General features: G+C 38.3%; 41 protein-coding genes, 1 tRNA gene and 2 rRNA genes. 12 read left to right on the plus strand and 32 right to left on the minus strand.

The window, feature by feature from the left end; genetic code table 11:
- Positions 1–45 precede the first annotated feature (45 nt).
- From CAO17_RS14435 to CAO17_RS14460, 6 genes are all read right to left on the minus strand, one after another.
- The gene (locus CAO17_RS14435; protein ID WP_085991018.1) at positions 46–1,266 is read right to left on the minus strand and encodes an ISL3 family transposase; all 1,221 of its coding nucleotides are present in this window, start codon (positions 1,264–1,266) and stop codon (positions 46–48) included.
- A 270-nt stretch (positions 1,267–1,536) separates the two neighbouring features.
- Positions 1,537–1,737: a cold-shock protein gene (locus CAO17_RS14440; RefSeq protein ID WP_085993380.1), complete on the minus strand. Its 201-nt coding sequence runs from the start codon at positions 1,735–1,737 to the stop codon at positions 1,537–1,539.
- Positions 1,738–2,152: 415 nt separating this feature from the next.
- The gene (locus CAO17_RS14445; protein ID WP_085993381.1) at positions 2,153–4,288 is read right to left on the minus strand and encodes a heavy metal translocating P-type ATPase; all 2,136 of its coding nucleotides are present in this window, start codon (positions 4,286–4,288) and stop codon (positions 2,153–2,155) included.
- Positions 4,281–4,649, minus strand: a complete 369-nt coding sequence (locus CAO17_RS14450) for an ArsR/SmtB family transcription factor (RefSeq protein ID WP_085993382.1) — start codon at positions 4,647–4,649, stop codon at positions 4,281–4,283. Before CAO17_RS14450 ends, CAO17_RS14445 begins: the two co-directional genes overlap by 8 nt.
- A gap of 180 nt (positions 4,650–4,829) precedes the next feature.
- Positions 4,830–5,042 carry a hypothetical protein gene (locus tag CAO17_RS14455; RefSeq protein ID WP_245831856.1) on the minus strand — a complete coding sequence of 71 codons (213 nt, stop codon included), beginning with the start codon at positions 5,040–5,042 and terminating at the stop codon, positions 4,830–4,832.
- A gap of 314 nt (positions 5,043–5,356) precedes the next feature.
- Positions 5,357–5,611: a DUF2164 domain-containing protein gene (locus tag CAO17_RS14460; protein ID WP_085993383.1), complete on the minus strand. Its 255-nt coding sequence runs from the start codon at positions 5,609–5,611 to the stop codon at positions 5,357–5,359.
- Between the two features lie 345 nt (positions 5,612–5,956).
- Here CAO17_RS14460 and CAO17_RS14465 point away from each other — a divergent pair, with 345 nt between their 5' ends.
- On the plus strand, positions 5,957–6,805 hold the full coding sequence (locus CAO17_RS14465) for an endonuclease/exonuclease/phosphatase family protein (RefSeq protein WP_245831857.1): 849 nt from the start codon (positions 5,957–5,959) through the stop codon (positions 6,803–6,805).
- A 155-nt stretch (positions 6,806–6,960) separates the two neighbouring features.
- Positions 6,961–8,619: a metallophosphoesterase gene (locus CAO17_RS14470; RefSeq protein ID WP_218775570.1), complete on the plus strand. Its 1,659-nt coding sequence runs from the start codon at positions 6,961–6,963 to the stop codon at positions 8,617–8,619.
- Here the strand turns inward: CAO17_RS14470 and CAO17_RS22150 are convergent.
- Together CAO17_RS22150 and CAO17_RS14480 are read right to left on the minus strand one after the other, a co-directional pair.
- A complete protein-coding gene (locus CAO17_RS22150; RefSeq protein WP_085993384.1) occupies positions 8,583–8,864 on the minus strand; it encodes a hypothetical protein in 282 nt (93 codons plus the stop codon). The two genes, CAO17_RS14470 and CAO17_RS22150, sit on opposite strands and share 37 nt — an antisense overlap.
- A gap of 47 nt (positions 8,865–8,911) precedes the next feature.
- Positions 8,912–9,367, minus strand: a complete 456-nt coding sequence (locus tag CAO17_RS14480) for a CBO0543 family protein (protein WP_085993385.1) — start codon at positions 9,365–9,367, stop codon at positions 8,912–8,914.
- A 798-nt stretch (positions 9,368–10,165) separates the two neighbouring features.
- Between CAO17_RS14480 and CAO17_RS14485 the strand changes: the two genes are divergently transcribed.
- The 4 genes from CAO17_RS14485 to CAO17_RS14500 all read left to right on the plus strand — a co-directional run bounded on the left by CAO17_RS14485 (position 10,166) and on the right by CAO17_RS14500 (position 14,802).
- Positions 10,166–10,474, plus strand: coding sequence for a PadR family transcriptional regulator (locus CAO17_RS14485; protein WP_085994508.1), 309 nt, complete (start codon positions 10,166–10,168; stop codon positions 10,472–10,474).
- 15 nt (positions 10,475–10,489) lie between these two features.
- Positions 10,490–11,683 (plus strand): chromate transporter, encoded by a 1,194-nt coding sequence (locus tag CAO17_RS14490; protein WP_085993386.1) that lies wholly within the window; start codon positions 10,490–10,492, stop codon positions 11,681–11,683.
- Between the two features lie 369 nt (positions 11,684–12,052).
- Positions 12,053–12,955: a glycine betaine ABC transporter substrate-binding protein gene (locus CAO17_RS14495; RefSeq protein WP_085993387.1), complete on the plus strand. Its 903-nt coding sequence runs from the start codon at positions 12,053–12,055 to the stop codon at positions 12,953–12,955.
- A 449-nt stretch (positions 12,956–13,404) separates the two neighbouring features.
- Positions 13,405–14,802, plus strand: coding sequence for a purine-cytosine permease family protein (locus CAO17_RS14500; protein WP_085993388.1), 1,398 nt, complete (start codon positions 13,405–13,407; stop codon positions 14,800–14,802).
- A gap of 256 nt (positions 14,803–15,058) precedes the next feature.
- On the opposite strand, the gene CAO17_RS14505 is transcribed toward CAO17_RS14500, so the two are convergent.
- From CAO17_RS14505 to CAO17_RS14560, 12 genes are all read right to left on the minus strand, one after another.
- A complete protein-coding gene (locus CAO17_RS14505) occupies positions 15,059–15,628 on the minus strand; it encodes a DUF4256 domain-containing protein (RefSeq protein WP_085993389.1) in 570 nt (189 codons plus the stop codon).
- A 98-nt stretch (positions 15,629–15,726) separates the two neighbouring features.
- Positions 15,727–16,434, minus strand: coding sequence for an FAD-dependent oxidoreductase (locus CAO17_RS14510; protein WP_085993390.1), 708 nt, complete (start codon positions 16,432–16,434; stop codon positions 15,727–15,729).
- Between the two features lie 114 nt (positions 16,435–16,548).
- Positions 16,549–16,929, minus strand: a complete 381-nt coding sequence (locus CAO17_RS14515) for an SRPBCC family protein (protein WP_085993391.1) — start codon at positions 16,927–16,929, stop codon at positions 16,549–16,551.
- A gap of 3 nt (positions 16,930–16,932) precedes the next feature.
- Positions 16,933–17,253 (minus strand): ArsR/SmtB family transcription factor, encoded by a 321-nt coding sequence (locus CAO17_RS14520; RefSeq protein WP_085993392.1) that lies wholly within the window; start codon positions 17,251–17,253, stop codon positions 16,933–16,935.
- 194 nt (positions 17,254–17,447) lie between these two features.
- The gene (gene hxlA, locus CAO17_RS14525; RefSeq protein ID WP_085993393.1) at positions 17,448–18,065 is read right to left on the minus strand and encodes a 3-hexulose-6-phosphate synthase; all 618 of its coding nucleotides are present in this window, start codon (positions 18,063–18,065) and stop codon (positions 17,448–17,450) included.
- A gap of 15 nt (positions 18,066–18,080) precedes the next feature.
- Entirely contained in the window at positions 18,081–19,031 is a 951-nt protein-coding gene (locus CAO17_RS14530) for a sugar kinase (RefSeq protein WP_085993394.1), read from the minus strand.
- Between the two features lie 104 nt (positions 19,032–19,135).
- A complete protein-coding gene (locus tag CAO17_RS14535) occupies positions 19,136–20,425 on the minus strand; it encodes a TRAP transporter large permease (protein ID WP_085993395.1) in 1,290 nt (429 codons plus the stop codon).
- The gene (locus CAO17_RS14540) at positions 20,425–20,910 is read right to left on the minus strand and encodes a TRAP transporter small permease (RefSeq protein WP_085993396.1); all 486 of its coding nucleotides are present in this window, start codon (positions 20,908–20,910) and stop codon (positions 20,425–20,427) included. Before CAO17_RS14540 ends, CAO17_RS14535 begins: the two co-directional genes overlap by 1 nt.
- A gap of 25 nt (positions 20,911–20,935) precedes the next feature.
- Positions 20,936–21,961 (minus strand): TRAP transporter substrate-binding protein, encoded by a 1,026-nt coding sequence (locus tag CAO17_RS14545; protein WP_085994510.1) that lies wholly within the window; start codon positions 21,959–21,961, stop codon positions 20,936–20,938.
- Between the two features lie 61 nt (positions 21,962–22,022).
- The gene (locus CAO17_RS14550; protein WP_085993397.1) at positions 22,023–22,661 is read right to left on the minus strand and encodes a bifunctional 4-hydroxy-2-oxoglutarate aldolase/2-dehydro-3-deoxy-phosphogluconate aldolase; all 639 of its coding nucleotides are present in this window, start codon (positions 22,659–22,661) and stop codon (positions 22,023–22,025) included.
- 17 nt (positions 22,662–22,678) lie between these two features.
- The gene (hxlB, locus tag CAO17_RS14555) at positions 22,679–23,230 is read right to left on the minus strand and encodes a 6-phospho-3-hexuloisomerase (RefSeq protein ID WP_085993398.1); all 552 of its coding nucleotides are present in this window, start codon (positions 23,228–23,230) and stop codon (positions 22,679–22,681) included.
- 16 nt (positions 23,231–23,246) lie between these two features.
- Complete coding sequence (locus CAO17_RS14560; protein WP_085993399.1) at positions 23,247–24,251, minus strand: LacI family DNA-binding transcriptional regulator; 1,005 nt, start codon at positions 24,249–24,251, stop codon at positions 23,247–23,249.
- 555 nt (positions 24,252–24,806) lie between these two features.
- On the opposite strand from CAO17_RS14560, the gene CAO17_RS21430 reads away from it, so the two are divergent.
- The 3 genes from CAO17_RS21430 (at position 24,807) to CAO17_RS22030 (ending at position 25,792) form a co-directional block, all read left to right on the plus strand.
- Complete coding sequence (locus tag CAO17_RS21430; protein ID WP_218775571.1) at positions 24,807–24,962, plus strand: hypothetical protein; 156 nt, start codon at positions 24,807–24,809, stop codon at positions 24,960–24,962.
- Positions 24,963–25,372: 410 nt separating this feature from the next.
- The gene (locus CAO17_RS14565) at positions 25,373–25,552 is read left to right on the plus strand and encodes a hypothetical protein (RefSeq protein ID WP_085993400.1); all 180 of its coding nucleotides are present in this window, start codon (positions 25,373–25,375) and stop codon (positions 25,550–25,552) included.
- Complete coding sequence (locus tag CAO17_RS22030; protein ID WP_085993401.1) at positions 25,553–25,792, plus strand: hypothetical protein; 240 nt, start codon at positions 25,553–25,555, stop codon at positions 25,790–25,792. It abuts the gene before it with no gap.
- A gap of 137 nt (positions 25,793–25,929) precedes the next feature.
- Here the strand turns inward: CAO17_RS22030 and groL are convergent, their stop codons facing one another.
- Both groL and groES read right to left on the minus strand, forming a co-directional pair.
- Positions 25,930–27,564: a chaperonin GroEL gene (gene groL / locus CAO17_RS14575; protein ID WP_085993402.1), complete on the minus strand. Its 1,635-nt coding sequence runs from the start codon at positions 27,562–27,564 to the stop codon at positions 25,930–25,932.
- A 60-nt stretch (positions 27,565–27,624) separates the two neighbouring features.
- A complete protein-coding gene (groES, locus tag CAO17_RS14580) occupies positions 27,625–27,909 on the minus strand; it encodes a co-chaperone GroES (RefSeq protein WP_085993403.1) in 285 nt (94 codons plus the stop codon).
- 362 nt (positions 27,910–28,271) lie between these two features.
- Here groES and CAO17_RS14585 point away from each other — a divergent pair, with 362 nt between their 5' ends.
- Entirely contained in the window at positions 28,272–28,973 is a 702-nt protein-coding gene (locus CAO17_RS14585) for a CPBP family intramembrane glutamic endopeptidase (protein ID WP_085993404.1), read from the plus strand.
- Between the two features lie 6 nt (positions 28,974–28,979).
- Positions 28,980–29,183, plus strand: a complete 204-nt coding sequence (locus CAO17_RS14590; RefSeq protein WP_085993405.1) for a YdiK family protein — start codon at positions 28,980–28,982, stop codon at positions 29,181–29,183.
- Positions 29,184–29,313: 130 nt separating this feature from the next.
- Here the strand turns inward: CAO17_RS14590 and CAO17_RS14595 are convergent, their stop codons facing one another.
- Entirely contained in the window at positions 29,314–29,949 is a 636-nt protein-coding gene (locus CAO17_RS14595) for a redox-sensing transcriptional repressor Rex (RefSeq protein ID WP_085993406.1), read from the minus strand.
- 153 nt (positions 29,950–30,102) lie between these two features.
- Between CAO17_RS14595 and CAO17_RS14600 the strand changes: the two genes are divergently transcribed.
- A complete protein-coding gene (locus tag CAO17_RS14600) occupies positions 30,103–32,034 on the plus strand; it encodes an ABC-F family ATP-binding cassette domain-containing protein (protein ID WP_085993407.1) in 1,932 nt (643 codons plus the stop codon).
- A gap of 65 nt (positions 32,035–32,099) precedes the next feature.
- Here the strand turns inward: CAO17_RS14600 and CAO17_RS14605 are convergent, their stop codons facing one another.
- The 9 genes from CAO17_RS14605 to CAO17_RS14645 all read right to left on the minus strand — a co-directional run bounded on the left by CAO17_RS14605 (position 32,100) and on the right by CAO17_RS14645 (position 41,699).
- On the minus strand, positions 32,100–33,272 hold the full coding sequence (locus CAO17_RS14605; RefSeq protein ID WP_085993408.1) for an FtsW/RodA/SpoVE family cell cycle protein: 1,173 nt from the start codon (positions 33,270–33,272) through the stop codon (positions 32,100–32,102).
- 406 nt (positions 33,273–33,678) lie between these two features.
- Complete coding sequence (tsaD, locus tag CAO17_RS14610; RefSeq protein WP_085993409.1) at positions 33,679–34,689, minus strand: tRNA (adenosine(37)-N6)-threonylcarbamoyltransferase complex transferase subunit TsaD; 1,011 nt, start codon at positions 34,687–34,689, stop codon at positions 33,679–33,681.
- A complete protein-coding gene (rimI, locus tag CAO17_RS14615) occupies positions 34,686–35,135 on the minus strand; it encodes a ribosomal protein S18-alanine N-acetyltransferase (protein ID WP_085993410.1) in 450 nt (149 codons plus the stop codon). The genes tsaD and rimI overlap by 4 nt, the downstream gene beginning before the upstream one ends.
- A gap of 2 nt (positions 35,136–35,137) precedes the next feature.
- Positions 35,138–35,836 (minus strand): tRNA (adenosine(37)-N6)-threonylcarbamoyltransferase complex dimerization subunit type 1 TsaB, encoded by a 699-nt coding sequence (gene tsaB / locus CAO17_RS14620; protein ID WP_085993411.1) that lies wholly within the window; start codon positions 35,834–35,836, stop codon positions 35,138–35,140.
- Between the two features lie 12 nt (positions 35,837–35,848).
- On the minus strand, positions 35,849–36,304 hold the full coding sequence (tsaE, locus tag CAO17_RS14625) for a tRNA (adenosine(37)-N6)-threonylcarbamoyltransferase complex ATPase subunit type 1 TsaE (protein WP_085993412.1): 456 nt from the start codon (positions 36,302–36,304) through the stop codon (positions 35,849–35,851).
- Between the two features lie 9 nt (positions 36,305–36,313).
- Positions 36,314–37,276 (minus strand): thiamine-phosphate kinase, encoded by a 963-nt coding sequence (gene thiL, locus CAO17_RS14630; protein ID WP_085993413.1) that lies wholly within the window; start codon positions 37,274–37,276, stop codon positions 36,314–36,316.
- Between the two features lie 1,146 nt (positions 37,277–38,422).
- Positions 38,423–38,499, minus strand: a tRNA-Asp gene (locus CAO17_RS14635).
- Positions 38,500–38,521: 22 nt separating this feature from the next.
- Positions 38,522–38,636, minus strand: a 5S ribosomal RNA gene (rrf, locus tag CAO17_RS14640).
- 143 nt (positions 38,637–38,779) lie between these two features.
- Positions 38,780–41,699 (minus strand): 23S ribosomal RNA (locus tag CAO17_RS14645).
- Positions 41,700–41,701 lie beyond the last annotated feature (2 nt).

A 41,701-nucleotide genomic window follows, 5' to 3' on the forward strand; every position in this document is an offset into this window, starting at 1 on the left:
GGTTCTAAGTCAAATGTTGGGGTGGGGCTATTAGCTCCTACCCCTTTAACCTATTGAATTGGCTACGGATTTAAATTGATGGTGTAATAATACCCTTAATCTCAATCGATCATATCTCTTGAATCCAAAGGCATTTCTCTTGATAACCTTTGTTTGATTATTCAATCCTTCAATAAACCCATTACTATACCCAAAGGCAAAGCTGTTCAATATTTCAGGTTGCCAATTTTGTAGCGTCTGTATCGCTTTTTCAAATTCCTCTAAACCCGCATCTTTTACTTGCGTATAAAACTGATACAGCCCTTCTTTAACCTCTTTCATATTATCTTTTCCTATTTTCTTTGCTTCTTCAAACCAAGTTCGATAAGATTCTTTTAACCCATAAGCTGTTCTCAAATCTTCTGATAACCCTAAATATCTTTCTAAGTACCAATGTTGTTTTGCGCTAAGGGCTTCATAATGCTTATAAAATACATGCTTCATTCGCTTGCACTTTTTACGATCATAAGGGTGGAATTCTTTTTGAACTCGTCTTCGCACACGTTCGAGTGCCCAATAAATATAACGACAGAAATGAAATCGATCCGCTATAATAATAGGATTCCCCAATGCTTGTTGAACAGCTGATTTAAAGCTATGACTCATATCCATAATGACTATTTCTACTTTTTCTCCCTTTTCCTGTAGATACTTTTTCACCGTTTTTACGGACCGATCAGGAAGAATATCCAAAGGCTCACCTGTCTCACCATTACCGATAATGGTTTGATATTTACCTTTATTTGTATCGCCCTTATATTCATCGATCGCTATTACCCGTGGCAGAGCTTTAACCTCACGTAATTTACCAGCTGATACGTTATCAAAACGTCGCATAGCTGTATTGGATGACGTATGAAATTGGGCAGCAGTATCCTTGAAATTCTTCCCCTTTATCACTCGAAAACCTAACGCCTGATTCCATTCCACCGTATGTCGCTGATAACGATAGACAATATTATTGTTTTCTACAAACCTCTTTCCACACTCACACCTATAACGACGCTTACGATAAAAAATATAGGTTCTACGTTCAAACAATTTTAAATGCTGAATTTTTTGCACTCGATAATCATGAATACGCTCTGTTATCTCCCCACAAGAAGGGCATTTATGAGGTTTTTTTGGCAACTGAACATGAATATGAAAGGATCCCTCTATCTCCTCTGTTTTCGTTATTTTCATTTCTTCTAATCCAGGTAATTTCATGTTAAAATACATATACACGCAACTCCTATCCACTTGTTTCTCGTCAATTCAAGTTTAAAGGATATAGGAGCTTGCGTGTTTTTTTATGCTTAAATTTTATTAAAACCCCAACATATATTTTAGAGCCTTTCTTTAACTTACCTTACCGCATCCTTTCCTGAATGGAGGGTACCCTTCATCCCATAGGGTTAAAAAGAAACCTATCTCTGTAACCCGTTCGCTTTCTACTTTACCATGACAAAATAAAAAGCCCTTCCTGTGACAGAAGAGCTTTTTATCATTTATAAATTATTGTTTAACAACGTTAGTTGCTTGTGGTCCACGGTTACCTTCTTCGATATCAAAAGTAACTGATTGACCTTCTTCTAATGTTTTGAACCCTTCGCCTTGAATTGCTGAGAAGTGTACGAATACATCGTCTCCACCTTCTACTTCGATAAATCCAAAACCTTTTTCTGCGTTAAACCATTTTACTGAACCTGTGTTCATATGAAATTCCTCCATTGTGCATCTTGCACGTTTATTACTTTGTTGTTCTGATAATAATTCAAGACGATGAAATACATAGTAAGTTTATTACATAAATCTTGTATTGCTAGCACGAACAATTAAGTTAATTGTAGTATAACACATATAAATGAGAAAAGAAACCATCGTACCTAATCTTTAATAGATAATGCCACTTTGTTTTTTTCATACTGCTTCTTTAAAGGAAGATAGCTTTCATTGGTGCAAATTTATCAAAGATAATTATTTCTCCATCGGCATTTAAAACTCTTATCATCTCTTAGAGGCATTTATCTATAAGCTACAACGGATAAACAAGACTTCTAACCACTACATCAAATCGATTATCTCGTCTTTAAGATAACTACCATCCATAATTTTGTGTATAAAGCGTTTTTTAAGAAGCATCCTTCACTGTTAATAATCTCAAACTATTTAGTGTTACCAACAATGTTGCTCCCATATCGGCAATAATCGCTATCCATAGCGTTAACCAACCAGGTACAACGAACAGTAGCGCTACTAATTTAATGGCTAAAGCGAAGGTGATATTTTGTTTGATAATGGCTAATGCTTTCCGACTTAATCGAATCGTGTATGGCAGTTTCTTTAAATCATCAGACATGAAGGCTATATCGGCCGTTTCTAAGGCTGTATCTGTCCCCACACCACCCATCGCTATCCCTACTGTGGAAGCCGCAAGCGCAGGTGCATCATTGACGCCATCTCCAACCATAGCTACACGTTGATGTTTATCCCGAAGTTCTTTAACAAAATTCCATTTATCCGCTGGTAATAGATTCGCTTCTATATTGGTAACACCAATCTGTTTTCCAATAGCCGTTGCGGTTCTATAATTATCTCCTGTCAGCATGATGGTTTCGATACCACGATGATTCAATGTATCGATGACTTCTTTGGATGTTTTCCTTATTTCATCGGCAACAGCAATAAACATAAGCATTTCCTTTTCCGTGCCGAGCACCATTACTGTTTTCCCTTGGGATTGCAGTTCCGCAATCCCTTGCTTTCTATCCTGATCCATGCTTCCATGTAATTCTTCAAAAAGTCCGGGACTTCCGACATAGTACATTTCGTTTTTTACCTTCGCTTTTATCCCTTTTCCTGTGATGGATTGGAATTCTTCGATGGTGACGTCATCCATGTTTAGTCCCATTTCTTCTGCTTTTCTCACAATCGCTGAAGCAAGTGGATGTTGTGATCCCTTTTCCATAGCCGCTGTAATGGTAAGCCATTTCCTCTCATTTCCACCAAGTGGTACCACATCGGTTACAGCAGGAATGCCCTTTGTTAAAGTTCCGGTTTTGTCAAAAGCAATCGCCTTAAGATGTCCTGCCTCTTCTAAATAGATACCACCTTTAATTAGTACTCCATTTCTTGCTGCATTTCCGATTGCCGTAACTACAGCAACAGGTGTCGAAACAACCAAGGCACACGGACAGCCTACCACCAGTACTGCTAATCCTTGGTAAATCCACGCGCTCCAATCCCCTCCTAATAATGGCGGAAGGACCGCAATGAACAGCGCCAAAAGCACAATAGCTGGTGTATAGTATTTCGCAAATGTATCGACAAAAGCTTGAGAAGGGGCCCGTTCGGCTTGGGCTTCCTCTACCAAGTGAATGATTTTTGATAACGTCGTATCCTCTACTCGTTTGGTTACTTTTACTTCCAGAAATCCTTCTTCATTTAACGTTCCAGCAAAAACTTCATCATCGACTGTTTTTGTTATCGGAATACTTTCCCCAGTAATGGCAGCCTGATTTAAGGTAGAAGCTCCTTTCATAACTATTCCATCCATCGCTAATTTTTGGCCAGGCTTTACCATCATGATGTCCCCAACTTGAATATCATCAACGTGGATGAGCATTTCTTCCATTCCACGACGAATCCATGCTTCTTTTGGGGCAATATCCATCAATGTTTCGATCGATTTGCGAGCTTTATCCATGGAATAACGCTCTAACGCTTCACTAATTGAGAATAAGATAACAACAGTTGCACCTTCTCCCCATTCACCAATGAATGCAGCTCCTATAACTGCAATGGTCATGAGTGTTTTCATATCAAAGGTTAGTCTGCTTAAATTTTTCAGTCCTGTCTTGAATAGAGAGTATCCACCAATTAGAATCGATGCTGCATAACCAATGGTCGCAGGCAGCTGTTCTTCTGGGTACTGCTTTCCTAAAAACCAACTAAGCAGAAGGATAACCGTAGAAATATACACGTTTACGTTCTCTTTTTGTTTCCAGAACGGTTTACGCTCTACTTTTTGCTCTCTTTCATCTCGAATTTTTAGATTTTCAAATGCCCCTGCTTTTTCAAGTTCTCCAATGGTTGTATTTCCTTGAACGTAAAGCTTAGAGGCTCCGAAATTAACCTTTGCATCCTGCACATCAGGAAGTTCTTTCACATTATTTTCAAATGTCGCTGCACAATTGGTACAAGACAATCCTTGAATACGATACGCCTTCATTTCTTCTTCGGACCATTGTTCTAATGGTTTAGCCATGGACGAACGCCTCTCTTTGATGCGCCAACGCAATGGTGATTAATTGCTTAATATGTTCATCATCTAATGAATAAAATGCCAGTCTTCCTTCTTTTCTATATTTCACAATCCCCTGCTTATGAAGGTTCCGTAAATGATGGGATGCTGTTGCCACAGATGAACCGATAATATTGGCAATATCACACACACATAACTCTTCATCCTGACAAAGAGAATAGGCAATTTTCGCTCTATTATTATCGGCAAGCACCTTAAAAAGGGAAGCAACACTAGGTATATCCTTTTTTTCTAATTCCCCTTGTATTCGTTTCACTTTTTCTTCGTTATAACAGTAAATATCGCAAGTGTCTTTCTTCCTCACTCCTCATTCCCCCTCTTCATTCAAATATCTATTTGAATATAGTGTACCGCCTTTCCCCTTTTCAATCAAGCCATTATTTGAATGAAAAAGAATCGGGTTGGTTTATTCTAATCTATTCTTTGGAAGATGGGACTGTCATTTTCCATACCATTATGCCCTTATACATAAAAAAACACCTTTCTACTCGGAATGGTGCCTGTTACTTGGAAATTCATTTACTTTTTCTAAAGCTTTAACAAGTCGTATTCCCCAATATAATGCAACCCAAGGTAGAATAAACTTCGTAGACCACTCTATGGCATTAGCTATTACAAAGGAAGCGTTTATCCCGAACCTCGGAAGGAATAACCAAAGTGCCAACAAAACAATCACAGCAAACATTACATTTTTCAACTTAAAGTCCCCCTGTTTAAAAATAAATAATTGATGTGATATCCTCCACAGCTTCAACAGAATCTAAATGTAAAACTTATCCACCTCGATAAATAAAATCAAAGATATTGCTAGCGGCGAGTTGATTACCGGAAGCTTTGATATCGAGCATCATACCGCTTACCGACAATTTATCAAGATTTCTTCATTGTATTCCTTCATCCTATCATTCTTTTTACTCCGGCTACTAGATTAATGGAAACCACTCAAAATATTCCTATATGACAGGACCAAAATCAATGCTAATTATAATAGCATTTAGTCCATATGGAATCCTACCCCCTGTTCTTTCGTATGGGTCGTTCCAGAGAAAGGATATCTTCCTCCAAACTTAGCAACTTCTGTTCGACCATCTCTTTTGTATCCTTCACACCTTGATTATATAAATAAGGACCCACTTCCTTTACTACAAAATCAAGGAGGTTCTCTGCCGCTAAATGACCGATTTCTTCAGACCGTTCCGTGTAAAAATAGTCTAGCAGGGAGCTAATTATTTCCTCTTTGTTCTCTTTCGGAAGTTTCATAACCATCAACATCTCTCCTTTTTTATCGTTAAAAGTCTTCTAGTCTGTATCGCAAGTTTTGGCAACATAATCCAATTGTTTCAAAACAAGCAATCGGTTTCAATGGTTTTTGCATCAATTCAATCCTTTCACATTATTAACATTGTAAAAGTTTCATACATTAATAAACAGTAAATAATTGTAAAATTCCCTCAACAGTTGTTGTTTCTTGAAATAGTGAACTTTATATTGGTAGTGGGAATGACTTCACCTATTATATCTTTTGTTGATTGGAGGGCGGATAAATAATAAAACTAGATTTAAAGTATGCATGTTCATTAGATTTATCATCATTAAAGGAGGTTTTATAACTTGAGAAAACGGGCTTATTTTTTGACAACGTTAGCAATTCTAATAGCTATGACATTCATAGGCATGCCAGCTTTTGCAGCGGACGAATTCTCACGTGGTGAGGCTGTTAAGCTAAACGTGATGTCCTACAACATTCATCATGCGGTAGGGGAAGATAATGTACTAGATTTAGAGCGAATCGCACAGATTATCAAAGAATCCAATGCGGATATTATCGGTCTTCAAGAAGTAGATAATCATTGGTCTAGCCGTAGTGATTTTCAAGATCAGGCAAAATGGCTGGCAGACCGGTTGGACATGTTCTATACTTATGCAGCCAATTTAGATTATGAACCATTAGCAGAAGGTGATTCTCGTAGACAATATGGTACAGCCGTTCTCAGCAAGTACCCTATTTTAGATTCTGAAAATCACTCTCTTCCTAAAATTGGTAATACAGAACAACGTGGATTGCTGGAAACAACCATTAATGTAAAGGGAACACATCTTCATTTCTATAACACTCACTTGGCTTTGACATCCGAAGAAAGAAAACTGCAAATCAATAAGCTTGTTGAAATTACTAGACAAGCGGATGGACCAAAAGTCATTGTTGGTGATTTAAATGCAACTCCTAAGAGCGAAGAAATGAAACAAATGTATGCTCATTTTGCGGATGCCTTTGTAGATAGCAATGACGCGTATACGTATTCGGCTGATAATCCATCGAAGCGAATTGACTATATCTTTACATCGAATGAAGTGAAAACAGATAATGCGAAAGTGATTGGTACACAAGCCTCTGATCATCTTCCAATACTAACGGAACTCATCATTGAGTGTAATACACCCTTTGAGAATGGACGATGAGTGGAGACAGATCTTATTCAACATTCTAAATAGAGCATCGAGCAGGATGCAGATTAAATCGTGCGAATTTGAATGGAAGGTTACCCGCTGAGTAATTAGAATGAACCGACCTATTAACGCTTATCCCCTAAATATAAAAGGAAAGGATGTAAATAATGAGAGCAACTAAATACGTTTTTGTCTTGATCATGGTTTTCAGTTTGGTGGTGACTCCATTTTTCCGAGACTCCAACCATGCAGAGGCTAGCTCGTCAGCTTTTAAAATTGCCGTTCTACCTGATACCCAAAACTTAGCCATGAATCATCCAGAGATCTTTCGCGCCCAAACGCAGTGGATTGCCGACAATTGGGAGGAACAGAATATCAAGTTTGTCATTCATGAGGGAGACATCGTTAACAATAACAATACACCCCAATGGGAGGTTGCTTATGATGCGATGCACACTTTAGATGGTGTTGTTCCTTATACTGTTTTACCAGGAAACCATGATATGGGTACGGGGGGTTCTGCAGATACACGAGATACCACCTTATATAATACCTATTTTTCAGTAAGCGATTTTTCTAAAACGGAAACTTTTGGGGGCGTTTATCCAGCGGAACCGAACAAGTATGATAACAATTATCATACCTTCAATGCTGGGGGAACGGAATGGTTAGTACTATCGCTGGAATTTGGACCAAGAGACCCTGTATTGGATTGGGCTAACGAAGTAGTTTCTTCTCATCCCAATCACCGTGTCATTGTAGTAACACATAGCTATATGTTTTCGGATGAGACCCGCCATAATACAGGACATGCCTGGAATCCGCATCATTACGGTGTAGCTTCTGAACCAGGTGGAGTTAATGATGGGGAAGAAATGTGGCAGAAATTCGTCAAGCTACATCCGAATATCTCCATGGTTCTTAGTGGACACGTGTTGAATGATGGCCAAGGCCGTCGTGTATCTGTAGGAGATAATGGGAATAAAGTCTATCAGATGCTAGCTAACTACCAGATGCAAGAAAATGGAGGAAATGGTTTTATTCGACTTCTGGAAATTAATCCAGAAAAAGGGACGTTGAAAGGAACCAGTTACTCACCATATTTAGATCAATATAAAACGGACTGGCAAAATGAATTCCTTTATACAAACGTTGAATTGGGTACACCAGATTCAAATGTTAATCCGCCAAAGTATCTCCTAAAGGATGACTTTAGTGCGGGTGAGAAACCATACTGTAAAAGTGAAAATAGTAATTTTGACTGTGATGATGAAGGAAACATGGACGGTTGGACGGTAGTGGATGAGGGAACGATTTCCGCACCATCCAAATGGTCTGTAGTGAGAGGAGAAGTCGTACAGTCTTCCAACATCTATGCTCCAGATGTTTCTGCTGTTGACAATCGTAAGGGTACCTTCGCTTATTACAACAAGGGCGGTGCGTTCGCTTGGAAGGATTACTCGTTTTCCACTACATTACGATCCACCGATGATGACGGAATTGGTCTTATGTTCCGCTATCAGGATCCAGATAACTACTATAAACTAGAATTGGACGAGCAACGTGAATTCTACAAGCTATTCAAAGTCGTCGACGGAGTGGAAACGACACTGGCCCACGTGAATAGACCAGGATATATTCAAGGCGCTAATTTTGAACTAGAAATCAAGGTTATTGGTAATCAAATTCAGGCGTTCCAGGACGGAATCAACCTATTTGAAAAGCCTATTATAGATGATTCCCATTCAAAAGGTACGGTAGCTCTATATGCTTGGGGAAACCAGAATAGCTATTTTGATGATGTACTGGTAACAAGTGAAAAATGAATAAACGTGTCAGGTGATAAATAAGGGAGGTTCTCATTTATCACTAGGAGTTTTCCTCCATTTTGAGAAATGAGAATGTAGTACACCCTGAAAGTTAACGTAAAAAGTAACTTTCGGGGTGTTTTTGATTCCTGGTGCCTGGCACTTCCCCCAATTGAATTTATTTCTTCCCATTCATTTCTCAATATTCCCATTTTAATGGCGGCAAAATATTCACCCTCTATGATTCTTGCTTCTTCTTTCATTCCTAACTTTTCTACTACTTTTTAATTCTTTATGTGTTGTTACATTGCTAGGCATTTTTATTTACCCAATCCATAAAGTAACGTACGAAAACAATTAGAATAAATACACTTATAAACGTGTATAACCATGTCCATGTATGGTATTCTATAATATTAGTGTACGTTTCCAACAAAACTTCTATCAAGGTTAGAGCAGAAGTATATAATAAGCCTTGCAGAAAGGTTCCGGTATATGTCGAATGATAGGTTGTTTTATAAAAATAAAGGCAAATGACTGGTAATGTGAGCATTTCAAATTGCAAGCTCGATTCAAAATGTTTTTCAAGAATTTTAACAGGGTAAGATAGCATTTTTTCCTCTACAACAACTGTACCAGCGATGACCGAGACATAACTAGTAAACAAAAATATAATCAGCCAATCTTTAAACGGTAACTTTGGCAAGATAAAAAACAGCATTGCAACTCCAGCGATAAATGCCCCCCATAAAATTATACTTTCCATGAGTAGCTCCTTCATCCTTAATGAATATGATATGGTCCCAGCTTATGAAATAAATATATATTCTTTGAAAACTGAGTAAACCATTCTAAATATAAAAAATCAAAAATTCCTTCTAAAACATTGTCAGGTAATCAAAGGCTTCCTTTTATTTGTTCCATGGTATTACATTTATCTATTTATTAATGTAACCATCCATATCAATTTTCATTTTAATTTTTATTAAAAGTCTTATCTTTTTTCGGTTTTATCATCCACTTTTTCAACTAGGTAAATATCCACTTGTCCAAGAAAATTATATAGATATCTTATAAATGATTAGACAAAGGCTAGAAGATAAACATCTAGGAATAACGTGGGGAAAAAACATTGTTCGTATAACAACTTCATTTTAATAGGCAAAAGGCGGTTCATTTTGCATATCCCCTAATCCTTGCTAGCATTTAAGGATTATGCATCCCAAGTGAAACCGCCTTAAACTTTTTTAATACCGAGGTCGCTAACCGGGCTTGTTCCTTTTGATTGTCTTTTAATATATTTCGTGCCATCTACTTGTTCACCGCTTCCACTACCTACCTCTCCTTCTAATCTCTAAAACATAAAGTCGTATTTTCAATGGGCTTCCAATGCCTCCTTTCCTCTTTGCTTATATATATCAGCCCGCATGTTACCTAAATGTAAATTTTTATTTGGTTTAGTAAATGGTGTTGATTGACAGAAGAAGATATGTTATCTTTCTAATATTGATGTTCGATATCGAATAGCAATATTAAATTCCGATATGGAAAGGTGTTGATTAAGCTGGAGGACAAAGTACTTAGGAAGCTCTTTTTAGGGTTTATCCATATACACATTTTACACCATGCAAAAGAACATCCAATATACGGCACATGGATGCATGATGAACTTCAAGAACACGGTTATGAAATTAGTGCAGGAACCTTATACCCCATTCTTCACAATATGGAGAAAGATGGACTTTTACTGAAAAAAGAGCGTAACGTAGAAGGTAAGATAAGGAAATATTACACAGCAACTAGCAAAGGGGAAGAAATTCTCGTTCAAGCCCGTGCTAAAGCATATGAATTGTTTAAAGAAATCAAAGATTAGAGAGGTGGTGCAACCATGAATGAAACAAAGAATAAAAAGTTTAAAACATGGTTAGAAATTTTAATCGTTTCTACTAGGCTGGGATTGACTTCATTTGGAGGACCTATCGCACATTTAGGTTATTTTCATGAGGAATACATCCGAAGAAGAAAGTGGATGGATGAAAAGAGCTATGCAGATCTAGTAGCACTCTGCCAGTTTCTTCCCGGTCCTGCTAGCAGTCAGGTCGGAATTGGTATTGGTGTCATGCGTGGGGGTGTATTAGGAGGATTTATATCTTTTCTAGGCTTCACACTCCCTTCCGTCCTTGCATTAATAATTTTTGCCTCTCTACTTCATACGTTTGGAATAGAAGATGCAGGATGGATTAATGGATTAAAAATTGTAGCTGTTGTCGTTGTTGCTCATGCCGTTTTAGGTATGGCTAAGAAGTTAACACCAGATCTGCAAAGGAAAAGCATCGCATTATTTGCATTAGTCGTTACTTTATTATGGCAAACAGCTTACACACAGATTGGTGTAATCTTGTTAGCTGGAGTTGTTGGTTTCTTACTTTATAGGCAGCAAACGTTACAGGAAGATCAAGCAGTTACATTTTTTCCTATTTCAAGGCGTTTGGGATACTTTTGTTTAACGTTTTTCTTTGGATTACTAATCGTTCTACCTATACTACGTAACCTTACATCCGTAGAGTGGGTCGCTATGTTAGATAGTTTTTATCGTTCCGGTGCACTCGTGTTTGGTGGAGGTCATGTTGTCTTACCATTACTGGAACAAGAATTTGTACCGACAGGTTGGTTAACTGAACAGGAATTCCTTGCAGGATACGGTGCAGCTCAAGCAGTTCCAGGACCATTATTTACATTTGCCGCATATATTGGTGCAGTCATTAATGGATGGCAAGGTGGTCTATTTGCTACATTTGCAATCTTTTTACCCGCATTCCTTCTTATTTTAGGTACATTACCATTTTGGGATTCCTTACGTAGTAATCCGAAAATAAAAGGTGCACTAATCGGAGTAAATGCCTCTGTTGTAGGTATCTTAATATCTGCACTTTACAATCCAATTTGGACCAGTTCCATCCATACTCCCATTGACTTTGCTCTAGCAGCAATTCTATTCAGTATGTTGGTATATTGGAAGTTACCACCATGGATTATCGTGGTATCTGGGGCTGCTGGTGGTTTACTCATCTCATATATATAGAATTTCATGAGAAAATTAGTTTCTAACACGATAGAAAGGGCTATTCCAAACGGATATGGGATAGTCTTTCTTATTATTTACAAAACGTATTGATTGAAATAGCACAAGCGGTAAGGCTCCAAATGGAAAAAACAACAAAATTATCCAACGATTCAAACATGTGTGGAATTCTGACAAAAAATGTGACTGAGCTCATTGAACATCTTTATTCCGCTAATATTGGCTGAGAATAGCTTTAATGAACTTTGCTCTATCCCTTGTTTTACTTTATGATACAAACTATCGGCCAAATATTTGGTACGAAATTTAATACATAGCAAGGTTATAAATTTATCTGCTATTCTAATGCAAAGGGGTTTTATCAGAAGAATGAAATTACGATTAAAGATGATTGGTATCTTCCTCTTCAGTATAGGGGTGTCACTATTCTTAGCAGGCTGCCAATCCAATGGCGGTGATGAAAATACCACCGAGAAAAATGCAGGAGCTGACATTGATGAAATTGTAGGGATTGAGCCAGGATCCGGTACAATGAATATTGCCCAAGAAACTGTTGATGCCTACAACTTGGATGTAGAACTAACACCAAGCTCCGAACCAGCAATGGTCACAGAGCTGGAAAAAGCTATAGAGAATAAAGAACCGATTGTGGTTACCCTTTGGCAGCCACATTGGACGTTTAGCGAATATGATTTAAAATTCTTAGAGGACCCTAAGGGAACCCTAGGAGAATCAGAAAACATACATACAATGGTTCGGCACGGCCTTAAAGATGAGCACCCGTCAGCCTATCAGCTGTTGGACAACTTCTACTGGGAAGTAGCTGACATGAATGCCGTGATGTCAAAGTTCGGCCAAAATGAGGATGTAGAACCGCGAGAGGCGGCGGAGGAATGGATTGCAGACAATCGGGATAAAGTGGAATCTTGGATAGAAGGCATTGAACCTGTTGAAGGAGAAACCGTTGAACTGGCTTATGTCAATTGGGATACGGAACTATCTTCTACCAATGTGGTTGCTCTTGTTCTTGAAGAATTGGGCTACACTGTTGAATTGACCCCGCTGGATATGGGGATTGCATTCCAATCTCTTTCTAAAGGGGAAATCGATGGGATGTTAATTGCCTGGCTTCCAGTAGGTGCTGCCTCCTATGTTGAGCAATATAAGGATGAAATCGTTGACTTGGGTCCTAGTCTAGAAGGAGCACAACAAGGTTTTGTTGTACCAGAATATATGAGTATTGATAGTATCGAGGACTTACCAACAAAATAAACAAAGAAAGGGACACCAATCGTATGGTGTTCTTTTTCTTATTGATATCATAGAGCAACTGATTAAAATAAAGATGGTAAACTCAACTGAATGACAGTACATCGCCTTTCTACTGCGACACAATAAACAACAAAGTATACAAAACAGCCTTTGAGAATGTGAAGCGTTACGTATATCAGTGGATGGTGTTAGCAAAATGGTAGTGAATGAATATGAGTAGACTTTTTAAAATTGGTTAGGATAAAAAAGAACATAATATCAACCTTCAACGTCATTATTAGAAGAGATCGTATTCGCTTGTCCTGCAAATGCGTTCGTTTATCTAAAACTTGGGATGTAAATAATGTTAACTACCTCGAACTACTTCTTTGCTAAACCATGAATCATGCCATAAATAAACGGTACATGTTTGAAATAACGTATACTTTTGGAAAGGGAGATGAAATTTAGTGACTACCCATTCAACTGAAGACAATACAGCAACTAACAGCGCTGAAGATTATTCTTTAGATAGAGTTCCTCGCAACAAAAGGACTATGGGTTGGCTTAGTATAACAAATATCACCTTTGGTATCGCTACGGCTATCTTTTACTTTCAAATGGGTAGTGTTATGGCACTAAATTATGGTGCAATAAATGCCATTATCTCTGCTATTTACGCTATTGTTGTTGCCGGTATTCTAGGTACTTTCATTGCTTATTTATCAGCTAAATCCGGGATGAACGTTAATCTACTTTCAAGAGGTGGTGGCTTTGGTTATATTGGAGCATCTTTAACCTCATTTATTTATGCCACTAATTTTATTATGTATTGTGCATTAGAGGGAATGATTCTCGTATCAGCTGTCCATCATTTCTTACCTATTATTCCAGAATGGATACTAATCGTCTTTTTTGGGTCCCTCGTCATTCCACTCAATTGGTTCGGAATTAAGCAATTAGATAAACTGCAGAAATGGTCACTACCTATATTTTTCTTATTTTTAATTGCCGCCATTATTATGAACTTTATAACCCCCTCTGTATACGAGGGTGACTTTTGGACTTATATGCCGGAGGGAGTTCAGGTAGGTGGAACAGCATTACTATTTTGTATTGGAATGCAGCATGGTATTATGGGACTAACTCCACTTCTTGCCACTGATTATGCCCGTTTTTTGAAACCAAAGGATACAAAAATCGGCATCTTAGCTATTGGGTTTATTCCTCAAATATTTTGCTTTGGTGTTATGGGAGGATTGGGGATTTGGTTTGGTGTTCGTCTAGGAGAGCCAAACCCAGGTGTCTACATCGTACTACTACTCGGTGCGTGGGGGGCATTATTTACCATGCTAACCCAAATTAGAATTAATGTTACAAATATTTATAGTGGATCTTTATCACTAGCATCGTTTTTTGAAAACATTTTTAAATTCACACCAGGACGTCGATTTTGGGTCGTTGTAACAGGTGTTTCAGCAATTTTCTTAATGCTTGGTGGTATTGTCAATCACTTGGAATTAGCGATGACCTTCCAAGGTGTTTTCCTATTGACCTGGGCTACTATTCTTGTAACAGATGCCATTCTTATTAAAAGGATCCTGAAAATTGGCCCAGCGTATTACGAAGCGAGACAATCATACTTGCATAAGTGGAATCCTGTGGGTGTCGGATCCTTAGTGATTGCCAGTGGTCTAGGAACCATTGCAGCATTAGGGTTTATGGGAGAATTTTTGCGAAGCACTGCCGCTTTCTTTGCTTCGTTATTGGCTGCAATTATCACACTCCTTATAGCTGTCTATACGAAAGGGAAATATTACGTTAAAGAAGAAGCGAATGATATTCCGAAAGAGGATTATATAAGATAAGAGAAACACGCTTATTGCTATGCAGGTATTCTCTCCAGTTGACGTTTGATTTTAAAAAGACCATCCATTTTTCTCAGGATGGTCTTTTTACTTCAGATAAAAAAGAAACTTCCCAAAAGCTTGCTCAACTAGCCTAAACGCAACCAATGATGGTCCCTACTTTAATGCTTTTTACATAATCGTTTTGTTCCACCCATATTATAGGATGGGATATCAAATAGTGGGATTATTACCGTCCCTTAACCTGTGAGAAATCTTAGACCTTAAGCGAGCCACGGAACCCTCTGGCACTGTAGTAAGAGTCTGCTCCATTATGATAAACGAAAACATGTCCATATCGGTAGTCACAAAAAATAGCACCACCTCGTTCCCGAATATCAGAAGGTGTTTGTATCCAACTGGAAGTTTTCATATCCAAGTTTTCGAGTTCCTGCAATTCTCGATATTGTTCCTCTGTTAAGATTTCAATACCCATGGCAGTTGCCATATCGATAGCGTTATTTTCTGGTTTATTTTTTTTCCTGGACTCTAATGCTTCACGATCATAGCACACCTTTCTACGGCCTTTAGGACTTTCCTTTGAACAATCATAAAAAATGAATTCGTCTGTCTCCTCATCATAAGCAACAACATCCGGTTCACCTTCCGTCTTTTCCATCTCATTGAGTGACCATAGCTTTTCAGGTTTAGCCTCTAGTTTTGCTTGGACTTTAGCCCATTCAAGATTTTCATGGCGGTGCATGTTTTTCTCAAAACGCTCTTTCAATACTTGGAATAATTTTTCACGTTCCTCTAATGATAACTCTTTTTTAATGCTCGCTGTCATGTTCATGTCCTCCTTATTATTAAAAATAGCTTTATATATAGTAGGATAGCTGTGTAAGAGAACATCCTATCCTCATTCTTTGGTATTAATTGCCCTAGTTAATAACCAGCTAAAACGTCTTTTTTAATATTCTTTTTTGGAATGCTATTATTTTTTAAATAACCCAAAACAGATTCTACCATTGATTTCGGCCCTGCAATATAGTATTTACCGTTGCTTTTATATTGATCAATAAACATATCGATTTCTGGAAGTAAATGTTCCCTTGAATCAAGATAAGTTATACATATGGTAGCGTTATTAGCCAATTCATCCAGTTCTTCTTTATAAATATACGACTTTTGGCTATCCAAATAGAGTAGTTTTATTTGTTTATCGTCTCTATTCCCTTCTACTTCTAACTGTTTTATGATGGATCGAAATGGTGTAATTCCTATCCCACCCGCAATCAAGAGTGAAGGACTATCATCATTTAGATGAAAAGACCCAAGAGGCCCACTCATCGTTATCTTCATTCCTGGTTTGAGTTCTAACAACGCTTGTTTAAAATCACTCGGTTGATCACTAATACGCGTTGTAATTTTAATCACATTCTCTGCGGGAGCAGATGCCACACTAAATGGTTTGGTAGCATTTTTTATTTTCTTATGGGTTATCGTAAATAAACCATGTTGTCCTGCTTCCCATGTTAAGTCGTTCTCCTTTTCAAATAGAAAGCTAAATGCACCATCTGACTCTTTATAGCTTTCTAGGAATACTAATTCTCTCTTTGTAAATACAGATTTCATATCTTGAAAAAAGCCCATTTCACTAACTCCTTTAAGGATTTCATTTAATACGTGCTATTTTCACAGAAGTAGTACCGAAGCCTTCCAAAGAACACGTACGAATGCCTTGATTTATCCATGGCCTTGCTTTTGTTATAACCATTTTTTAAGTACTTCAATCTTGTCCGCCCAACCATATTTCGCACCTTTGAACGCATAATCTTCTTTCTCAAATCCAGTATGGTCCAGATGTAAGTATGTTATATCTCCCTCTTGTCTTAGCGTCCATGTAATGATGGTGTTGAGCGGTCCACTAACCCATGTATAAGATAACTTATAAGGCTCATCCACCACCAATACTTCACTGTCTACGATTAAATCTATTTCGTCATTTCTAAACTGACATTTGTATCCAACAATTGGTTTAAAGTTATTTTCCATGACCCATTGCGCCAGTGTCTCTGAATTTGTTAATGCGTCCCATACCTTATGGATAGGACTCTTAAATTCAAAATCTAGAGATATATCTGCCATGATTTATTCCTCCAATAAATTCTTTAGTAATACCGCTCTTTCATTCCAAAACTTCTCATAAAAGGATAACCAATCTTTTACTTCCTTTAAAGGAGCTGGATTTAGCCGATACCTGGTTTCTCTACCTAATCTACGGTTCGTTACTAAATCAGCTTCTTTAAGAATAGTTAAATGTTTAGAAACTGCTGTACGACCCATTTGAAATTGAGCCGTTAATTCATGAAGGGGTAACTCTTCTGAATCTGCCAACAAGCGTATTAATTTACGTCTTGTCGGATCTGCGATTGCTACAAAAACATCTCGCTTTTGGTGAGTATTGTTCAAATTACTATCCCCCCTAAATAGGACACTAATCAGTGGCCTTTATTATATGACACCAAATAGTAACATGTCAATTTTATTTTCCACCTAGAAAGAAAAAATGGAAGAGTACCACAGCACTCTTCCATTTTTAACTCTAATTCAATTGATGAACATCGCGTAGAATAAGCAATAAAAATAAATGAAAAACGTATCCATTAAACCAACATGTCTTGCATTTCCCTAGCTACTTTTGCCGGATTTCCGGCTTTTGTTATAGCACTTCCTACAATAATAATGTCTGGCTTTTCTTTTACGATCTCTGGAAGGGTTTCTAAGGTAATTCCCCCAGCAACTGCAACTTCTAGGTTATATCCTTCTACTAAGGAAAATAACTCTGTGTTAAAAGTTCCTTCTGATTGCTTGTCTTTTCCAACGTGTAAGCTTACAAGATTCACTCCAATATCCACTAGTTCCTTTATTCTATCATTGGAATGGCACTCTAATAAGTCTATCATGATTCGTTTGTTCTTATCCCTAGCAATATTTAAGGTATCTTTAATCGTAGAAATGGCGGAAAATGCCATAACTGTTGTGATATCTACTCCTGCATTAAATGCCTGAAGGGTTTCATGTTTTCCAGCATCACAGGTTTTCATATCTGCCAAAATTTCCTTATTCGGAAATTGTGCTCTCAACTCTCGAACAATCGCCATCCCATATTCCTTAATAACTCCTGTACCTACTTCAATTATGTCTATGCTTTCCTCTGTTTCTTTAACAAGCTGAAAACACCGTTCTTTCGATAAGCGATCTAAAGCCAACTGTAATTTCATAATGACACCTCTAATTTACCTTTCAATTGATTCCATTTCACCTAAAAACTCTAAAACTTCTTCATAGTATGGTAATCCTTCATTATCACCCAACACGCTAACAACCATTGATCCAATCGTATTAGCAAAATAAAGCGTTCTCTCTAGAGACCATCCGTTTAAAATGCCGTATAAGAAACCTGCATTAAAACCATCGCCGGCCCCCACTGTGTCAGCAACCTTACTTGCTTTTACAGCAGGAGTCGTAATCGTTTCACCATCATAGTAGCCGACCGAGCCTTTATCTCCTAGTTTAATAGCAACATGAGAGATACCTAACGCTTTCGCCTTTTCAATAATACGATCCGGTTCCTTTTCACCGATAATAATATCCATTTCATTGGCGCCTGCTAGTAAAATATCCACATGTGGTAGAATTTCAGACAAGACCTCGCTCGCTTCCTCTTTACTCCACATACGAAGGCGAATATTCGGATCAAAGGAAATTTTTAATCCATGTTTTTTCGCTAACTTTATTGATTTAAACATAACCCGTTTATTGATGTCACCGATTGCTGGATAGATTCCTGTTAGATGTAAGATCTTTGCCTTTTTAAAATAACCTTCATCCAAATCATCTGGTCCCAATGTTAAGGTAGGAGATTGGTCACGATAATAGAATGTTTTACCACTTCCATCCTCTCTGATCTCTTTAAAATTTAAAGAAGTTGGATACCCATCTACATGATCTACTTGCGATACATCAATTCCTTCTCCACGAGCAAATGTTTTAATATATTTCCCAAATTCGTCATTTCCTAAGCGACTAATCCACCCAGCCTTCAACCCTAGTCGGGAAACTCCAATTGCTAAATTCAACTCAGCTCCGCCAACCTTTTTCTCAAATCGATTCATAAATTTAAGTGGACCTGTCGAATCGGGATTAAATGTAATCATTGCTTCTCCAATTGTAATGACGTCATTCATTCTATATACCTCCATGCCTATCTATTGTAACAACTTTTTATTACCCATTACCTGTAATTTACGGTAAAACCTGAACTTAATCTATTTATCTTTCCGTCTTCCCCTTAGCCAAATATGCTAGGATTAATCATTTTCGGAATCGCAAACGCCAAATCAGGTAGAAATGCGATAAGAAGCAAGACAACTAAAATAATAGCTAAGTAAGGAAGAACCGCAACAAATGATCTTTCTATCGATAAGTTTCCAATTTTTGCTGCTAGTAATAGCACCAGTCCATATGGCGGTGTAGCAAGTCCGATGGCTAGTGTGATAACAATGATTAGACCTAATTGAACCGGTTCAATACCAAATTCAATTGCAGCTGGTAAGACCATAGGGACAAATAAAATCATTGCAGGAATCGCATCCATAAATGTTCCAATAAATAGGAAGAAAAGAATAAGGATGAGAACAAAGACCCAGGGTGATCCTATATTATTTGTAAAGAAATCCTGTGCAATAGCACCTAATTGGTAATAACTCATCAATTCACCAAGCGCGCTTGCTGTTGCTAGTGCAAATAAAGAAAGAGAGCTTAGTGCAAGCGTATCCATTAAAATCTTAGGAAGATCATTAAGTTTCAGTGTTTTATAGTAAAACATACTAATTAATAGTGTATAAACTGATGCAACGGCTGCCGATTCGGTTGCTGTGAAAAATCCGCTAATAATTCCACCAATAATAATAATCGGAGTAAATAAAGCTGGAAGAGATTCTAGAAATAACTTCATAATCTTTCCAAATGGAACCCGTTCTTCTTTCGGGTAATTTCTTTTAACAGCAACAATATAAACGAATAACATCATACCAAGACCAATTAGAATTCCTGGAACAATACCACCCATGAATAACGCACCAATAGAGGCATTTGTTAGCCCTGCGAAAATAATCATTGGAATACTTGGTGGAATAATAACCCCAATTGTGGAAGATGCAGCTGTTACCCCTACTGCAGTTTCTTTGTCATAACCTTTCTTGGTCATACTAGGTATAAGCACTTTTCCCATACCCGCAGCATCTGCTTGTGCTGCACCTGAAACACCAGCAAACATCATTGATACTAAAATATTCGCATGTGCTAAGGCTCCTCGAATTGGTCCAACAATAGCCATAGCAAAATCAATTAATTTCTCGGAGATTTTCCCTGAATTCATTAAGTTCGCAGCTAAAATAAATAATGGAACAGCCAATAGAACAAAAGAATCTAAACCATTTACCATTTTCATTGGTACGGTAGCTTCCGGTGTATACGGCATTCCAAAAATACCTAGTAAAGCTATGATTCCAATTACAAAAGCGATTGGAACACCGATAATCATGAGAACAAGAAATAACCCTACTAATAAGATAGCCATCAGTCAGTAACCTCCCTTGTTTTTAGCGCTTTCATATGATCCAATAAATGAGAGAGGGAATAGATAATCATCGTTCCCGCCATAATTGGAATAGCAATCCATACATACCCCATTTTCATCTCTGGGAGACTTGCCCATGTATAGTTCCAGAACTCGTTTACGACTTGAATTCCTAATAAGAAAATAGCAATATTAAATACTATGAGAATTAAATCAATTACAATTTGTAAGACTGCTCCTTTTCCTCCCTTTAGTTTCTTTTGAAGTAGGTCAAAATTGAAATGTTCCCTACGATTTACCATCACTGAGGCTCCCATTAAAATCGCCCATATAAATGAATAGTTAGCTACTTCTTCTGTCCAAATAACAGGAATTCCTAGATGCCTTGTAGCAATTTGGAAAATAACAACTAGAAAGAAAATACATAGAAATATAGCACCGAAAATCATCTGTACCTTATCAAGCATTTGCACAAAACGTTTCACGATATTACCTCCTTAAGTCCATACTCTATTGATCCAGTTCATAAATATCGTTTAGTAAATCTTCTACACTAATTTCCTCTGCAAAATCATTCAATATTGGTCTAGCAACCTCAATAAACGGCTCTCTATCAATCTCATTAACAATTGCACCCTCGGCAATCGCTTTTTCCTTATATTCTTCTTCTTGAGCAAGTGTTGCTTCACGCTCTGCTGCAACTGATTCCTCTGCAGCTTTTAGAATGATTTCTTGATGCTCTTCGGTATACTGGTCAAATTTCTCTCCATTAATGAGCATAAATCTAGTTGTAAAATCGTGTGCTGTCTCCGTAATATACTTTCCATTTGGTGTCGTATGATGTGCTTGTTGCACAAAGAATGGATAAGCATTTTCCGATGCATCAACAACATCCTGTTGCAGTCCTTGGTAGAGTTCACCCCAAGAAATGGATGAAGGGATTGCACCAGCTGTAACCCAGAAATCTGAAACAACCCCAGATGTTTGTGTACGAAGAGAAACACCTTGTAGGTCTTCAACGGAATGGATAGGTTTCTTTCCATAATAATGTCTAACCCCCGCCGTCCAATAACCTAATACTTTAAAGGAATTATCCGACTTTTCATTAACCATTTGTGCTACCTTATCTCCTACTTTTCCATCCACTGCTTTTAACCAATGTTCATAACTATTAAATAGATAAGGGGCGGAAAATAAATCAATCTCCTTAATTCCTGTTTGTGTCATAAATCCTGGAGAAACAATGACAACATCAGCAGCACCCAATTGAAGTTTTTCTACTAACTGTGATTCTTCCGTCCCAATTGTTCCAGCATGCACTTCAACTTCAATCGTTCCATTGGATTGTTTCTCCGCTACCTCCTTGAATTTCAATAAACCAGCCTGATACGGGCTGTCTGGTGAAGTCTGGTTGTGTGCTGCGATAATCTTGATTTTACCGTCTCCATCAGAATCAACTTCTTTTGAATTACACCCAGCCAAAATCATTATTCCTAATAATACAGCTACAATGAACATTCCTTTAAACGCTTTCATCATTCTGCTCCCTTCTTTAGTCCGATTTTGTGTATCTAGATGGACAGCTTTTAGAAAAAAGCTATCCGTTTAGTTCTTTTAATTTACTAGTGTATTGTTTAGCTCTATCCGCTAATCTCGTATAATCCTCTTCGGTTTTTAATTGATTTGCATTCACTAAATTACTGCCAATTCCAACAGCGAAACAGCCGTTTGCAAGATATTCGTTCATGTTATCTATCGTAATTCCACCAGTTACCATTGCTTGAACATGAGGAAGTGGTCCCAGAATATTTTTAATATAGTTTGGTCCTACAACATCTGCTGGGAAAACTTTTACCATTTGAGCCCCGTGTTCGTAAGCAGATAAAATTTCCGTTGGTGTCATTACACCTGGAATATTTAATATACCGTAACGATTAGTTAGTTTTAACGCTTCGACATTCAATGTAGGAGAAACGATAAACTTGGCTCCCGCCATGATGACTGTCCTTGCAGTTTCAGGATCTAATACCGTTCCTGCACCGATATTTACTTCGTCTCCCATTTGGCTAACAGCAGTTTCAATAACACGCTCAACATTTGGTGTTTCTGCTGTGATTTCTACGTTCGTTACCCCACCATCGGCTAGCGCTTTCAAAATTGGAACGATATTTTCTTCATTGGACTTACGGATTACTGCAACAATTTTATTCTTTTTTATTTCATTTATAATTGACATACATTTGTATCTCCTTTTTACTCCAAATTGGCATGTTTTTGGTTTAAATTTTGGCTTTCCTTTGGATAATGTTCTAGTAAATAAACGACAATTGCATCCAATAGTAAGTGTGCTGATTGATCAAATTGACTTCCTAATGGTTGTATCGTTTCTGGTTCTTTTTCCAATCGTTTTTTCGTTGCAGCAGGAATAGCTACCGACTGATCCGCAATATTGCCTATAACGGAATTCTTATTCGTCGTTACGAGAGCTATTTTGGCATCCGCTTCCTTTGCTTTTTTTGCGTATTGAACGAGTGACCCCGTACTTCCAGAACCGGAAATAATGAGCAATAAGTCATTTGGTTCAATGCTAGGGGTAATGGTTTCACCTACGACATAGACAGGATAATCACTGTGCATTAAGCGCATTGCAAATATTTTTCCAACTAGTCCTGAACGCCCTGTACCTGAGATGAAGATTCTCTTAGCCTTCTGAACTTCCTCTGCTAATTCCTTTGTTTCATCTGCATTTATTTGCTTAACAACCTCATATACTTCGGTTACAACTGTATTTATCATTTGTTCCATATTAAATCTCCTTTATTTAGCATGATTCCCTTGAGTTTAGTTTCGGTTCAAACCGATATATGTCCGGACTTATACGATAACTTTTATCAGTAATCCGATTAAGCAATAACTCCGCTGCTTTTTTCCCCATTTCAAATGCAGGCTGCTGAATCGTAGTTAAAGCCGGGCTATAGATACTTGCATAGGATACCTCATCAATTCCGATTAGCGCTAAATCGTCCGGTATACGCACCGTATATTTTTTCGTAAAGGCCAAAATTTCATGTAGTACCCTATCATTTAAGGCTAAAATCGCCTCTGGAGGGTTATCTTGTTCTAACATGTCCTTAACTACTGTCTGAATGCGACGAATCTCTCCCGTCATCAAATAGTCAGCGTTAAACGTCAATTGGTTATGTTCTAATGCTTTTTTAAAACCATTTATCCGCTCCAATCTAGGTGTAACCTTTCCTCTTATTGGGGGAGATAAGAGCCCTATATTCTTGTAACCCTTCCTCACAAACTCTTCCACAGCAAAAAAGGAAGCCATCTCATTATCCAATAAAACCGTATCAACTTCTAATCCAGGAATAATTCTATCTAAAAAAACCAACGGAAATTTCGCATCGATTAATGATTGATAAAGCTCTATATTATCTCCCGTCGGAAATGCAATGATTCCATCTACTTGCTTGGATTGAAGCATTTCAATATAGCGCTTCTCCTTTTTCAAATCATCATCCGCATTACAGATAATCACATGAAAGTCTTTCTCATTACAAAAATCTTCAATAGCTCGTATTACCTGAGTCGAAAAAACGTGTAAGATGTTTGCTACTATAACTCCGATTGTCATCGTTGATTTCTGCTTTAAACTTCTAGCAATGATATTGGGGCTATATCCCAACTCCTTAATAGCTAGCTCGATACGCTCCTTCGTTTTTTCTCCCATATAATCGTAGCGCTTATTTAGATATTGAGAAACCGTGCTTTTAGATACACCAGCATGTTTCGCAACATCGGAAATAGTAATCCTTTTCATACAAATTATCTCCTTAACTAATTAATACCCTAAACAACTAAATCGGTTTAGTAAAACGGTTTAGTTGAATTATAATATAGATGTAACCGTTTTACAATGAAATTTGGAGATTTTTTTCGTAGCATGTAGTATAGGTCCCAGTGCCAAGGTTTTATAGCCAGTTATGTAGCAAAAGAATAAAAAAGAAGCCGCTGTTAAAAAACGCGGGTGTTAGCATTTCACTATCATCTTATTTTTTGGTGTCAGTCCCAGAAGAATCGATACATTCGTTGTCTAGCTACTCATTCCATTCTTAAACAAACATTTGATTTAAATTAAATCTACACACTTTATCAACTAATCAAATGTTTGTTTAAAATTGATATTTTGAGTGTTTCTCCTATTGTGGGACAATCTTTTTCAAGCTTCGACCTTCTTCTTGAAAGAAATGGCAAATAATTTGGTGATTTACCGCATACAGAATTGCAAACCTATTTTCAAACAAATGTTTGATTGAACTTGGCCGTGCTTTCTAGGAACATGGGGACAAATAGAGACCACCGATTTCCGTGTTCATTGATTAACGTTGAATATCCATTACTTCCGCTTAAGACAAGTAAATCTAGACGTAAAGCCATAGGTGAAGTAGTTATTGAAGCTCTTAAAAAGCATAAAGGGGAACGGGAATTAGAACCGGAAATATTAATGATATCGCGAAAGCTCTCGGCGTAACTACCGACTATTTAATAATTGGGGAAAACAAAGATTCGGAAATAGAAAAAATCCTCAACGAACCAAAAACAAACATCATGTTTAAAGACTGGGAAAAGAATGACGAACAACGTGAGGAAGCTTTGAACTTTATTAAATTTCTTATTTCTAAGGATGAATAAAAGTGAAAATAATAAATTTTGCGTCGCCTTTACATAACTATATGCGATCTTGTATAGGTCGCTTTATTTATAGATTTATTATAGATATATTTTTCTAGGTAAAAGGGGTAGGGGGTTTGGATAATTTATCGACTATAATCTTTTTAGTTGGAGTTATTAGTTTTTTAATCAGTATTATCATGGTTGTTGTTAATGTAATCAGAAAAAAAATCACCAAAAGTACCCGCTAGGTGGGTTGCTGGGTTTGTTTTGTTAGCTATTGGTGGGATTATGATTATGCCAACTTCTGAAACAGAAACAACTTCTTCAAATGTAGAAGTTGAAAAGGTGTCCAATAAAAAGAAAGAAGAAAAAGAGAATAAACTCCCCATCAATGTAATAATTAATCGATTTAATGTGGAACAGCGATTTGCTGAAAAGAGGTTATAAATGTATCGCAATAAACTGTTATTATTCAAATGTTTTGGAGATGGCCCTCCAGATCCATCTACGGGAAAAATAAAATTAATAAAGCTTAGAGGAAAAACGCACATGGAAAAGGTTGGTCATGAGGATATGAAAACAACCATGAAGATTTATACGCATGTTACAAAGAAAATGAAAGAAGATGCATCAGCTAAAGTCAAATATTTATACGGGGATGCATTGTCTCAGATAAACATAAAATAAAGCACCCCGATTTGGAGTGCTTTATTTATTTTCAAATACGTTTTGTATAAAATGTTACCTTTTTGTTACCTTTTGGATAAATAAGGCGTTGAAAATCCCCCTAAACCCTTGTCATGACAGGGTTTAATTGGTTAGATTTACATCATGCCGCCCATTCCACCCATTCCGCCCATGTCAGGCATTCCGCCACCAGCGCCGCCTTCTTCTGGGATATCTGCTACAACAGCTTCAGTTGTTAGGAACATAGCCGCTACAGATGCTGCGTTTTGCAATGCAGAACGAGTAACTTTGGCAGGGTCAACGATACCGGCATCTACCATGTTTACCCATTCATTTGTTGCTGCATTGTATCCAATGCCAACTTGTTCGCCTTTTAGACGTTCTACAATGATAGAACCTTCTAGCCCAGCATTAATAGCAATTTGGCGAACTGGCTCTTCAATTGCACGTAGAACAATATTCACACCAGTTGCTTCATCACCATCAACTTTTAACTCAGCAACTTTATTATAAACGTTCATGTATGCTGTACCACCACCAGCAACAATACCTTCTTCAACAGCTGCACGAGTGGAGTTCAAGGCATCTTCAATGCGAAGTTTACGTTCTTTCAATTCTGTTTCGGTTGCAGCACCAACTTTAACTACTGCTACACCACCAGCTAATTTAGCAAGACGCTCTTGTAGTTTTTCTTTATCAAATTCAGAAGTCGTTTCTTCTGCTTGTGCACGGATTTGTGCAACACGACCAGAAATAGCTTCTGGGTTTCCAGCACCCTCAACAATAGTTGTATTTTCTTTTGTAACAACTACTTTATTTGCACGACCTAACTGCTCGATGCCAGCACTCTTAAGATCTAAACCAAGGTCTTCTGTGATTACTTCACCACCAGTTAAGATAGCAATATCTTCTAGCATTGCTTTACGACGGTCACCAAATCCAGGAGCTTTAACCGCTACTGCATTAAATGTACCACGTAGTTTGTTTACTACTAATGTAGCAAGAGCTTCCCCTTCTACATCTTCAGCAATAATTAAGATTGGTTTACCTTGTTGTACTACTTGTTCTAAGACAGGAAGTACTTCTTGGATATTAGCAATCTTCTTATCTGTAATTAGGATGTATGGATCCTCTAAAACTGCCTCCATTTTATCTTGGTCAGTTACCATGTATGGAGAAGCATATCCACGGTCAAATTGCATACCTTCCACTACATCTAACTCTGTAGCGAATCCTTTAGATTCCTCTATTGTGATAACACCATCGTTACCAACACGTTCCATTGCTTCTGCAATTAATTGACCTACTTCTTCATCAGCTGAAGAAATAGAAGCAACTTGAGCAATTTCTTCTTTACTATTAACGGAAGAAGAAATAGTTTGTAATTCTTCTACTGCTGTCGCAACTGCTTTTTCGATTCCACGACGAATTCCAACTGGGTTTGCACCAGATGTAACGTTTTTAAGTCCTTCACGAATCATCGCTTGAGCTAGAACGGTAGCTGTAGTTGTACCGTCCCCAGCCACATCATTTGTCTTAGATGCAACCTCTGATACAAGTTGAGCACCCATGTTTTCAAATTGATCTTCTAACTCAATTTCTTTTGCAATAGTTACCCCATCATTCGTAATCAATGGTGAACCAAATTTTTTATCTAATACAACATTACGACCTTTTGGACCTAGAGTTACCTTTACAGCATTCGCTAACGCATCCACACCACGAAGCATTGCACTGCGGCCATCTTCACTAAACTTAATTTCTTTTGCCATGGAAACATCCTCCTTAAAATTTAAAATGATAATTTCTATTAAGTATAATTAAATCGCTTTTTACTCAACGATTGCTAAGATGTCATTTTCACGTAAAATTAAGTATTCTGTACCTTCATATTTCACTTCAGTACCAGCAAATTTTGAGAAGATAATACGGTTACCTTCTGCAACTTCAAGTGGTAATTTCTCACCGTTGTCCAATACGCGACCAGTACCAACAGCAACGACTTTACCTTCTTGTGGTTTTTCCTTTGCAGAGTCTGGAAGTACAATTCCGCTTGCGGTTTTTTCTTCTTGTTCAACAAGCTCGATAATAACACGATCTCCTAGTGGTTTAATCATGTACATTAGCCTCCTTGACTATCTATCATCATTTATTTTTATGTTGTTAGCACTCTTACCACTTGAGTGCTAATCACAATTCTTATAATAATTAATTCCTAAAAAAAATGCAAGCATTCTATCACTAAATTTAATAATTTTTTTCTAAAACTGTATCCCCTTTCAAAGGAACTTTCCATTCAGTTTATTCACAGACTTCATAGTACATATAAATTCTTTCGATATGATAAAATAGTATGGATGCACGGAAAAATAAGTAAATATAATCTTAGAAAATGAATTTTTTCATTATACCTATCAAAAATGATTAATATACTTATTAATGGTCAAACCTTATTTTAAATCAAAGGAGTCGTTTTCTATTGCCTAAACGATATTGGTATGTCATTTTAACGTACATCCTAACACAGTTATCAAGTTTTCCGGCAGCCATTATTGCTCTAAAGTATTTCTCGGAGAGTTATACGGAAGTTGTAATCTATTGGAGTATTATAAGCTTTCTCGGTGCATTGTTTATCATACTTTGGTTATTAAAACCTGATATGCAAATGCAACAGCATCGTGACAATTCCGGTGGCCAAGTGATTCTATGGTCCATCATCGGTTTCTTTATGGCCTATGTGGTACAAGTTGGCGCTGCCATGATAGAAGTGAAGATATTTGGTATCGAAGCTGGTTCAGAAAACACACAAAACATTATCGGAATTTCTCGTGCCATTCCATTATTTATGATTGTCCCTGCCATTGTTGCACCGATCTTAGAAGAAGTTATTTTTCGGAAAATTATATTTGGTAGGCTGTATAAGCGGATGAACTTCTTTTTCGCTGCATTACTTTCTGCGTTAATATTCGGTGCCATTCACGGCGAGCTACAGCATCTATTAGTGTATTCATCAATGGGATTTGTTTTTGCTTTTCTTTATGTAAAAACAAAACGAATTTTAACTCCCATTATCGTTCATGCTGCACTAAATTCCATGACTGTTATTGCTCAGTACTCCTTGTCACCAGAAGAAATACAAAAACAACTAGATCAATTGCAGATGATCGTTTTTGGAGGTTAATTCATAATGAAGGTTTCACTCATGCATAACGCAATCTTTTTCTTCATACTTGGTGTAATATTTATTTTTATTGCCATTCAAACAGCAGGGGAATCCGTGTGGAGTACCTCAACTGTTATACTTGCCGCTGTTGCTACTTTTGACATTGGAGTTGCCATACGATCGTTACGTATTCATTATCGAACAAAAAAAAGGAAAAAGAAGGAGTAGTCACCTTAGACTGCTCCTTCTCTATAAAGACAGTATTCGTAGTTCTTTTTCTCTTTCGTTCGCAGTTAACCTAAACATACCCCAAATTATGCCAAAAACAGCCTTCTTTTTAGTAAATAAATTCCTATTGTTATTCTTTATCTAACGGATAATGTTTTAAGAAATATACGAGTGCTTGTAATTCAACCGCTAAATCAATGTGATGAACGCGTACATGATTTGGAACCGTGATTCGAGCAGGAGTAAAATTAAGAATCCCATTAATACCTTCTTTCACTAGGTTTTCCGTTATAACTTCTGCTTCCGTCGATGGGACCGTTAATATGGCAACCCGAATCCCATCAAGCTGTTCGGATAAATCATCAATATGGTAGATTGGTACACCATCAATGTCCGAACCAACCTTCCTTTCATCTGCATCAAACGCTTTCGAAATTCGTATGTTATTGTTTTTTAAAAAACTATATTTTAAGAATGCGGTACCTAAATTACCAGCACCAATTAATGCAACTTCGGTCACTTCATGATGGTCCAATGTACTTCGGAAAAAACCAAGCAAGTATTCAACATTGTATCCATACCCTTTTTTCCCTAGAGCACCGAAATAAGAAAAATCTCTACGGATAGTTGCTGAATCCACTTTAACAGCCTCACTTAATTCCTTAGAAGATACTCGTTTTTTCCCTTGTTGATTTAGATTATTTAAAAAACGATAATATAACGGCAGGCGTTTGGCAGTAGCTTGTGGTATTTTATTTTGCTGCATCGATTTTTTCCTCTCTTCATTCTAAATATTTTATTTCCTTATTAACATTATCTTAACAGAAATTTCAATAAAAGTCGTGATATTTTTCACAATTAATTATGTTGTTCCCCCTTTACCAATGCGGTAGAATTAAAATATTGAGGTGAAATCACAATGATACTTATGCAACTTAATGGCATATCAAAATCCTTCGGTGCGGAAGAGATTTTGTCAAATATAAAAATAGAGGTAAAAGAGAATGATCGTATTGCTATTGTTGGGCGTAATGGCGCTGGTAAATCTACATTACTCAAAATTATGGCTGATGAACTTACCTATGATGAAGGGGAACTAATTAAACCAAAGGATCTGACACTTGGATATTTATCCCAGCATATGTCTATCGAATCTGGAAAAACCATTTGGGATGAGATGCTTGAAGTATTCACACCTTTATTGAAACAGGAACAAGAATTAAGGAAATTAGAAAACAAAATGGAAGATGCTCATCGTCTATCTGGAGATGACTATGAAAAGTTACTAAAGGATTATGACCGCCTACAAATAGATTTCCAGACAAAAGGTGGATATACCTATGAATCTGATATGAAAGCAGTCCTGACAGGTCTAAATTTCCATGATTATGATTACCAGACACCTATCACGGAATTAAGTGGTGGTCAAAAGACACGTCTAGCATTAGGTAAACTATTATTACAAAAGCCACAGCTTCTCATTTTAGACGAACCGACCAACCATCTTGATATCGAAACACTATCCTGGCTAGAAGGTTATCTCACGAGTTACCCGGGAGCCGTTGTTATTGTATCCCATGACAGATACTTCTTAGATAAAACAGTTTCCATTGTTTATGAGGTTTCTCGACATAAAACCAAAAAATATCACGGTACCTATAGTAAATATTTAAAACTTAGGAGCATGGAATTTGAGCAAGAAATGAAGGCATTTGAAAAGCAACAAACTGAAATAAAGAAAATGGAAGATTTTATACAACGTAATATTGTAAGGGCCTCAACAACCAAAAGAGCACAAAGCAGAAGAAAGCAGTTAGAAAAAATGGATCGAATGGAAAAGCCTTTAGGTGATGAATCATCTGCTTCTTTTTCCTTTCAAATTAATCGCCGTAGTGGAAATGACGTGCTCAAAATAGAAGATCTTTCTTTTCGTTATGAAGATGCGGATACCAATCTATTTTCCAATATAAATCTTCATGTAAACCGTGGGGAGAGGATTGCACTTGTGGGCCCAAATGGAGTTGGGAAAACAACCCTTTTAAAAGTAATCTTAGGGAGTCTGGCAAAAGCTGGTGGTAGCATCCAAGTTGGTACAAATGTACAAATCGGTTATTATGATCAGGAACAAGCTAATTTGTCTTCTACTAAAACCGTGTTAAATGAACTCTGGGACGATTATCCAACGGTAAATGAAAAGGATATTCGCACGGTATTAGGAAACTTTCTATTCTCAGGTGATGATGTATTAAAGCCTGTTACTACCCTAAGTGGAGGCGAAAAGGCTCGCCTTGCTCTTGCCAAACTAATGATGCAAAAGGCAAATCTACTCATACTAGATGAGCCCACAAACCATTTAGACATTGATAGCAAGGAAGTTCTAGAGGCCGCCTTAATTGATTTTCCTGGAACCATTATATTTGTTTCTCACGATCGCTATTTTATTAACAAAATCACCGATCAGGTGGCAGAAATGAAGCGTGATGGGATAACCATTTATCTAGGTGACTATGATTATTACCTAGAGAAAAAAGAAGAAGAAGCAGAACATAAAAGTTTAGAACAACTAGAACTAGAAAAACCAGTAGAAAAAAAGGCTCCAAAAAAACGAAGCTACAAAGAAGAAAAACAACTGCAAAGCCAGCTTCGTAAAAAGAAAAGACGTATTACAGAACTTGAAGAAACCATTGAAGAATTAGAATTACAAATTGCGGAACTTGAAGAAAAGATGACAGAACCAGAAGTGTTTCAAGATCATGAAAAATCCTATGAACTGAATGAACAAACTACGGAACTAAGACAAAAAGTAGATGAACATATGGAAGAATGGGCCCAACTGCAGGAAGAAGTATAGATAGTATGATAAAAACAAAAAACACGGTGATATGGAATAAAACATATCACCGTGTTTTTCTGCGACTATTTAAATAAATAATCATTCTGGATGGTTTGTTCAACAGAAATTCGGTAAACGATTCCCAAGCCAATCATGGTGGATAAAACCGAGCTTCCTCCATAACTAATGAGAAGAAGAGGGATACCAGTAATCGGCATAATGCCTAAAGTCATTCCGATATTTTGAAAAACATGTATCAAAATTAAACTTAAAAAACCAAAACAATAATAGGATCCGAATGATGAATACTTATAAATACTCAAACCTAATGTTACCAATTTATATAACAGCATAAAATACAAGAAGATGACTAATGCACTTCCAATAAATCCAAAGCTTTCCCCAATAATAGAAAAGATAAAATCCGTTTGTGCTTCAGAATAATATACTTGTACACCACTTAAACCTTTTCCAAATAGTTGACCAGAACCTAGTGCTGTATGAGCCCGATCAAAATGCCAATTTGCATCACTAGAAGTTTGCGTTGGGTCAAACCATGTCAAAATACGATTTATTTGATATTCCTCAATGCCAAGAAATTGCTGTGCCATGACGGGAAACTTGATAATTAACCCAAGTGCAGCCCCGCCTAGAGCACCTCCCAACACAACCAATCCAGAAATGATTTTCCAACTTATCCCTGATAATATGATCATCATTCCTAAAATAAACAGATAGACCATGGAAGTCCCAAAGTCCGGTTGTTGCATAATTAGAAAGACTGGTAAAATGACAACCATAATAAGCTTAATTAATAATAACGTATCTGTTTGTAAATTTGCAGCTTCATATTTGGATTTATGAATCGTTATAACTCGTGCGAGGTATAATATTGTTGTTATTTTTGCAAATTCAGCTGGCTGTAAAGATAAGCCTGGTAGAGTGAACCAACTCTTTGCACCATTTACGGGCTCAGCAATAAAGTCTGGACTTATCAACAAGATAAAAAGAACAAAGACCCCTACGATATATACATAAACACTAGCCTTATAAATTTGCTCTATATCAAGATATTGAATAGCAGCAACAAGGAGTATACCTATTGAAAACCATACAATTTGCTTTAATACAAAATTCTCATCCTCATACTGTTCTAATTGCTGTGCATTGTAAATCGAAAGTAAACTTACACAAACAAATAGAATGAAAAGGGCGATTAAATCTGTTTGAAAAAAATAAGATTGCTTCTTATTCACCGTATTTCACCAAATTTCTTCCCGTTTAAAACGATGAAGGATGTCAACCTATAATCCTCCATCCCCACAAGTATTGTAATACATGATGGCCCAACTTACTAGTCGTGAATGTTCTAGTTTACAATAAGAAGAGACAACTGTTGATATAATATGACATATTTTTTTCACTTGTGGAAAATCTAGATTATCAACATTACTATACCAACTATCCACAACATAAAATATCTAAAAACGTTGAAAACATAAGTTATGAACAGAGTTATGCACAATATCCACAGATTTTGAGATTTTTATACACAATTTTTATTAACAAAACTTATCCCAATACGACAGGTTTCAACATACTTATACACAAACCTGTAGATAACTTTATCCAAAACGATAAAAATAGACAAATATTGACATATTACTTCAATATTAAAGAGGCATTGGCATTTAAATCTAATCCAGAACGTTTTCCTTGTTGATAATTAATCGTGCCAGCTGCTGCAATCATTGCTGCATTATCTGTGCAAAGCTTTAACGGAGGGACAGATAATGGAATCGATGTTTGAGAAAATTTCTTTTCTAGCTCGTTTCGCAATCCCCTATTTGCTGCTACTCCTCCAGCAACAATAACTTGTTTCACCTTATATTCCTTTGCTGCTCGTAACGTTTTTTCTGTTAAAACGTCAATCACACTCGCTTGAAAGCTAGCAGCAATATCTTCATCCTTTAATGTTTCCCCACGTTGTTTGGCATTGTGAATTTTATTAATGACGGCTGATTTTAATCCACTAAAACTAAAATCATAACTTCCTTCCTCTAACCAAGCACGAGGAAAATCAATGGACTCCTCTCCCTCAGCTGCTAATCTGTCAATATGTGGACCACCTGGATAAGGAAGATGCAGCATTCTTGCTACTTTATCATAGGCTTCTCCTGCAGCATCATCTCTGGTCTCTCCAATCACTTCATAGGAACCGTGTTCTTTCATTCGTACTAGTTCCGTATGTCCACCTGAAACAATCAGAGCTAATAAAGGAAATTCAAATTCTTGTTCAAGACGGTTTGCATATATATGACCTGCTATATGATGCACCCCGACTAATGGCTTTTGTTTAGCAAAAGCTAATGCCTTTGCAGTATTAACTCCTACTAGTAATGCACCGACTAGTCCTGGACCCTGTGTAACGGAAATAGCATCAATATCATCCCATGTTAGACCTGAGGTTTGAAAGGCTTCTTCCAATACAATAGTCATTTGCTCCACATGATGTCTGGATGCAATTTCCGGTACTACTCCACCAAAGCGTTTGTGACTCTCAATCTGAGAGGCTACAACATTTGAAATAATTTCAGTACCATTTTTTACAATTGCGACGGCTGTTTCATCACAGCTTGTCTCGATTCCTAAAATCATTGTATCCTTTTTCATGATAAATTCACCCACATTACAATAGCATCTTCTCCGCTATCGGTATAATAATTTTTTCGAATTCCACCAGGTACGAGTCCAAATTTTCGATAAAGCCTTTGAGCGGCAATATTCGAGACCCGTACCTCTAATGACAGTCGTTTTGCACCAATATGTTGAAGCAATTGTATGACAAAACCAAAAAGCCTTTCACCCAGACTTTGACCACGATAATCGGGCATGATGGCGATATTAGTTATTTGAGCATCATCAACTACGATCCATATCCCTACATACCCAACGATTTTCTCGTCAACCTCCAAAACAAAGTAATGAGCATGATGGTTATCCACAATTTCCTGATAAAAGACATCGGTTGTCCAAGGTGTTGTAAAGGACGCCCTTTCCACTTCTAGCACCTGTTCAACATCCGTAAACTCCATCTTCCGAATAACGACTTCACTCATGCTCATCTTTTCCCTTTCTGAGCCTTCAACCAATTCGCTTCCGCTTCTGCCAAGCGTAAATAATTTGGCGTAAGAGTATGCGTATTATCTACTTCTTTAGAAAGCCCTGCTAACCCTAAGAAACTAGGGTTAGGAATATGATATGGACCTGCAGGAATAACGGCCTTTTCTCCTAGTACTTCCTTTATCTGTTCCAGATGCAAGGAAAGATCAGGACTTAAAAATAAAACTTCCTGATTTTCATTTGCTAATCTATCTAAAACATCAACCATTAATATATTTTTTTCCTCATCAACAGATATCAACTGTTGATCCTGCCATTGATAAATACCTGTATAAACTAATCCACGTCTTGCATCAAAAAATGGACAAATATATCCATTAAAAAATTGTCCATGATATGCCAAAATTTCCAAACTAGATACGCCAACTACTGGAATGTCTAGTGCCCATGCCATTGACTTAGCAGTTGAAAGACCAATTCGAACACCAGTATAGGAACCAGGTCCTTTTGCAACCACAATTTTATCTAATTGGTCCGGAGTCATGGAAACTTCCTCCATTAATTGATTTATAGCAGGCATTAATCGGACAGAATGATTCTTCGTAATGTTTGTCACGATTTCCCCTATCACTATTTCATCCTGTAAAATAGCAACTCCCATTACTTGATTAGATGTATCAATTGTAAGTACATTCATATTTTGTAACTCCTAACTCAACAATTCATTCACGATGGATTCATAGTGGTAACTATTTGAAGTAAACTCAATCACCCTTGAATCCCCTTCTTGGTAACTAATTTTTACATTTAAACGTTCTGTTGGTAAAAAATCTTCAATAAATGTTGCCCACTCTACAACCGTAATTCCTTCACCGTGAAAATACTCATCAAATCCAATATCTTCATCTGAGTTTTCTAATCGGTAAACATCCATGTGATATAAAGGTAACCTACCTTCATATTCTTTTACAATAGTAAAAGTCGGACTATTTACAGTTCGTTTAACACCTAAACCTCTTGCAAGTCCCTTTGTAAATGTAGTTTTTCCAGCACCCAAATCTCCTTCCAACGTCAAAACATCACCAGGCTTAAGTAAAGAAGCTAATTTTTCACCTAGCTGCATCGTTTCATCTGATGAATGGGTGTCGGTATTGTGTTTACTCAAAAATATCACCTACCTCAAATGGTTATACCCCTTTTTATGTAATAATCGTTTCTCATTATTAATGTTTAAAAATACACGTGTTTGATTATCAGATGTCACTTTACCAATCTTCGTAACTGGTAATTCAAATTGTTTCGCTATTTGTTGAAGACTTTCCCATTCATTTGGAGAGACGGTTCCAATTAATTCAAAATCTTCTCCACCATAATATTTCCACTTATGTTGTAATTCATCAGAAAACTGTTGAAAAGAAATAGAGGTCGGAATCAATTTATCTTCTAGCTCTATGGTTACGTGAGAGGATTCTGCAATTTCATTCGCTTCACTAGCAACTCCATCACTAATATCATTAAGCGCGATTCGAGATAAGTTTCTTAAATTAGATGAAAATTGAACACGTGGTGATGGCATACGATGCCTTTGAATATAATAATCTGCATCTGTGTAGCTTCCATCTGTCGTCAGTAAATGAAAGCCAGCTTGGGAGTCACCTAATGTACCTGTTACAAATACATAATCCCCTATTCTTGCATTACTACGATAACGCTCCTTCCCATTCATAGTATAGCCAATTACGGTAATAGAAATGGTTAATTCCTTACCTGAAACCGTATCTCCACCAATGATGTCCATCTGATATTGAGAAGCTAATTCATTCATTCCACCAAATATATCTTTTAGTTGATCAAAGTTCCACCTGCTTGGAATAACAATAGAAACTAAATAGAATGCCGGAGTGGCTCCCATAGCCGCTAAATCACTAAGATTCGCTGCTAGAGCACGATAACCAACATGGTATGGTTTCATGGTTTCTAATGAAAAGTGTATATCCTCCACAAACGTATCAACTGATGTCACCAAGTTCTGATTCGTTGCTTGTATGACCGCAGCATCATCACCAATTCCCTTTATTAATGAAGATTGATGATTGGAATGTGGAGTTATCGAATCTATAAATGAAAATTCATCCATCTTAATTCACCAAATTTCTATATGAACTACACTTATGATAGCAAAAAGAACGGTAAAAGGAAAAAATAACTATTTCGGGTGACATGCTTTTTAGGGTTAAATAGTCAATCTAGAGGTGTACTAATATGATGAAGTAAATTTACTCTTTTCCGCAAAGAAAAATGGGTCAAAACCATTGAAGAACACTCAAGTGAACCATCTTTTTAAACAAAACTAAAAAATGATGAAGAACTCTATAGAAACATCGTAATTTATGAAAAAGAACTAGAGCGATTATTCATTAGAAGCAAGGGAATATTAACTATCCCAGACGGATCATAAACACTTAAAAATTGCACTTTTTATACTTACTGAAGGGGCGCCTTTTAAATGATGTAACCCAGAACTTAATGATAGACAAGAAGTATTTAAGATAGTTATCAATGCAATGCCATTAATTAGCAGCATAAATAAAGTGAATCTCAATCAGTGGGGGTTATCGACGCACAGGACGTGCTAGTGTCGACAATGCGACAAATGTTTTCGGTAGGGCGAGCAATCGCAGTCCCAGGACGTCGCGTTTTGTTGACCTTTCATCCCCCACTGAAACAAAGGAACAAAGGCTAAAGTCACAACGTCCGTTGCAACGCCTCCTGAGACCTACGCCCTGTAGGCCCGAACGAATCGGGCTTTTAGGGGCAGTTTATACCACGAGGGTATGACACAAGGCCCTCCCTCACCTAAAATGATTATTGTTTCCTCCATTTTTGAGGTGGGGGGGATTATTGCTTCTTAACCTGCGATAAATTGACTTCATTTTCTCGATAAGAGTGAAGATTGAATCTCATTTCCTCAGGGAATATACCCCTGATGTTTAGCCTTACCCTACTAAACTGCAAATACAAATAAGTACGTCATCTAGTTATTTTGTACCCTATGCCAGATTGCATCAATGCAGACGAAAAAAACGTTTCTGGACCAGAAAATAGAGCCTATCCCCTAGTAAAAATGCTACTCGTAAAAAATTAACATACGATAGGTGTATTAGAGTTATCCAAAGACTTGAAAAAGTATTTGACATTGTTCGCTAAACTATAATCACTTTTATCTAAACACTAAAAAACACACGATTCAAATAATCATGTGTGTGCTTTATACATATTAAACTGGCGGTCCGGACGGGACTCGAACCCGCGACCTCCTGCGTGACAGGCAGGCATTCTAACCAACTGAACTACCGGACCTATAAAAAAGTGCATAAAAAAAGCCTGGCGGCGTCCTACTCTCGCAGGGGTTAATCCCAACTACCATCGGCGCTGGAGAGCTTAACTACTGTGTTCGGCATGGGAACAGGTGTGACCTCTCCGCCATTACTACCAGGCCTACAGGATATAGGTCGATTGGTATTGTTCACAGGACGTGAACGGTTTTAACCGAACCTCCCTGAATGTTTTAAAATAGTTATACCTTGAAAATATACCTTGAAAACTAAATAAGAGATAATCACTGACATCCTTTAAGAAGTTAGTTAAGTCCTCGATCGATTAGTATTCGTCAGCTCCACATGTCACCACGCTTCCACTTCGAACCTATCTACCTCATAGTCCCTGAGGGATCTTACTCACTTAGAAGTGATGGGAAGTCTCATCTTGAGGGGGGCTTCATGCTTAGATGCTTTCAGCACTTATCCTTACCATACGTAGCTACCCAGCTATGCTCCTGGCGGAACAACTGGTACACCAGCGGTATGTCCATCCCGGTCCTCTCGTACTAAGGACAGCTCCTCTCAAACTTCCGGCGCCCACGACGGATAGGGACCGAACTGTCTCACGACGTTCTGAACCCAGCTCGCGTACCGCTTTAATGGGCGAACAGCCCAACCCTTGGGACCGACTACAGCCCCAGGATGCGATGAGCCGACATCGAGGTGCCAAACCTCCCCGTCGATGTGAACTCTTGGGGGAGATAAGCCTGTTATCCCCGGGGTAGCTTTTATCCGTTGAGCGATGGCCCTTCCATGCGGAACCACCGGATCACTAAGCCCGACTTTCGTCCCTGCTCGACTTGTAGGTCTCGCAGTCAAGCTCCCTTCTGCCTTTACACTCTGCGAATGATTTCCAACCATTCTGAGGGAACCTTTGGGCGCCTCCGTTACCTTTTGGGAGGCGACCGCCCCAGTCAAACTGCCCGCCTGACACTGTCTCCGAACCGGATCACGGTCCTGGGTTAGAAGGTCCATACAGCCAGGGTGGTATCCCACGGATGCCTCCACGTAAGCTGGCGCTCACGCTTCTGAGGCTCCCACCTATCCTGTACAAGCTGCACAGACATTCAATATCAGGCTACAGTAAAGCTCCACGGGGTCTTTCCGTCCTGTCGCGGGTAATGCGCATCTTCACGCATAGTATAATTTCACCGGGTCTCTCGTTGAGACAGTGCCCAAGTCGTTGCACCTTTCGTGCGGGTCGGAACTTACCCGACAAGGAATTTCGCTACCTTAGGACCGTTATAGTTACGGCCGCCGTTTACTGGGGCTTCGGTTCTAAGCTTCGGACCAAAGGTCCTAACTCTTCCCCTTAACCTTCCAGCACCGGGCAGGTGTCAGCCCCTATACTTCGCCTTTCGGCTTCGCAGAGACCTGTGTTTTTGCTAAACAGTCGCTTGGGCCTATTCACTGCGGCTCTATCTCTATAGAGCACCCCTTCTCCCTAAGTTACGGGGTCATTTTGCCGAGTTCCTTAACGAGAGTTCTCCCGCTCACCTTAGGATTCTCTCCTCGCCTACCTGTGTCGGTTTGCGGTACGGGCACCTGTGATCTGGCTAGAGGCTTTTCTCGGCAGTGTGAAATCCGGAACTTCGGCTATAGTTGCCTCCCCATCACAGCTTGAAATGGCCAGACGGATTTGCCTATCTGACTTTCTCACTGCTTGGGCGCACACGTCCATCGGTGCGCATTCCTTATCCTACTGCGTCCCCCCATCACTCATAACGATCACGAGGTGGTACAGGAATATCTGCCTGTTGTCCATCGCCTACGCCTTTCGGCCTCGGCTTAGGTCCCGACTAACCCTGAGAGGACGAGCCTTCCTCAGGAAACCTTAGGCATTCGGTGAAAGAGATTCTCACTCTTTTTTCGCTACTCATACCGGCATTCTCACTTCTAAGCGCTCCACCAGTCCTCACGGTCTGACTTCACAGCACTTAGAACGCTCTCCTACCATTGTCTAAAAGACAATCCACAGCTTCGGTGATACGTTTAGCCCCGGTACATTTTCGGCGCAGAGTCACTCGACCAGTGAGCTATTACGCACTCTTTAAATGATGGCTGCTTCTAAGCCAACATCCTGGTTGTCTAAGCAACTCCACATCCTTTTCCACTTAACGTATACTTTGGGACCTTAGCTGGTGGTCTGGGCTGTTTCCCTTTCGACTATGAACCTTATCACCCATAGTCTGACTCCCAAGTCTAAGTAGCTGGCATTCGGAGTTTGACTGAATTCGGTAACCCGATGAGGGCCCCTAGTCCAATCAGTGCTCTACCTCCAGTACTCTTTCCTTGAGGCTAGCCCTAAAGCTATTTCGGAGAGAACCAGCTATCTCCGTGTTCGATTGGCATTTCACCCCTACCCACACCTCATCCCCGCATTTTTCAACATACGTGGGTTCGGGCCTCCTGTCAGTGTTACCTGACCTTCACCCTGGACATGGGTAGATCACACGGTTTCGGGTCTACGACCGCATACTCATTCGCCCTGTTTAGACTCGCTTTCGCTGCGGCTTCGTGTCTTCCACTTAACCTTGCATACGATCGTAACTCGCCGGTCCATTCTACAAAAGGTACGCCGTCACGCGTAAATGCGCTTCGACTACTTGTAGGCACACGGTTTCAGGTACTCTTTCACTCCCCTTCCGGGGTACTTTTCACCTTTCCCTCACGGTACTGGTTCACTATCGGTCACTAGGGAGTATTTAGCCTTGGGAGATGGTCCTCCCGGATTCCGACGGAATTCCACGTGTTCCGCCGTACTCAGGATACACTCCGGAGAGAATTCTCTTTTGACTACAGGGCTGTTACCCTCTTTGGCTCATCTTTCCAGATGGATTCGTCTAAAGAATTCCTTTGTAACTCCATGTGGAGTGTCCTACAACCCCAGAGAGCAAGCTCTCTGGTTTGGGCTGTTTCCGTTTCGCTCGCCGCTACTTGGGAAATCGCATTTGCTTTCTCTTCCTCTGGGTACTGAGATGTTTCAGTTCCCCAGGTATGCCTCTTGTGCCCTATGTATTCAGACACAAGTCCTGTTCCATTACGAACAGTGGGTTTCCCCATTCGGAAATCTCCGGATCAAAGCTTACTTACAGCTCCCCGAAGCATATCGGTGTTAGTCCCGTCCTTCATCAGCTCCTAGTGCCAAGGCATCCACCGTGCGCCCTTATTCACTTAACTAA

Source organism: Oceanobacillus senegalensis (assembly GCF_900176885.1).
In the GTDB taxonomy this organism is placed as follows: domain Bacteria; phylum Bacillota; class Bacilli; order Bacillales; family Amphibacillaceae; genus Oceanobacillus; species Oceanobacillus senegalensis.

Excerpts from the sequence above, each read along its gene's own strand:
- CAO17_RS14440 (WP_085993380.1), bottom strand. The coding sequence starts at position 1,737 with ATGAACACAGGTTCAGTAAAATGGTTTAACGCAGAAAAAGGTTTTGGA.
- CAO17_RS14445 (WP_085993381.1), bottom strand. The coding sequence starts at position 4,288 with ATGGCTAAACCATTAGAACAATGGTCCGAAGAAGAAATGAAGGCGTAT.
- CAO17_RS14460 (WP_085993383.1), bottom strand. The coding sequence starts at position 5,611 with ATGGTTATGAAACTTCCGAAAGAGAACAAAGAGGAAATAATTAGCTCC.
- CAO17_RS14470 (WP_218775570.1), top strand. The coding sequence starts at position 6,961 with ATGAGAGCAACTAAATACGTTTTTGTCTTGATCATGGTTTTCAGTTTG.
- CAO17_RS22150 (WP_085993384.1), bottom strand. The coding sequence starts at position 8,864 with ATGAAAGAAGAAGCAAGAATCATAGAGGGTGAATATTTTGCCGCCATT.
- CAO17_RS14480 (WP_085993385.1), bottom strand. The coding sequence starts at position 9,367 with ATGGAAAGTATAATTTTATGGGGGGCATTTATCGCTGGAGTTGCAATG.
- CAO17_RS14490 (WP_085993386.1), top strand. The coding sequence starts at position 10,490 with ATGAATGAAACAAAGAATAAAAAGTTTAAAACATGGTTAGAAATTTTA.
- CAO17_RS14495 (WP_085993387.1), top strand. The coding sequence starts at position 12,053 with ATGAAATTACGATTAAAGATGATTGGTATCTTCCTCTTCAGTATAGGG.
- CAO17_RS14505 (WP_085993389.1), bottom strand. The coding sequence starts at position 15,628 with ATGACAGCGAGCATTAAAAAAGAGTTATCATTAGAGGAACGTGAAAAA.
- CAO17_RS14510 (WP_085993390.1), bottom strand. The coding sequence starts at position 16,434 with ATGGGCTTTTTTCAAGATATGAAATCTGTATTTACAAAGAGAGAATTA.
- CAO17_RS14515 (WP_085993391.1), bottom strand. The coding sequence starts at position 16,929 with ATGGCAGATATATCTCTAGATTTTGAATTTAAGAGTCCTATCCATAAG.
- hxlA (WP_085993393.1), bottom strand. The coding sequence starts at position 18,065 with ATGAAATTACAGTTGGCTTTAGATCGCTTATCGAAAGAACGGTGTTTT.
- CAO17_RS14530 (WP_085993394.1), bottom strand. The coding sequence starts at position 19,031 with ATGAATGACGTCATTACAATTGGAGAAGCAATGATTACATTTAATCCC.
- CAO17_RS14535 (WP_085993395.1), bottom strand. The coding sequence starts at position 20,425 with ATGGCTATCTTATTAGTAGGGTTATTTCTTGTTCTCATGATTATCGGT.
- CAO17_RS14545 (WP_085994510.1), bottom strand. The coding sequence starts at position 21,961 with ATGAAAGCGTTTAAAGGAATGTTCATTGTAGCTGTATTATTAGGAATA.
- CAO17_RS14550 (WP_085993397.1), bottom strand. The coding sequence starts at position 22,661 with ATGTCAATTATAAATGAAATAAAAAAGAATAAAATTGTTGCAGTAATC.
- hxlB (WP_085993398.1), bottom strand. The coding sequence starts at position 23,230 with ATGGAACAAATGATAAATACAGTTGTAACCGAAGTATATGAGGTTGTT.
- CAO17_RS14560 (WP_085993399.1), bottom strand. The coding sequence starts at position 24,251 with ATGAAAAGGATTACTATTTCCGATGTTGCGAAACATGCTGGTGTATCT.
- CAO17_RS22030 (WP_085993401.1), top strand. The coding sequence starts at position 25,553 with ATGTATCGCAATAAACTGTTATTATTCAAATGTTTTGGAGATGGCCCT.
- groL (WP_085993402.1), bottom strand. The coding sequence starts at position 27,564 with ATGGCAAAAGAAATTAAGTTTAGTGAAGATGGCCGCAGTGCAATGCTT.
- groES (WP_085993403.1), bottom strand. The coding sequence starts at position 27,909 with ATGATTAAACCACTAGGAGATCGTGTTATTATCGAGCTTGTTGAACAA.
- CAO17_RS14590 (WP_085993405.1), top strand. The coding sequence starts at position 28,980 with ATGAAGGTTTCACTCATGCATAACGCAATCTTTTTCTTCATACTTGGT.
- CAO17_RS14595 (WP_085993406.1), bottom strand. The coding sequence starts at position 29,949 with ATGCAGCAAAATAAAATACCACAAGCTACTGCCAAACGCCTGCCGTTA.
- CAO17_RS14600 (WP_085993407.1), top strand. The coding sequence starts at position 30,103 with ATGATACTTATGCAACTTAATGGCATATCAAAATCCTTCGGTGCGGAA.
- tsaD (WP_085993409.1), bottom strand. The coding sequence starts at position 34,689 with ATGAAAAAGGATACAATGATTTTAGGAATCGAGACAAGCTGTGATGAA.
- rimI (WP_085993410.1), bottom strand. The coding sequence starts at position 35,135 with ATGAGTGAAGTCGTTATTCGGAAGATGGAGTTTACGGATGTTGAACAG.
- tsaB (WP_085993411.1), bottom strand. The coding sequence starts at position 35,836 with ATGAATGTACTTACAATTGATACATCTAATCAAGTAATGGGAGTTGCT.
- thiL (WP_085993413.1), bottom strand. The coding sequence starts at position 37,276 with ATGGATGAATTTTCATTTATAGATTCGATAACTCCACATTCCAATCAT.